General features: G+C 62.3%; 55 protein-coding genes. 19 read left to right on the top strand and 36 right to left on the bottom strand.

What is annotated here, in order from left to right:
- Window positions 1-176: 176 nt before the first annotated feature.
- The 9 genes from JHD73_RS05560 to JHD73_RS05600 form a co-directional block, all read right to left on the bottom strand.
- Window positions 177-2939: a type VI secretion system Vgr family protein gene (locus JHD73_RS05560; protein WP_199028621.1), complete on the bottom strand. Its 2763-nt coding sequence runs from the start codon at window positions 2937-2939 to the stop codon at window positions 177-179.
- Between the two features lie 11 nt (window positions 2940-2950).
- Window positions 2951-5662, bottom strand: a complete 2712-nt coding sequence (tssH, locus tag JHD73_RS05565; protein WP_199028623.1) for a type VI secretion system ATPase TssH — start codon at window positions 5660-5662, stop codon at window positions 2951-2953.
- A gap of 44 nt (window positions 5663-5706) precedes the next feature.
- A complete protein-coding gene (gene tssG, locus JHD73_RS05570) occupies window positions 5707-6798 on the bottom strand; it encodes a type VI secretion system baseplate subunit TssG (RefSeq protein WP_199028625.1) in 1092 nt (363 codons plus the stop codon).
- The gene (tssF, locus tag JHD73_RS05575) at window positions 6762-8612 is read right to left on the bottom strand and encodes a type VI secretion system baseplate subunit TssF (protein WP_199028627.1); all 1851 of its coding nucleotides are present in this window, start codon (window positions 8610-8612) and stop codon (window positions 6762-6764) included. The genes tssG and tssF overlap by 37 nt, the downstream gene beginning before the upstream one ends.
- Before the next feature lie 64 nt (window positions 8613-8676).
- Window positions 8677-9150 (bottom strand): type VI secretion system baseplate subunit TssE, encoded by a 474-nt coding sequence (tssE, locus tag JHD73_RS05580; RefSeq protein ID WP_021193543.1) that lies wholly within the window; start codon window positions 9148-9150, stop codon window positions 8677-8679.
- Window positions 9151-9222: 72 nt separating this feature from the next.
- Complete coding sequence (locus JHD73_RS05585) at window positions 9223-9726, bottom strand: Hcp family type VI secretion system effector (RefSeq protein ID WP_021193542.1); 504 nt, start codon at window positions 9724-9726, stop codon at window positions 9223-9225.
- 213 nt (window positions 9727-9939) lie between these two features.
- Entirely contained in the window at window positions 9940-11430 is a 1491-nt protein-coding gene (gene tssC, locus JHD73_RS05590; protein ID WP_199028629.1) for a type VI secretion system contractile sheath large subunit, read from the bottom strand.
- Entirely contained in the window at window positions 11423-11935 is a 513-nt protein-coding gene (gene tssB, locus JHD73_RS05595; protein ID WP_199028631.1) for a type VI secretion system contractile sheath small subunit, read from the bottom strand. The genes tssC and tssB overlap by 8 nt, the downstream gene beginning before the upstream one ends.
- Before the next feature lie 35 nt (window positions 11936-11970).
- A complete protein-coding gene (locus tag JHD73_RS05600) occupies window positions 11971-12600 on the bottom strand; it encodes a hypothetical protein (RefSeq protein WP_199028633.1) in 630 nt (209 codons plus the stop codon).
- 341 nt (window positions 12601-12941) lie between these two features.
- Between JHD73_RS05600 and tssJ the strand changes: the two genes are divergently transcribed.
- The 7 genes from tssJ (at window position 12942) to JHD73_RS05635 (ending at window position 21187) form a co-directional block, all read left to right on the top strand.
- Window positions 12942-13622 carry a type VI secretion system lipoprotein TssJ gene (gene tssJ / locus JHD73_RS05605; protein WP_199028635.1) on the top strand — a complete coding sequence of 227 codons (681 nt, stop codon included), beginning with the start codon at window positions 12942-12944 and terminating at the stop codon, window positions 13620-13622.
- Window positions 13623-13672: 50 nt separating this feature from the next.
- Window positions 13673-15019 carry a type VI secretion system baseplate subunit TssK gene (gene tssK, locus JHD73_RS05610; RefSeq protein ID WP_199028637.1) on the top strand — a complete coding sequence of 449 codons (1347 nt, stop codon included), beginning with the start codon at window positions 13673-13675 and terminating at the stop codon, window positions 15017-15019.
- On the top strand, window positions 15016-15807 hold the full coding sequence (gene icmH / locus JHD73_RS05615) for a type IVB secretion system protein IcmH/DotU (RefSeq protein ID WP_199028639.1): 792 nt from the start codon (window positions 15016-15018) through the stop codon (window positions 15805-15807). Before tssK ends, icmH begins: the two co-directional genes overlap by 4 nt.
- An 86-nt stretch (window positions 15808-15893) precedes the next feature.
- A complete protein-coding gene (locus JHD73_RS05620) occupies window positions 15894-18611 on the top strand; it encodes a type VI secretion system Vgr family protein (RefSeq protein WP_199028641.1) in 2718 nt (905 codons plus the stop codon).
- 30 nt (window positions 18612-18641) lie between these two features.
- The gene (locus JHD73_RS05625; RefSeq protein WP_199028643.1) at window positions 18642-19028 is read left to right on the top strand and encodes a hypothetical protein; all 387 of its coding nucleotides are present in this window, start codon (window positions 18642-18644) and stop codon (window positions 19026-19028) included.
- Between the two features lie 11 nt (window positions 19029-19039).
- Window positions 19040-20413, top strand: coding sequence for a hypothetical protein (locus JHD73_RS05630; protein WP_199028644.1), 1374 nt, complete (start codon window positions 19040-19042; stop codon window positions 20411-20413).
- Between the two features lie 3 nt (window positions 20414-20416).
- On the top strand, window positions 20417-21187 hold the full coding sequence (locus JHD73_RS05635) for a hypothetical protein (protein ID WP_199028646.1): 771 nt from the start codon (window positions 20417-20419) through the stop codon (window positions 21185-21187).
- 155 nt (window positions 21188-21342) lie between these two features.
- Here the strand turns inward: JHD73_RS05635 and JHD73_RS05640 are convergent, their stop codons facing one another.
- Window positions 21343-21741: a hypothetical protein gene (locus JHD73_RS05640; RefSeq protein ID WP_199028648.1), complete on the bottom strand. Its 399-nt coding sequence runs from the start codon at window positions 21739-21741 to the stop codon at window positions 21343-21345.
- 165 nt (window positions 21742-21906) lie between these two features.
- On the opposite strand from JHD73_RS05640, the gene JHD73_RS05645 reads away from it, so the two are divergent.
- The 5 genes from JHD73_RS05645 (at window position 21907) to JHD73_RS05665 (ending at window position 24526) form a co-directional block, all read left to right on the top strand.
- Complete coding sequence (locus tag JHD73_RS05645; protein WP_199028650.1) at window positions 21907-22632, top strand: hypothetical protein; 726 nt, start codon at window positions 21907-21909, stop codon at window positions 22630-22632.
- 380 nt (window positions 22633-23012) lie between these two features.
- Complete coding sequence (locus JHD73_RS05650; protein ID WP_199028652.1) at window positions 23013-23252, top strand: hypothetical protein; 240 nt, start codon at window positions 23013-23015, stop codon at window positions 23250-23252.
- A gap of 15 nt (window positions 23253-23267) precedes the next feature.
- On the top strand, window positions 23268-23609 hold the full coding sequence (locus JHD73_RS05655) for a hypothetical protein (RefSeq protein ID WP_199028654.1): 342 nt from the start codon (window positions 23268-23270) through the stop codon (window positions 23607-23609).
- Window positions 23606-24106, top strand: coding sequence for a hypothetical protein (locus tag JHD73_RS05660; RefSeq protein ID WP_199028721.1), 501 nt, complete (start codon window positions 23606-23608; stop codon window positions 24104-24106). Before JHD73_RS05655 ends, JHD73_RS05660 begins: the two co-directional genes overlap by 4 nt.
- Before the next feature lie 147 nt (window positions 24107-24253).
- Window positions 24254-24526, top strand: coding sequence for a hypothetical protein (locus JHD73_RS05665; RefSeq protein WP_199028656.1), 273 nt, complete (start codon window positions 24254-24256; stop codon window positions 24524-24526).
- 16 nt (window positions 24527-24542) lie between these two features.
- On the opposite strand, the gene JHD73_RS05670 is transcribed toward JHD73_RS05665, so the two are convergent.
- On the bottom strand, window positions 24543-25409 hold the full coding sequence (locus JHD73_RS05670; protein ID WP_199028658.1) for a LysR family transcriptional regulator: 867 nt from the start codon (window positions 25407-25409) through the stop codon (window positions 24543-24545).
- A gap of 102 nt (window positions 25410-25511) precedes the next feature.
- On the opposite strand from JHD73_RS05670, the gene JHD73_RS05675 reads away from it, so the two are divergent.
- The 5 genes from JHD73_RS05675 to JHD73_RS29050 all read left to right on the top strand — a co-directional run bounded on the left by JHD73_RS05675 (window position 25512) and on the right by JHD73_RS29050 (window position 29783).
- On the top strand, window positions 25512-26138 hold the full coding sequence (locus tag JHD73_RS05675; protein WP_199028660.1) for a LysE family transporter: 627 nt from the start codon (window positions 25512-25514) through the stop codon (window positions 26136-26138).
- Between the two features lie 61 nt (window positions 26139-26199).
- Window positions 26200-26616, top strand: a complete 417-nt coding sequence (locus JHD73_RS05680) for a DUF2946 family protein (protein WP_199028662.1) — start codon at window positions 26200-26202, stop codon at window positions 26614-26616.
- 72 nt (window positions 26617-26688) lie between these two features.
- Window positions 26689-28755, top strand: a complete 2067-nt coding sequence (locus tag JHD73_RS05685) for a TonB-dependent copper receptor (protein WP_233176799.1) — start codon at window positions 26689-26691, stop codon at window positions 28753-28755.
- A gap of 182 nt (window positions 28756-28937) precedes the next feature.
- A complete protein-coding gene (locus JHD73_RS05690; RefSeq protein ID WP_199028664.1) occupies window positions 28938-29498 on the top strand; it encodes an HdeD family acid-resistance protein in 561 nt (186 codons plus the stop codon).
- A gap of 12 nt (window positions 29499-29510) precedes the next feature.
- Window positions 29511-29783 (top strand): hypothetical protein, encoded by a 273-nt coding sequence (locus JHD73_RS29050; RefSeq protein WP_233176800.1) that lies wholly within the window; start codon window positions 29511-29513, stop codon window positions 29781-29783.
- 362 nt (window positions 29784-30145) lie between these two features.
- Here JHD73_RS29050 and JHD73_RS05700 read toward each other — a convergent pair whose 3' ends face one another.
- From JHD73_RS05700 to JHD73_RS05720, 5 genes are all read right to left on the bottom strand, one after another.
- Entirely contained in the window at window positions 30146-31402 is a 1257-nt protein-coding gene (locus tag JHD73_RS05700; protein ID WP_199028666.1) for an MFS transporter, read from the bottom strand.
- A 761-nt stretch (window positions 31403-32163) separates the two neighbouring features.
- Window positions 32164-33189, bottom strand: coding sequence for an AI-2E family transporter (locus JHD73_RS05705; protein ID WP_199028668.1), 1026 nt, complete (start codon window positions 33187-33189; stop codon window positions 32164-32166).
- Window positions 33186-33851: a DUF1345 domain-containing protein gene (locus JHD73_RS05710; RefSeq protein WP_199028719.1), complete on the bottom strand. Its 666-nt coding sequence runs from the start codon at window positions 33849-33851 to the stop codon at window positions 33186-33188. Before JHD73_RS05710 ends, JHD73_RS05705 begins: the two co-directional genes overlap by 4 nt.
- An 80-nt stretch (window positions 33852-33931) precedes the next feature.
- Window positions 33932-34249: a hypothetical protein gene (locus tag JHD73_RS05715; RefSeq protein WP_199028670.1), complete on the bottom strand. Its 318-nt coding sequence runs from the start codon at window positions 34247-34249 to the stop codon at window positions 33932-33934.
- 129 nt (window positions 34250-34378) lie between these two features.
- Window positions 34379-34843: a hypothetical protein gene (locus tag JHD73_RS05720; protein ID WP_199028672.1), complete on the bottom strand. Its 465-nt coding sequence runs from the start codon at window positions 34841-34843 to the stop codon at window positions 34379-34381.
- 424 nt (window positions 34844-35267) lie between these two features.
- On the opposite strand from JHD73_RS05720, the gene JHD73_RS05725 reads away from it, so the two are divergent.
- Window positions 35268-35435, top strand: coding sequence for a DUF6726 family protein (locus JHD73_RS05725; RefSeq protein WP_199028674.1), 168 nt, complete (start codon window positions 35268-35270; stop codon window positions 35433-35435).
- Between the two features lie 12 nt (window positions 35436-35447).
- On the opposite strand, the gene JHD73_RS05730 is transcribed toward JHD73_RS05725, so the two are convergent.
- From JHD73_RS05730 to JHD73_RS05825, 20 genes are all read right to left on the bottom strand, one after another.
- On the bottom strand, window positions 35448-35963 hold the full coding sequence (locus JHD73_RS05730; RefSeq protein WP_199028676.1) for a hypothetical protein: 516 nt from the start codon (window positions 35961-35963) through the stop codon (window positions 35448-35450).
- On the bottom strand, window positions 35960-36535 hold the full coding sequence (locus JHD73_RS05735) for a glycoside hydrolase family 19 protein (protein ID WP_199028678.1): 576 nt from the start codon (window positions 36533-36535) through the stop codon (window positions 35960-35962). The genes JHD73_RS05730 and JHD73_RS05735 overlap by 4 nt, the downstream gene beginning before the upstream one ends.
- Entirely contained in the window at window positions 36528-36938 is a 411-nt protein-coding gene (locus JHD73_RS05740) for a hypothetical protein (protein ID WP_199028680.1), read from the bottom strand. The genes JHD73_RS05735 and JHD73_RS05740 overlap by 8 nt, the downstream gene beginning before the upstream one ends.
- A 64-nt stretch (window positions 36939-37002) precedes the next feature.
- On the bottom strand, window positions 37003-37563 hold the full coding sequence (locus tag JHD73_RS05745; RefSeq protein ID WP_199028682.1) for a hypothetical protein: 561 nt from the start codon (window positions 37561-37563) through the stop codon (window positions 37003-37005).
- A 91-nt stretch (window positions 37564-37654) separates the two neighbouring features.
- Window positions 37655-39322: a hypothetical protein gene (locus JHD73_RS05750; RefSeq protein ID WP_199028683.1), complete on the bottom strand. Its 1668-nt coding sequence runs from the start codon at window positions 39320-39322 to the stop codon at window positions 37655-37657.
- 68 nt (window positions 39323-39390) lie between these two features.
- Window positions 39391-40059, bottom strand: a complete 669-nt coding sequence (locus tag JHD73_RS05755) for a hypothetical protein (RefSeq protein WP_199028685.1) — start codon at window positions 40057-40059, stop codon at window positions 39391-39393.
- Window positions 40059-41189: a baseplate J/gp47 family protein gene (locus JHD73_RS05760; protein ID WP_199028687.1), complete on the bottom strand. Its 1131-nt coding sequence runs from the start codon at window positions 41187-41189 to the stop codon at window positions 40059-40061. The genes JHD73_RS05755 and JHD73_RS05760 overlap by 1 nt, the downstream gene beginning before the upstream one ends.
- 1 nt (window position 41190) lies before the next feature.
- Window positions 41191-41571 (bottom strand): phage tail protein, encoded by a 381-nt coding sequence (locus JHD73_RS05765; protein ID WP_199028689.1) that lies wholly within the window; start codon window positions 41569-41571, stop codon window positions 41191-41193.
- Window positions 41568-42236 (bottom strand): phage baseplate assembly protein V, encoded by a 669-nt coding sequence (locus tag JHD73_RS05770; protein ID WP_199028691.1) that lies wholly within the window; start codon window positions 42234-42236, stop codon window positions 41568-41570. The genes JHD73_RS05765 and JHD73_RS05770 overlap by 4 nt, the downstream gene beginning before the upstream one ends.
- The gene (locus tag JHD73_RS05775; protein WP_199028693.1) at window positions 42233-43324 is read right to left on the bottom strand and encodes a phage late control D family protein; all 1092 of its coding nucleotides are present in this window, start codon (window positions 43322-43324) and stop codon (window positions 42233-42235) included. Before JHD73_RS05775 ends, JHD73_RS05770 begins: the two co-directional genes overlap by 4 nt.
- A gap of 55 nt (window positions 43325-43379) precedes the next feature.
- Complete coding sequence (locus tag JHD73_RS05780) at window positions 43380-44345, bottom strand: hypothetical protein (RefSeq protein WP_199028695.1); 966 nt, start codon at window positions 44343-44345, stop codon at window positions 43380-43382.
- A 6-nt stretch (window positions 44346-44351) separates the two neighbouring features.
- Window positions 44352-46220: a phage tail tape measure protein gene (locus JHD73_RS29490; protein ID WP_199028697.1), complete on the bottom strand. Its 1869-nt coding sequence runs from the start codon at window positions 46218-46220 to the stop codon at window positions 44352-44354.
- A gap of 101 nt (window positions 46221-46321) precedes the next feature.
- Window positions 46322-46717: a hypothetical protein gene (locus JHD73_RS05790; protein WP_199028699.1), complete on the bottom strand. Its 396-nt coding sequence runs from the start codon at window positions 46715-46717 to the stop codon at window positions 46322-46324.
- On the bottom strand, window positions 46714-46857 hold the full coding sequence (locus tag JHD73_RS05795; RefSeq protein ID WP_199028701.1) for a hypothetical protein: 144 nt from the start codon (window positions 46855-46857) through the stop codon (window positions 46714-46716). The genes JHD73_RS05790 and JHD73_RS05795 overlap by 4 nt, the downstream gene beginning before the upstream one ends.
- A 23-nt stretch (window positions 46858-46880) precedes the next feature.
- On the bottom strand, window positions 46881-47240 hold the full coding sequence (locus JHD73_RS05800) for a hypothetical protein (protein ID WP_199028703.1): 360 nt from the start codon (window positions 47238-47240) through the stop codon (window positions 46881-46883).
- Window positions 47240-47671: a hypothetical protein gene (locus JHD73_RS05805; protein WP_199028705.1), complete on the bottom strand. Its 432-nt coding sequence runs from the start codon at window positions 47669-47671 to the stop codon at window positions 47240-47242. The genes JHD73_RS05800 and JHD73_RS05805 overlap by 1 nt, the downstream gene beginning before the upstream one ends.
- A gap of 66 nt (window positions 47672-47737) precedes the next feature.
- Window positions 47738-49270 (bottom strand): phage tail protein, encoded by a 1533-nt coding sequence (locus JHD73_RS05810; protein ID WP_199028707.1) that lies wholly within the window; start codon window positions 49268-49270, stop codon window positions 47738-47740.
- A 123-nt stretch (window positions 49271-49393) separates the two neighbouring features.
- Window positions 49394-50230, bottom strand: a complete 837-nt coding sequence (locus JHD73_RS05815) for a hypothetical protein (RefSeq protein WP_199028709.1) — start codon at window positions 50228-50230, stop codon at window positions 49394-49396.
- A 341-nt stretch (window positions 50231-50571) separates the two neighbouring features.
- The gene (locus JHD73_RS05820; RefSeq protein ID WP_199028711.1) at window positions 50572-50997 is read right to left on the bottom strand and encodes a hypothetical protein; all 426 of its coding nucleotides are present in this window, start codon (window positions 50995-50997) and stop codon (window positions 50572-50574) included.
- Window positions 50998-51135: 138 nt separating this feature from the next.
- Complete coding sequence (locus JHD73_RS05825; RefSeq protein WP_199028713.1) at window positions 51136-51423, bottom strand: hypothetical protein; 288 nt, start codon at window positions 51421-51423, stop codon at window positions 51136-51138.
- A 202-nt stretch (window positions 51424-51625) separates the two neighbouring features.
- Here JHD73_RS05825 and JHD73_RS05830 point away from each other — a divergent pair.
- A partial coding sequence (locus tag JHD73_RS05830; protein ID WP_199028715.1) for a helix-turn-helix transcriptional regulator occupies window positions 51626-52348 on the top strand: 723 nt, incomplete at its 3' end.

A 52348-nucleotide genomic window follows, 5' to 3' on the forward strand; every position in this document is an offset into this window, starting at 1 on the left:
CGCGGACATTGTCACTCTGCGAGTAGCCTTCCCACAGTGCATCGTCCTCCGATATCGGTCGCGGCACTGTGTCGATCAGCAGCATGCAATCCGCTTGCGGCCGTGCGTTCACCTCCGAATGCAAGGCATGGCTGATCTCAGCGGCCTGCGTTTGTAGCGGATCAGTCATGACGTCTTCAACCCAGCGGCACCAGCGCGCCCTGCTCGCGCGCAGCACCTTCAACAGCAGGAGTACATCCCTTCAGGTTGCCCTGAGTCAGGTTGTTGTTTGCCCCCACCCCACCCGGCCCCACAAACTGATGCCCCGCCCCCTTGAACGTCACCATCCCAGGCGCATGCAGCTCAATCGTGCCGTTCGTCACCTTGATCTGCGCACCTGCGGCATTGACGAGCACGTACTGCTTGGCCTCCGCCGTCACGCTGGCCTGCGTGGACGCCACGGTCACGGCCTTCTCCGCCACCAGATGGCTCTCACCCTTGAGGCTGCTCAACCCGACCTTGCCGCTGGCAGCATGCATGGCGATACCAGGAGTTGCATCCCCCGCCTGCCCGAGCGACTTGCCATGTGCATAGAGGCTCAGCCCTTCGGCCACGGCCACGGACAGGTTGCCCCCCACCGCCAGGTTCGCATCCTGCTTGGCGGCGAGCGTGACCTGCGTGCCGGCAACGATCACAGCGTCGACGGGCGTGGTGGTGACGATGCCCTTGGGCGCGGAGATCTGCAGATGCGGCTCGCTGTAGGCAACGGCCTGGGCACCTTCTCCGGCGCTCTCTGTGTGACGAAGGACTTCTGTGGTGTGACGCAACTGCTTGAGCGCGGGCAGCTCCCTAGCGGCCGGCTCATCTGCCAGGCCAGCCTTCTGCTTCTGCGCGGCTTCAGCCAGGGATTCGGCCAGATCGCTAGTCGCTTCAATCTGGCTGGCAGCGGCTTCGCTGTCTTGCAGTGCTGCGCTTGTGCCCGCACTGTGCGCGGTGAGCAGAAGACCGGCCCCAGCGCGCACGCTGCCGCTGTCGTCGGTGGCGAGTGCGGCGCCGTGGCCAAGATCTGCCTGGCGGGCGCTGTCGATCTGCTCTTTATGGTGGCCAAGCACGAGGCCGGTAGCGGCCTGCGTGGTGCTGAGCTGCGTGCGGCCCTGGCCTGCCGTGTCATCAAAAACGAGCTGGTTGTAGCCGGATGAGCCCGTTTGGCTACCCGCCAGTGCCTGCGTCTTGATGCCGGAGAGCACAGCGTTGTGGGCGTAAGCACCCTGGCTCTTGCTGTCGCCGGCAAACCAGGCGGGCGCGTTGCCGGTGGCGCCGGCTGCGCCGGCTTGGTTCTGGTTGTATTGCGCGTCGGTCTGGCCGGTGCCGTTGTAAGCGGCACCCACCACCACGGGCCGGTCGATGTCGCCCTGCAGGAACTCCACCAGCACTTCCTGGCCGACACGAGGCAGCGCCACGCCGCCCCAGTTGGGGCCCGCTACCGGCGCGGCCACGCGCACCCAGGCGCCCAGGCCCGCGTTGGCGCGCGCGTTGTCATCACCCGCCGGGTGTGACTGGCGGCTGGCCGAACGCGCACCGCGCTGCCAGTGGAATTGCACCTTGATGCGGTGATCGCGGTCCGTATGCACCGGGCCATCGGCGCCGATCACGAGTGCGGTCTGGCTGCCGTTGACGGTCGGGCGCGGGTGCAGTGCGCGGCCTTGTTCGTCGCTCTGCTGGGGGCGCACGGGCACGTTGTCGCGCACCACGGTGAAATGGTTGCGGTAGAACGTGGCGTCATCGCCAGCACCCTTGTTGCTGCCCGCACCCAGCATGTCGCCATCCTTCAACGCGCCCAGCGTTTCGGTCAGCACCTGCCCGAAGCGGTCGTTGAAGTTGTTGCGTGCCTTGTGTGTCACGGCCAGCACGGCAAAGCGCTGGTCACCTTCATCGTGATCAAAGTGGTCGGTCAGCTTGAAGCGTGTGCCGGTCGCCAGCGCACGCACGCTGCCTTCGCCATCGAACTGCTTGTCGCGCAGTTCCAGCGCTTCCATCATCAGCCGTGCGACACGCTGTGCCTGGTTGTTGTCTTCAAACCAGTATTGGCCGGGGTAGTCGGTATCTTGCAGCGTCAGTTGCGGGCCATCGCTGCCCTGCTGCTGGCCCCCGAGCTGCGCCGTGCGCTTGGCATTGGCGCGGTAGTCCCAGCTTGCGATCGACACCGCGTTGGTCTGCCAGCGGCGCGTGCCTTGCCAGCGGTCGATCACGTCTTCGGTGGCAGTGGTGTCCGCACGGCCAAAGCGGATGCTGGCTTGCGCATTGTCGGTGAACACGTCATTGGCATCGGCGATGACCATACGATGCACACCCAGCGCATCGCCATCCTTGGCCTCGTGTTCAAAGAAGTAGGACAGCCCCTCTTCGGCCAACAGGCGCGTGACGAAATCGAAGTCGCTCTCTTCGTATTGCGTGATGACGCTGCGGCGCGTGTAGACCGCGCTGTCGCGCAACGCCCAGCGCCATGTGGGCACCAGCCGCCCTTGCCCTTGGTAGTCGCCAAAAATGCTGTCGATCACCTCGATGATCGACATGTCCTGGAACAGGAAGCTGTCGCGGCGGTAGCGCAGGAAGGCCAGCCACGGCTCGATCACCAGCCGGTAGCGCACCAGGCCACCATTGGCACCAAGCTGCTCGAAGCGCGTGACGTGGCCGTGGAATGGGCGCAGCGTGCTGCGGCTTTGCTGCGTCAGCAGGTCGAGCCGCACGGGCTGGCCGAGCAGCTTGGTGGAATCGATGTCGGCGTTGTCGGACAGCGCCGTCAGTTCCAGCCGGAAGCCGCCAGCATCCATATGTTCGGCGGCGTCCAGCTGTTCGGGCAACAGCACGTTCGGCCCCAGCGGCGTTTCCAGCCGCAGCAGGCGGTTGGCCTGGGTGAAGGCCGCGCGCAACAGGTTTGCCAGCTCGGTCGGAGAGACCATGGTGTGCTCGCTTATTGAATGCGGTACTTGAACTCGCCGCTCTTACCGACGCCCACCTTGATCTTCTCGACGCCGCCGCCTTCGGCCATGCGCGTGAGCACCGATTCGGCAATCTCTGGCAGCAGCGTGCCGTTGAGGATGTGGTCGACCGCGCGGGCGCCAGCATCCACCTCGGTGCAGCGCGCGAGCACCGATTCCACCAGCGCGTTGTCCCACTGGAAGGTGGCCTTGTGGTTGATGGCCACACGGTCGCGAATGCGGCCCAGCTTGAGCGTGATGATCTCGGCCAGTACGTCGTCGGAAATCGGGTAATACGGCACCACCTTCATGCGTCCGAGGAATGCCGGCTTGAACGCCTTGTAGAGCGTCGGGCGCAGTTGTTCGGCCAGGACATCGGCGTCAGGCAGTTCTTCTGCTGCCTTGTTCAGGCAGGCCTGCATGATGTTCGATGACCCGACGTTGGACGTCAGGATGATGATGGTGTTGCGGAAATCGATGGGGCGGCCTTCGGCATCGTCCATCTCGCCCTTGTCGAACACCTGGAAGAACATCTCCAGCACGTCAGGATGGGCCTTCTCAACCTCGTCCAGCAGCACCACGCTGTACGGGTTACGGCGCACGGCTTCAGTCAGTACACCGCCTTCGCCATAGCCGACGTAGCCCGGCGGCGAGCCCTTGAGGCCCGACACGCTGTGTGCCTCCTGGTACTCGCTCATGTTGATGGTGATGAGCTTGCGCTCGCCGCCGTAGAGGATGTCGGCCAGCGCCAGAGCGGTCTCCGTCTTGCCCACGCCTGACGGGCCAGCGAAGAGGAACACGCCGCGCGGCTTGTTGGGGTCTTCCAGGTTGGCGGTGGCGGTGCGCACGCGCTGGGCAACAGCGTCCAGCGCATGGTTCTGGCCGATTACGCGGGCAGCCAGCAGCGGTTTGAGGTTCAGCACCGTGCGCAGCTCGTCCTTGACCATGCGGCCGAGCGGAATGCCCGTCCAGGCGGAGACGATTTCCGACACCACGTGGCCATCCACCTGCAGCGGCACCATCGGGGTTTCACCCTGCAGCGTGCGCAGTTCGGCCAGCAGCTTGGCCAGTTCGTCCGGCTCATCGGCTGTGCGGGCGCGCTTGGGCATCGACACGACATTGCTGTTGGCGGCCACGGGCAGCGCGTCTTCTTCTCCGGCTTGTGTGGTGCCGCTTTCGCGGGCTTCGCGCAGGGCCAGGATGCGGGCGACGAGTTCACGTTCCTTGGCGAGGCGTTCGGTGTTCTGGGCGACGCGCTGCTCCAATTCGACGCGCTGCGCGTTCAGGGCCTCCAGGCGTGCATCGTGTTCCGCACCGACGCTCTGCTCGCGCTCCAACGCGTTGATCTCGCCTTGCAGGCGCTCAAGCGTCTTCTGGTCGTCTTCAATGGCGCCGGGCGTGGCACTCTGGCCCAGCGCCACCTTGGCGCAGGCGGTATCCAGCACGCTGACGGCCTTGTCCGGCAGTTGGCGCCCGCTGATGTAGCGATGCGACAACCGGACCGCCTCGGTAATCGCCTCGTCCAGCACGCGCACACCAAAGTGACGCTCCATCAGCGGAGCCATGCCGCGCAACATGGAGGCAGCCAGCGGCTCGCTCGGTTCTTCCACCTTGACGACCTGGAAGCGGCGGGCCAGCGCGGCATCCTTTTCGAAGTACTTCTTGTATTCGCTCCATGTGGTGGCGGCGATGGTGCGCAGCTCACCGCGCGCCAGGGCCGGTTTGAGCAGGTTGGCGGCATCGTTCTGGCCGGCTTGGCCACCTGCACCAATGATGGTGTGCGCCTCGTCGATGAACAGGATGATCGGCTTCGGGCTTTTCTTCACCTCGTCGATCACGTTCTTCAGGCGGTTCTCGAACTCGCCCTTCACGCTGGCGCCCGCTTGCAGCAAACCCATGTCGAGCGTGCGCAGTGTCACGCCTTGCAGCGGCGGCGGCACGTCATTGGCAGCCACGCGCAGGGCCAAACCCTCCACCACGGCGGTCTTGCCCACGCCTGCCTCGCCGGTCAGGATCGGGTTGTTCTGGCGACGGCGCATCAGGATGTCGATCACCTGGCGGATCTCGGCGTCACGACCGATCACCGGGTCGATGCGGCCCTCTCGCGCGGATTGCGTCAGGTCCACGGTGAACTGATCGAGTGCCGGCGTCGACGACAGCGCTGCGGCGGGCTTGCTTCCATCTTCGGCCTGGGCGGTTGCGTCGTCGGCGATATCGACGGCTTGTTCCTGCTCGTCCGAACCGGCAGTCATGCGCTCAAAGTCATGCTTGAGGCGATCGACCTCGAATTTGGCAAACAAGCGCGAGCCACGCTCAGCCAGGGCTGACAGGCTCGGCTCCGTCAGCAGGGCCAGCAGCAGGTGGCCTGAGCGGATGCGGGTGATTTGGGAATCCAGCGAGGCGATCAGCCAACCGTGCTCGAACAGCTTAGGCAGGTACGGCGAGAACGCCGGCGTGCGCGTGTTGCCTTTCTGGAAGCGGCCAATCTCTGCCTCCAGATCACGCTGCAGCGCTGCCAGATCAATGCCGCTGGCACGTGCGGCAACCGCGAAATCGCTGCGGCGGTTTTCCAGCAATGCCAGGAACAGGTGTTCAAGATCGACCTCGTAGTTGCCTTGCGCCATGCACAGCGAGGCGGCGCGCTCGGCAGCCTGCCGGCTGGTCGCGTTCAGCTTGGCGATCAGGGTCTTGAGTGGGATGGCCATGGCGGCAGGGCTCCGAAGGGTCGAAAAGGTGTCGGTTGTTGGATTCAGTGCAGCGGCGCGAGTGTGTAGCGGGCATCGCTGCGGTCTTGCTGCGCGGGGCGCGAGCACAGGAAGGTGTCCCACCCAATCCTGCCGCTGTCTTGCGCACCGAGCGTGCAGCCAGTCACGTCCTGCTGGCGCAGGATCAGCTTGATTTCGAATTCGAGCGTGGTGCCGCACAGGATGGTCAGCATCTTGCGCAGCGCCAGAGCGCCCGGCGCGCCGGGCAGGAAGTTACGGTACTGCGCGCGCTTGAGCGGGCCGACCCACAGGCGCACCCGCAGGTCGCGCTGCCAGACGCGTGCACCGGCCAGCGCCGTCGCGCCAAGCACGTTGCTTGTGCTGCCCAGGCGCGTGTACTGCGATGCAGGCACGTGATACCAGCCGCCTACAAACTGCTCCACACGCACGGGCGCCTGGAAGTAGTCCGCCAGCACGCGCTGCAAATACGCGGCAGACACAGGCCGGTGACGCATCGCCGTGGCATAGCCAGCCAGCGCTTCGTCGTGGATCGCGCCGGGCGTGCCGCTCAGATCACTGCGCAGCGTCTTGTCAGCCGCGCCCGCCAATGACAACAGCAGCGGCAGGTAGTGCTTGCTGTTGTCGACTTCGTACTGGAACGGCAGTCGGTACTTCTTCCACGCCAGGTAGAACAGCGCCGTTGCCCGGTTCGAGAAGATGTCGAAGAACGCGCGGGCTGCACGGTCACGCCAGACCGATTCGCGCTCGGCAACGATCTCGGTATAGCGCAGCGGCAAGGCACCCTGCCCGCCCAGCATGCCAAAGAAGGAGGGCGTGATGGCCAGGTTGTCGAGCGCGCCCGCTTCCAGCGCAGCGATGAACGCCTCGTCGGTTTCCAGCATGGCCGGGGTGAGGCGCTCCACCTCGATGCCGGCAAGCTCGCTGGGTGGAAACGACAGCGACAGCGTGTTGCGAAAACTCACCCGCGTGGCAAGCGCCTGCTCCGGCGCCTGACTGCCGCGGCGTGCGAAGAGCTGCTCCAGCAGCCGCACGGCCTGGAAAAACTGGTACCGGTGCGGCTGCTTGAGCAGCCGGCGGATCACACCAGGATCGATTCGCCGCTGCGGGGTGCGCATTTGACCAGTTCCTTGCCGCTGCGGCGCGATACCGCAATCAGCTGTACAAAGCTGTTCATGTGGACGTACAGGCCAAAGAAGTGGTCCAGCACGCGAATGAAGCGGTGCAGGCCCGTGCCGACAAAGGCGTCTTCATCCAGCGTGAGACGGATTTCCAGGCCACGTACAAAGGTGGCGAAGGGCTTGCCGGCGAGCCACTGCGTCGCCGGTTGATAGTCCAGCCCGACAATGCCTTCGATCTGACGAGCGGAAATCGCGCTGCGCGGCAGGTCATGCAGACGCAGCATCTCCTTCAATGTCGGCAGCCCGTTCTGCACGAGCGAAAGGTGGTTCAGCGCCAGCAGCGAGATCAACCGCCACTGCGCCGCACGCCCACCGCCAAACCGCATGGAAGGCGTCGGCTTGCGCAGGAAGGTGATGTTGCGGGCAATCGAGCTGCCCTCCATCGACAGGTCACCATCGGGCTGACCGAATGCCAGCGTGGCCGGCAGATCGCGATTGGTACAGGTGACCGACAGGCTCAGCGTATCGGTCTGCGGACTGGCCGGGTCGAACTGCGTATCGACGATCGAGATCTCGGTCTCAAAGCCGGGGCTGCGCTGCGCCACCATCTCGTTGCGACGGGCGAGCCAGTAGTGGCCTGCGCGGCCAGGCTCTTCGCCGTGGTGCAGCGAGTAGAAGGGGCGGAACTCCGTCACCTGCTCGTGCGCGGTCGTCTCGCGCACGAGTTGCACCTTGTCGATCGAGTAGATGTCGAAGCCGTGCGCGCGGCGGCTGTCGGCTACCACCGGATACGCACTGGCCGTATGCTCGATGCGGATCGGGTCCGCCTTCTGCTGGAACAGGTTGACCACTGGCGTGCAGTGCAGACGCAAATGTTCCGCTTGCAGATTCTCGAGCAGGCGTGCGGCGTGGGAATCGCTGCGTACATCTTTCAGCACGAGATGCAACACCAGCTTGCGCACTGGCACACCCGGTGTCAGTCCACGCCGCAGTGCTGCCAGATCAATGTCGAAGAAGTTGAACTTCTCCGAGAAGCTGAAGTGCTCAGTCAGCAGCCGATAGGCCGGGTGCGAGCGGGCCGGGCAATCGATCAGGGATTCATCTTCGGTAAAGCCAACTTCCAGCAGCGGCACGCCCATCAGACGCTTCCACACACCGGGGCGATCGCCTTCTACGTAGGCAGCAGCGGTATGCAGGAACAACGCATCGCCCAGAGCCGCCACGAACGACGGTTCCCCATCCATGTAGACGCGCAGCTTGTCCAGCGCCAGCGACTCGAAGCCGCCGCGCTCGCCAACGTGCTCCAGCGTGATGGCAATGGAACCGGTCGCGCCCTTGGGCAATTGCACGGCAGCCGGTGCGGACACCGCACGCTCGAAGGTGGCCGCGGCCACGCGCACCGGCGCGAAGGTGACGTCATACGCCGTGCGAAAGCGGCATTCCACCTTGCGTACGATGCGCGTGGTCAGAAAGGTGCCGCGCGGGATGGTGACGGGTGCGCTCAACTGCGCGGCCACGCCACGCACATCAAAATGCGCCACCGAACACGAGGGAAACGGGCGCAGGTAGTGGGGGTACAAGACCTCCAGCAGCGCTTCGGTAAATTCAGGGTAATCGTCGTCGAGTTTCTTGCTGACACGCGCGGTCAGGAAGGCGAACGATTCGATCATCCGCTCGACGTGCGGATCGTCGCAGCCGTCGCCGGACATGGCGAGCCGGCCAGCGACCTTCGGATACCGCTCGGCGAAGTCGCGCGAGTACCGGCGCAGGAAGGCCAGTTCTCGTTCATAGTAGGGCAGCAGCTCTTCCATCTTCCTTGCGGTCCGGTACAGGTCCCGAGGCTGTCAATCGGTGCGCTCAGGCCCGAAGGCAATCTCAGCCGCGTCCGCGCGAAACGGAATACCGCAGCGTGGACGGTTGCAGCGTGGCGTCAAAACTCACCGGCTCGCGTGCAGGCCCCACCAGCAGCACCGCACTGATGCCGAAGCACAGCGCATTGGTCGCCCGCTCGTTGATCTCCAGCGACACATTCACATGCTGCAGGCGCGGCTCGTGGCGCTCGATCGCCTTGGTGAGCGACTGGCAGATGTAGTTGCGGTCGTAGAAGCTGGCGAGGCTCAGGCCGGCAAAATCGTTGAGCCCATAGGTGAGCAGCGACCGCTTGCACTCAGGCAAGCCATGCAGGTCATCCTCCTCAAACACAATGCGTGTATTGAGCAGGGATTCGATGTCGCGCGCGACCGTGCTCTTGAGTTCTTCAAGTGAGAGCTGGCGCAATGCCGTGGGCATGGGCGCGTGGGGCTCGTCGTCGAAGAGCTTGTCGAGCAGGCTGGGTTCGAAGCCTTTCATACAGCCGTTAAAAGTGCCAATGCAAGACGCCGCAGCGTACGGCTGCGGCGCTTGCAGTCAGAACGCCAAACGTTAAACCGAGTACGTCTTGTCGTTCTTCGTGAGGCTCCAGGCGCCTTGCGAATTGCCGCCTTGGCCGCCAGCGCCCTTCTGCTGCGTGTACTTCCACTGCACAGCGGCGTAACGCAGGCTGAACGTGTCGCTCGGGATGCCCTGGGCCACCACTTGCGAATCGACTTCGCTCAGGATGGCGTTCTTCAGCTTCACTTCGAGGTACTTCACGCGATTGCCTTCGCCATCTGCGCGGAAGAATTCGATCGTGACTTCACCGAAGGTCGTGCCGCCCGACGCGTGCTGGTACAGCAGCGGGCTGACCACGTCCAGATCCTTCGAGAACACCATGTCGCGGTGCTCGCAACGCTCGGCGGTGTGGCCGCCGGCGGTCGAAGCCGTGGCCGAACGCGGCTGCACGACTGCTTGCGACCAGCTGTTGATCTCGATCCAATCCTTGTGATCCTTGTCTTGCGACTCCCCTTTGATCGCCGGGCTGTCGAACTTGACGTAGATATCCTTCATACAGAGACCCTCTTCAATAGATAGGTTGTTGGTACTGCAAACCGAGCAGTTAAGAGCCGCTAACAAAAACTTCCTGGCTAAGCACGCCGATGCGAACAGTACTCAAGTACCGATTGGGCAACTTCGGGCGGCGCAACAACGCCAGGAGGGTTTTGTTAGCGGCTCTAAGCCCGAACATTCCCCCCCGGGGACAGTCCGGTCAGGAATTGCGGGTTATGCGTTGGTGGGCTTGGGCAAATCAGCCACCAATCGCAGCGAGATCGAGAGTTCGTCCAGCTGGAAGTGGGGGCGCAGGAACGCCACCGAGCGGTACGTACCAGGCTTGCCTGGCACCTCCGACACCTGGATCGACGCCTCGCGCAGCGGGAATTGCGCCTTCTGCTCTTGCGTGGCGTTGTCATCCAGCAGCACGTACTGCGAGATCCAGCGGTTCAGGAACGTCTCAACGTTCTTGGCCGAGGCGAAGCTGCCGATCTTGTCGCGCATCATCGCCTTCAGGTAGTGCGCCACGCGCGACACCGAGAAGATGTACTGAAGCTGTGCCGACAGCACCGCATTGGCGTTGGCGCTATCGGTGTCGTACTTCTTAGGGCGCTGCACCGATTGCGCAGCGAAGAACGCGGCGTAGTCGGAGTTCTTGCAGTGGACCAGCGGGATAAAACCGAGGTCGCTCAGTTCCTTCTCGCGGCGGTCGGTAATGGCGATTTCGGTCGGGCACTTGAGCGCGACTTCGCCGTCGTCGGTCTTGAAGGTGTGCGTCGGCAGGTCTTCGACCAGACCACCACCTTCCACACCGCGAATGGCCGCGCACCAGCCAAAGTCTTCAAACGCAGCCGTCAGGCGTGCGCCGAAGGCCCAGGCGGCGTTACACCACAGGTACTTGCTGTGGTCGGTGCCGTCCACGTCTTCGACAAAGTTGAAGCCTTCAACCGTGGTGCCGTCCTTCGGGTTGTAAGGCAGACGACCGAGGAAGCGGGGCATCGTCAGACCCACGTAACGCGAATCTTCCGACTCACGGAACGACTTCCACTTGGCGTACTCCACCGTGTCGAACACCTTGGCCAGGTCACGCGGCTTGCCCAGATCAGCAAACGATTCCAGACCCAGCAGCTCCGGCGACGACGATGCAATGAACGGTGCATGCGCGGCAGCGGCCACGTGCGCCATCTGCTCGATGAAGTACACGTCTTCCGGTTGGCGCGTGATTTCGTAATCACCGATCAGCGCGCCGAACGGTGCACCGCCGAACGTGCCGAATTCTTCTTCGTACACCTTCTTGAACAGCGCGCTCTGGTCGAATTCGATAGCGGTCTTGAAGTCGCGCACGAGATCGCGCTTGGTCGCGTTCAGCGCCTTGATCTTGATCGTCGTACCGGTCTGCGTTTCCTTGACCAGGTAGTTCAAGCCGCGCCAGGTGGATTCCAGCTTCTGGAATTCCGGCGCATGCATGACCGCGCTCAGCTGCGACGAGATCAGGCGGTCCAGTTCAGCGACACGCGCATCGATCGTGGCCGACAGGTTGTCGGACACCACGACGGTGCCGTCCAGAACCTGGTTGACCAGCTCGCCAATGATGTCTTTGGCGCGTGCGTGTTCAGAATCAGACTTGGCAACGCGGCTCTGCTCGACGATCGAGTCGAGCAGGTTGACCGCCTCGGCCGTCGAGGCGCCTTGCGCGAGCGCAGCGGATTGGTTCTCAAGCATCCCCGCCTCCGTTCTTCTTGGCGCTGAGCTTCTCGAGTGCCTCGGTGTTCTTCAGCACGTCGGACAGCAGGTCTTCCAGCTTGTCGTTACCGGCCATCTTGTTACGCAGGTCGGCCAGTTTGGAACGCGCCTCCAGCAGCTGGCGCAGCGGCTCAACCTGCTGCACCACAGCCTCGGGGCTGAAGTCCTCAATCGAGCGGAACGTCAGATCGACGCCAAAGCGGCCGCCCTCTTCCGTCAACGTGTTGGGCACCTGAAAAGCCGCACGCGGCGCGACGCCCGACATCACATCGTCAAAGTTGTCGCGATCAATGTTGACGAACTTACGGTCGCGCAGCTTGGGCTGCGGCACTTCCGACTGGCCCGACAGGTCAGCCACCACGCCCACGACGAACGGCAGTTCTTTCTGCTCGATCGCGTCGCCAATCTCGACGTCATACGTCAGTTGCACGCGCGGCGGGCGCACCTTCTGCAGACGCTTCTGCACACTTTCTTTCTTGGCCATCACGTTCCTCCACAGATGCTGGACTGGCGCATCGCTTAGCGCAGCGCGCCAAACGGATCAGCGCTACCGCTGGCGCCACCCGTGGCGGCAGGTGCGGCTGCGCCACCATGGTTGGCGGCCTCGGTTGCAGCCGGAGCGGCACGCTTCACGACCGGGCGGCGCTTCACGACCGGCTTAGTAGCTTGTTGCTCGCCCGGGAAGAGGACCTGCTCGCCCAGCGTGTCGCGCAGCATCTTGGCCAACACCTGTGCGTCGGTCTTGACGTCGCCTGCCAGCGCGCTATCGGCACGCAGCTCTTGCAGCGAGCGGCGCGCCACGCGCAGGCCACTCACAGCCAGAATGCTCTTGGCCTGGCGATCGCTACCGTCACGCTGCAGCGCTTCCTCTGCGGCCAGGATGGCTTGCGGATACTTTTCTGCGCCGAACTGGATCTGTGCGATGCGTACCCAAGGCTCGTCGCGGGTCGGGTTGACCTTGGCGATCTGCTGATAAAGGTCGATGGCCTTGTCCTGCTGGCCACCCTTCGCGGCAGATTCTGCCTCCGACATGCTCTGCTTGAATGCCTCGTCCGTTTGCGGGCCAGGGTTGCTTGTGGCGCAGCCGGTGATCAGGGCAGCGGCACCAGCCAGCACGATAAGGGAACGGAGAACGCGGGAAATAGACATGGATTTGGCCACGGCGAGACTCTTCAAAAGTTCAAAGCGGTGTGTCGATATCCAATCATAATCGCCGAAATTGGCGAGTTAAATATTGGTCTCGACTGGCGCGAAATAGTACACTCCGCTCGTTGAAGTTGACAACCAAAAATGGATCATTAAGAAATCGAAACATTTCCTTTGAATTCAAGGCTTTGCAGCACCTCCAAACGACAAATCACGATTATTAAGAAACCGAAACATTTCGCCGTTTTCAATTATTAAGAAACCGAAATATTTTAAGATTTCTTTTATTCGAACGGGTGCGAAGCCAGTCAAATCAATAGAATTAAACGGTACAAAAATCAGGCATGAAGACAATGAAATTCGATGCAGCAAGGAGGCTGCCGGGCTGCGGCAGCACCCCCAAACGCCGCGTCGCGACGGTGCTCAAACTGATACTGGCTGGGGCAAGCGTGGCGGCCCTGGCGGCCTGCTCCACCGGTGCCAGCGTGCTGGCCGGTGCCGCCAATGGCGCACTGGAAGCCATGGGCCTGAAGTCGTCGAACCTGCCGGACGCCCAAAAGCCGCCGCGCGAAGTGCCGCTCAAGCTCACCGCCGGCAACAACCTGAATGCCGCCAACGACAAACGCCCTGTCGCCTTGGTCGTGCGCCTGTATTCGCTCAAAGACCCGACCAGCTTCCTGCAGGCACCGTATGACACCTTCATCGATCCGGCACGCGAGAAACAAACCCTTGGCGCCGATCTCGTGCAGGTTCGTGAAATGACGCTGATCCCAGGCCAGCGCTACGACTTCACGGAAAAGGTCTCGCGCGAGGCGACGACATTGGGGGTTGTGGCTTTGTTCCGCAGCCCTGCGGCCCAGCGCTGGAAGTTCGCCTTCAACACCGAGAAGAATGAGAAGAACGGCATCGTGATCGGCCTGCACGCCTGCGCCATGACCTTGACTGCCGGCACGCCGACCACACCGGCCGGCAGCACACCGCAATCCGACCTGAACCTGCTTTCGCCTGCGATCTGCGGCAGTTGAGCTCCGGGGTTGAACCGACAAGCCAATGCACAAGCACTAGAAGGGCCAACGTGAGCTATTCCGCAAAGATTCTCTGGGGCGAAGGACTGTTCCTGCGCCCGCAGCATTTCCAGCGCCAGGACGCGTACCACGAGTCGCGCCTGCATGCGATGGCGCAGGTGATCCAGCCCTACAGTTGGGGCGTGCGCCATGCGCGCTTTGATACCGATGCACTCGCCAGCGGCGTGCTGCGTGTGACGGAGCTTTCGCTGTTCTTTCCGGATGGCGAGCTTTACTTCGCGCCCCAGGCCGACGCTCTGCCGCCGCCGCTGGTGCTTGATGCCGTTCCGGCCGGCGTGTCGGAACTGACGTTCCATATCGCGCTGTACCCGCTGCAGGAAAACGGCGGCAACTATCGCGAGCCGGTCGAGGGTGCATCCGGCTCGCGCTTTGTGGGCGAGGAAGAAGAGACAGCCGACCTCTATACCGAGGCCGAGCCCGCCGCCATCACCTTCCTGAAGAAGTCGGTCAAGCTGGTGGCGGAAACCGAGCCGCGCGACCAGTTCATCTCGTTGCCCGTGGTGCGCGTGCGTCGCACCGGCACCGGCGGGTTCGAACTGGATGAGAGCTTCGTGGCGCCGAGCCTGTCGATCAACGCATCGGCGGTGCTGTATCAGCGACTGCGCCGGCTGCTTGACGCGCTGCAGGCCAAGGTCAATGCGCTATACGGCTTCCACCGCGAGCCGACCAAGAACATCATCGAATTCCGCTCGGGCGACATCGCTTCGTTCTGGCTGCTGCACACGGCCAACGCGGCTTTTGCGGCGCTCTCGCACCTGTATCACCACCCGGATCTGCACCCGGAGCGGCTGTTCCAGGAGATGCTGCGCCTGGCCGGTGCGCTGATGACGTTCACCAAGAGCTACACGCTGACCGACCTTCCCGCCTACGACCATGACCAACCCGGTCCCGTGTTCGCCAAGCTGGACACGATCGTGCGCGAGCTGCTCGATACGGTCATCTCCACGCGCTACTTTGCAATTGCGCTGGAAGAGACGCGCCCGTCGTTCCACCTTGGCCGCATCGACTCCGGCAAGATCGACGACAAGACCAGCTTCTATCTGTCGGTATCGGCCGATATGCCGGTGGCAGAACTGGTCGAGGCCATTCCTGCCCGCTTCAAGCTGGGCGCGCCTGACGATGTGGAAAAGCTCGTGCTCTCGTCCATGCCCGGCGTGCCGATCACTTACACCCCGCAGGTGCCGCCGGCCATTCCGGTGCGCCCGGGCGCGTGCTACTTCGCTATCGAAGCGCGCGGCATGCTGTACGACCGCATGCTCCAGGCCCAGACCATCACCATCTACGCCCCGGCCGGCATCCGGGAACTCAAACTTGAACTGATTGCGGTGACTTCATGAGCGCTACCACCACCCCTTCGCTGTTTGGCGGTTCGGCACCCGCGCCCGGTAATGCGGGGGCCGATGCCCGTGAGTCCAACTCGCACGCGCGCACGCTGCTGGACTTGCTCTATGACGGCTTCTTCATGCTGTTCCAGTTGCGCAATGGCCAGCAGCCCGCCAGCGCGGAAGATTTTCTCGCTCGCGTGCGCGCCTTCCTGGATGAATTCGACCGCGGTGCCAAGCGGCTGAACGTGTCGGCGGAAGATGTGTTCGACGCCAAGTACGCCTTCTGCGCCGCCGTGGACGAGACCATCCTGTCGTCCAACTTCTCGATCCGCACGGCATGGGAGCGCCGCCCACTGCAGCTCGTGCTGTTCGGTGAACAACTGGCCGGTGAGACCTTCTTCGTCAAGCTCGAAGAGCTGCGCGCCCACGGTGCACCACGCCTGCAGGCGCTCGAAGTGTTCCATATGTGTCTGCTGCTGGGCTTTCGCGGCAAGTACATCCTTGAAGGGCCGGAAAAGCTCGCTTACTTGACCGCACGTCTGGGCGATGAAATCTCCGCCATCAAGGGCAAGCGCGCGGCCTTTGCTCCGCACTGGCCCCTGCCGGACAAGGTGGCGCACACGCTCAAACGCGAGACGCCGCTGTGGATCTTCGGCGCCGTGTTCGCGCTGATCGGGCTGCTGGCATTTCTCGGGCTGTCGCACACGCTGCGTACCAAGACCAACGAAACGCTGGAGGGCTATTCGCAGGTCATCAAGCTCGGGCCGCGTTTCTCGCATCTGACGATTTCGTTGCCCTGAGCGCTGCCTTGATTGCCGCCCTGGCGCGGCCGACACCCGCGCCAGCCCGCTGACCCCGTATCCTCATCCATCGCGACGCTGCTCCGATGAAGCCTTTGTCCACTCTGCCGGCCGCTGTGCCACAAGCTGTCCTGGGCGCACTGCTCGGGCAGCAAACCCGCCAGATCACCATCGAGACGGCGCTCGCTTCCGACAACCTCGTCGTGGAGCGCTTTACCGCGACCGAGGCGGTTTCGGCCTCGTTCGTGCTGCAGGTCGATTGCCTGAGCCCGTCTGCCCATCTGGATACGGTCAAGCTGGCCTCGCAAGAAGCCACGCTGCGCCTGATGCAGGCTGACGGCCGCTGGCGCGCATGGCACGGCTACGTAGCGGACTGTGCATCGCTGGGCGGTGACGGGGGGCTGGCGCGCTATCGATTGCGCATCGTGCCGTGGCTCGATCGCCTACGCACCCGTAGCGATTGCTTCGTCTACCAGAACAAGACGGCGCTTGAGATCATCGAAGAGGTCTTTGCCGAGTACCCGGTTGCGCACTACAAGATTGCCGCGAGCCAGCCGTGCGCCAAGCGCTCGATCTGCTGCCAGTATCGCGAAACCGACTACGCCTTCGTGATGCGCCTGCTGGCGGAAGAGGGTCTCTCGTTCCGCATCGAGCATCAACAGAGCGACGACAAGCAGCAGGACAATGCGCAGTCGCGGCATACCGTTGTAATTTTCGACAACGACGCTGAGCGGCCCGCCTGTGCGCAATCCGACATCCGCTTCCACCGCGTGGACGCCACAGAAAGCGAAGACGCCATCGAACGTTTCTCGCAAACATATAGTGTCGGCACCAATGCCGTAACGTTGGCATCGTGGGACTACAAAGCACTGGCCGCCACCTCCGGCCAAGCCACGGCCAACGACACCGGCGGTGAACTGCCCACGCTGGAGAGCTTTGAAGCCTCCGGCCCGTATCAATTTACCGACGCGCAAGGTGCCGGCCTTGCGGCCAAGCTGCGTATGCAAGCCCACGAAGGCGCTTTCCTGCGTTACCAAGGCCAGGGCAGCGTACGCCAGTTGGGTGCCGGCCAACGCTTCAAGCTCACGCAGCACTTCGACAGCAAGCACAGCGAGTTCGTCACGTTGCAGGTCGAACATGAGGCTGCCAACAACCTCGGCACCGACATCGCGCGCCTGCTGGGTACCACAGCCATTGAATCCGGCAGCTACCGCAATCGTTTCGTCGCCGTGCCGGCTGAGGCGCCCATCGTGCCCGCGTATCGCCGTCGCCCGACCGCCCCGGAAGGCCAGGCTGCAGTGGTCATCGCCGATGATGGCGCCCCGCTCACCACGGACCGCGACCACCGCGTACGCGTGCGCTTCCCATGGCTGCGCGCGCCGGAAGTCAACGCCTTCTCCGACCCCGGCAGCAGCGACCGCACGCAAGTCACCGCCTGGGTGCGCGTGGCTACCTCCAGTGCTGGCCCCAACTGGGGCGGCAACCACCTGCCGCGCGCGGGCACACAAGTGCTGCTCACCTTCATTGACGGCGACATCGACCGGCCGATGGTCGCCATGCAGTTGCACAACACGCAGGACGCCCTGCCCTGGCCGGCCGCCGATGCGCCGCTTGGGCAAGCCTTGTCCGGCTGGCACTCCCAGGGGCTGGGCGGTGATGGCTACAACCAGTGGGTGGTCGACGATCATCCGGGCCAACTGCGCACGCGCCTGGCCAGCTCGACCGCCAACAGCCAGCTCAATCTCGGCTACGTGACCTCGCATGGCGCCACCGGCAGCGACCGTGGCAGTTGGCGCGGCACAGGTGCGGAAATGCGCACCGATGCGTGGGCTGTGGTGCGTGCGGGCGCGGGCCTGCTGCTCTCGACCACCGCGCGGGCGCAAGCCGGCGGCACGCTGCTCGATGCGCATGAGGCGCGCGGGCAGCTCACCGCCGCGCAAAAGACCGCGCAGCGTCTGTCCGATGCGGCATCCAGCCAGCACGCCTTGCCGCTGGCAGCCAATGAGGCGTTTGAGCCGATCGACAAGGCGCTCGATCCGTCGCAGGACGGGCATTACGCCAGCAACGTCAACGGGCAGGATTCGCAGCAGCCGGTCGACAAGTTCGGGCAGCCGCTGCTGGTGGCGGAGTCGCCTTCGAGCATTGCGCTTGCCTCACAGGCCACCACTACGGTTTATGCGGGTCGCCACCTGCACGGCACCGCGCAGGCGGATTGGCACCTGGCTGTCGGCAACGTCGTGGCGGCCGCTGCCGCCAAGGGCGTGAGCCTGTTTGCGCAGCGCAACGGCATTCGCGCGATTGCTGAAGGTGGGCCGGTGTCGATCCAGGCGCATACCGATGCGTTGACCGTGCTGGCGGACAAGGCTGTCACCGTGACTTCCTCTGCGGATTCCGTTGAGATCCTCGCGCAGCAGAACATCGTGCTGCATGGCGGGGATTCGATGATCCGGCTCGAGGGGAATGCGGTTACGTTTGAGACGTCGGGCTTGTTGTCGGTGAAGGGGGCGGGGCATCCGCTGGTTGGGCCGGGAGGACAACCGGCGCAAATGGTGGCATTGCCCGCTTTGCAACTGGGACCATACAAAGGCCAACTGCAACTGGTCGATCACGGCGAAAAGGTCATACCCGACGTTCCGTACAAAATCGTTGGTGCAGACGGCGCGGTACTTGCCGAAGGCATTACGGACCAATCAGGCAAGAGCCCCGTCGTTACAAGCGACAAGGCAAATGCCACGGTCTACATTGGCCGTGGCGGCTGGACAATCAGCGAAGAGACCATCGAAGAAAGCGGCTGTGGCTGCTGATGACCCGACAGATATGCACGTGCACCAGCAATGACAAGCGACGAACCTAGCCACGATCATGACCACGCCGGCGGTAGCGCCGAGCTCTACTTCGAACACGGATTCGGCCAAGCAATCTCCGGCTTGACTGTGCGTGTGACCGCCGGCAGCAAATCCTTCTCCGGCGCTACGGATGCACAAGGTTTTCTGCCGACGCTCCACTTGCACTCGCCCGACACACCAGCAGCGCACGATCACGGTAACTGGGTGGTTTCCGCAAAGGCACCGGTACGCGTCTCCATTGAAGTAAAAAAAGGAGACGGTTCCTGGAAGAACATCGGTGCCTTCAATCTCGAGGACGGCCAGCGCAAGCGCGTTACCGTCTCTGCAAACAGCACTGCCAGCCCCATGCCTCTGGCGTTGCACGGCGCAGCTTAAGGATTCACTACATGGCTACGGAGCAACAGCAAGTCCCCGCTGAGCAAGCACAGAGTGAGGCGAATGGGAACAATACGGAGCAGCAACAAGCCCCTGCTCAGCAGGTACAGAGTGAGACATCTGGGAACAATACGGAGCAACAGCAAATCCCAGCTCAGCAGGTACAGAGTGAGACGAATGGGAACAATATTCTGCAGACAACGGTGCAGTTGGTGCAGCGGTATTGGGTGCGGGTGACTGTCACGATGAATGAGGAGAATGGGCAGCCGCGCGTAGCAAGCAAGCTGCCCTACATTTTGGTGGCACAGGATGGGAACCTCTGGACCGTTCTTAGCACTGGCGTCATCGCATCAACCGGAAGAGCCAGTTTCGGCATACCTGGCGCTGGCCGCTATCGGGCATATGTAAAAGAACCTACACGTACCTTCCAGGCTGGGGCAGCGTTCGAGATTCCCTATCATCAATTGCCTACCGGGCAAGACAGCACAAGAGAGGTTCAACCCTGGTTTGACATGGAGGTTACCGCTACCGGAAATCCGCAAGTCTTCCAGGTACGGCAAGCGTTACCCAACACACTTGGTCGCGCCGCAAATCTCTACCCCGCAGCCAGCACTACGCCACATACGCTAACCCAGGCACATACCTCAGCAGCAACACCGCTTGACTTAGGCAACTACCGCATCACCAATCAGCTGTGGAGCGATGTCAGCCGGTGCTATGGAATATCGCATGCGGCCGTCACATCGAGCACAAGCCGAGCCGCACTGGAGTTGATCTATGGCGAGCAACTCACGGTTTTCGAACAACATGGTCGGCGACTGGAGTTGGATGGAAGAACGATCGAGTTTGAAGTCGGTGCAACCGCTGGAGGCCGTCAGACACTCGGCTTTGCAGACAATACGCACATGACCGCGAGTGAGTGCCTTCGCAAGGCATATCCGAACGTGTTCGACTGGTGGTGGCAATCCATGGCTACGCTGCGCTTATCCAACGCAATAGTTTCCAGCACATGGCGCCCTCATCAAGGCTCGACCCTCCATCGTTACTCTCTCGCACTGGATCTGAAATACTTGACGGGCCTAGTCGACATATCACCGACAGAAACCGCGTCCGCAACTATCCATCTTCACGTGAATCAAGGCAACAACAACCCCGCGAACCCTCAGCCCCCAATCAATGCTTCTGCTCAACACGCACGCATGCTCTCAAAGGCCTTCCATAGATACCTAGCCGAGGAGCGTGCGAGTGGGCGTCTTGGGTGGCTCGGCGGTCCATGGCCCCTCACTCGCGCGCAGGTTGGACTTAGCGGAAACACCACCTTCATCGTCACAGATGCCGGACACATACATCATGTCCACGTCACCGTTGGAATAGATCAGCCATAAATCATGAATTCCCAGCAAAAACTGACCCTCCTTACGGCGATCGTTTTTCTCACCCTGAGCATCAAAGCTACGGCAACACCAAACAAGTACCGCGATGAGGAAATGGGAATTTGGTACACCGTGCCACCAAAACCTTCTAAGCTTATAAAAAGTCAGAATCTCAATAAATTCCTTATAGAAAAAAGGAGCCTTCCTGCTTTTGGGAAGAAACCAGAAAACTGGCCTGTTCGAGCCCTATATACCGGTCCCAGCGGAGAACTCCTAGAATTTGATCACAACGGGAAAATTGTATATGACAGTGAAAATCCTGACGGCCGCTATGACTCCGATGTTTATGTGATGCGGCAAATATTTGCGCGAGGCAAGCCCGTATGGGAGAACGCAGAGATTTTTCACCGAATAAGAGAGCTTGACGAAAGTAACGCAGGGTATACCGCAGCTCTTATACCGCACGGCATGGTGCGCAGCTGGAATGGGAACGTCTGTCCGTTAAGAGACGTGGACCCCGTCGCGCATCAAAAGCCAGCACCACTCGGAATTCACACGTACATTCTCGATGGAACTTGTGACAAAGCCATAAAGATAAAAATCAACGGTCAAGATTTCATCACATATCCGGGATTCAAAAAAATAAGTACCCCATATCTTTATTGGTCCATTCAGTATTTCAGCGATCCAGTCAGCCCCATTAATAAAGAGTCCGGTGAATGCCTACGCTATTGCGACGAAGAGAGCCAGAAGAAGGAAGCAGCGCTCAGAAGTGCTGGCAACTAGCGCTCAGCCAACAGCGACCACACGCAAGCACTGCCTACCTTCGTGAGCGGCAAGCACGATAGCCAATCGTGCGCCGATGACGAGTCGAGTACCGAGATCTGAGTCTTAGTGCACGCAAATGCAGATCTGCCCCGCTCGCATAATCTATTGACCGCTCAAACCTGAAGCGCGATGGATGCGCTGAAGGCACCTCCAAACATGGCGATGAAGGGCGGACCGCAATTCTGAAAGGAAGCCGAATAGTGATCAACGCGATTCGCCAGTTCCTTACCGCGTACGCCGCAGTAAAGACTGAAAGGATCCGTCGTGAGAATGCGATCGACTACGTCATCTCCCATCCGATGCAATTTGTCGGCCAACCCATTCACCAGATCATCAGTCGATGTGGCCAACCTGATCGATTCTTCAGTTTCGACTTTGGAAAGGGGGAAGCCGAGTGGGATGGCCGTCACCCAACCCGTCTGCGTGTCTTCTTGCGTGACGGAGCCTACGTCGAAGAAATCGAATGAGGATGGCAGCCCCCTGCGGGCGATGCTTACCCGCACGGTGACCACTGACTCACGCCTGTAGCAGCCAATTCACGGCAGTGTTTCCAGCTAAGTGAGACGACGCCAATGTTCACCACCGACGACGGCAGCACCATCTGACAGTGGGATAGCGATCAGTGCGAGCCGAGACTCTAGCCCTGCCCAGCCCTCCAACCTCAGAAACAAGACACCATGGGTTTTCTAGAAAAACTGTTTGGGCGAAGCGCCAAAGACAGGACCACTAAAACGGCTGCCGACGCTCCCCAACCGGCGAAAGACGAAGGCAACACCTCCGGCGACATCGCCCCGGAACTCGCCTCCGCTCTACAGTCCTACCAACAGGGACGGCACGAAGCGGCGATCGCTGCCGCTGCCCCTCACGTGGATCGCCATGCCGACGCCAACCGGCTATGCGCGCTCGCCTATTCAGACATGCGCCGCTACCCCGAGGCCTTCCCTTACTGGCTGGCGCTGTTCAACCAGGAGCCTAGTGCGCACAACGCGCTGCAACTGGCAACCACCTCGGTGATGTGCGACGAACTTGATCGCGGCGAAGCCTGGTTGATGAAGTTTGACGAGATCAACGAGCAAACGCACGAACTCTCCAGCGTGACCGCTCGCACCCAGTTTGTCTCCGCACTCAAGCAAAGCGGGCATATGGCGGAGGCGCTGCCCTATCTGGCTTGGCTACGCGATGTCTATGCGCATGTCCGGATTACCGACACGCACTTCCTCTACATGCGCGGTATTCCCTTTTTCTCCAGCTTCTTGGAAATCAGCCTGCCCATCCTCAGGGCAAATCTGCCAGACGAAGCGATCGTCGAATGGTTTGGCGTGCTTTCCGGGCAATTGGATGAAGAAGGCGAAGCCCAGCTTGAGCAGTGGTTGCAGTCCCTGACGGTCAAGGCCGATCGTTGAGCGGTGTCCGCTCCGCTCGCGTGGCGACGAGCGTGCGCGCCTTTTGCCGCCTCTGCAAACCCTCGTGGCTGCGGGCAGTTCAGCCGAGGAATGGCCCAGAAGAAAGGAGCAACGGAAGAATGAAATTGACACGCTGCACGACCACACTGTTTACGCTACTTGGCCTGTGTCTGACGCAAGTCGCACAGGCGCGACCCTTCCCCTCCCACACCATCCACGGCAGCGAATACGCGTCAGTCTGCAGCCCCACACCTTGGAAGCATCTTCGGTATTCGCTCCATCAAGCTGCGCACGGCAGAAATCCACAAGCTTTGGTGGATCTCGCCCGAACCTACCTCTGTGGAAACAACCGTGCGGCGGCCGGCAAGCTATACCGCAACATGCCTGAGAGGATTGTCATCACCACAGAATCGAGTGGCTTCGACGATCGTACAAGTCATGAGGCCCCTCGCACGAGCCTTAAGCCCGTTGCCGGCGCCGCGTGGGATGCCGAGGTGGAACCCGACGGCGAGCACATCAAGATCACATACTTGGCCAGTGTCTCTGCTGCAACCTCCGTCACGTTCGCCGCCAGCGGCAGCGCCTGGCAACTGACTGCGATGTACACGATTACGGACTGAGCCGGCGCAGTATCCATGAAAGCGTTAACTGCCATCGCTTACACCCTGCTCGGCGCATTGATCGGCTGCTTGAGCTTGTATGCATATCAGAAGACGCAACGCCCGCTCGTCCACAAACTCCAGTTCCCTCTGGTACTCAGTGGCGGTTCCGCAAACGCACCACCGTCCACCTTGCCGGCAGGCACCGCTCTCTATTACGACCAAGCCTTTCCGGAAGGCTTCGTGCGCTACAAGGTCTACGTGAATGTGGAAGGGGTCAAACTGGAGTCGCAACGGACAACCGATCCGTTCCCGATCGATCCGCTGACAGCCTTTCCCGTTGGCGCAGACGCTCGACACAGATTGGATACGCCGTGATTGCCATCACAGTTCGATACATCGCCCTGCGATGGCTGGCCATGCTGTGCATCGCTGCTGCGATCGTCGGGTGCAGTCGGGATGACTCGCGCGTAAGTACGGACACCGCGTCTCTCGCGCAATACATCCGACTGGGTATGCCACCCAAAGCCACTCGCTTTGAACTTGCCACGCTTCCGGAGGGCAATGCCGATGGCCGTAGCCCGCCAGGTCCAACCGACTACGTGGTACTGATTGCCGCCGTCACGCTGTCGCCCTCCGATAGCAAGCGCATCATTGACCAGCCGCGTTATACAGAGCGTCAACCGATTCCGGATGCCTTCATCCGCGCATGGCTCTCGGATTCCGAAAGCGTTGCACTAAGCAACGTCTTCTCTCAGACGGGCGGCCTTGCCTATGACGTTTCCCGTCTGGCGACTCGACCAACCAAGCGCGCCGTTGCCATCCCGATGGACACTGGGCACTGGGTTCTGTATCTCGAGTACGTCGCTTCCTAAGTCGGACCATGATTTGCGCCGGCACCTGCCGGCTCCGCAGCAAACCCAAGGCCCCTCAAACAAATTCAGCCATTTCCCAACACCGTCCTTGAATTCCACAAATAACTGTATATATTTACAGTACCTGTACATTCATACAGTTACGCCATGGACGACCTGATCCGCATCGAGAACGAGTACGACCGCCAAACCGTAGCGTGGCTGCGTAACCGCCTGGGCGATCAAGCCCTGTGCGAAGTCGTCATGCGCATGGAAGGGAACGGTCGCCCGTATGTGTCAGAGGTGTGTCGCACGCTGGGTGTGGCGCGTCCGCCATATCAGCGCACCTCGCGCGCACGGCCACTCAATCGTGCCGTGGGTGAGGCGTATCTCGCTACTATCCGCGGCATCCTGGGGGCTGGCCGGCACGCGGCGGCGTAAGGCTGCAAACGCCGCGTCAGTCCGCCAAAGACGCGGCGGTCTCTTCGCGCAGCCAGGCTAGCCACGCGCCGGCCGGGCTGTCGGGTGCAATCGGCACGCTCGACAGCAGGCAGTACGCAGATCCATCCCGCTGGAAGCCGTCCGGCGCCATCAACCGCCCATCTTTCAGATCATCACCAGCCATCAGCTTTGACGCGATGGCTGTGCCCTGCCCGGCCAATGCGGCCTGCAAGCTCAGATAGAAATGTTCGTAGCGCGCCTCGGGCAACCGCCCGCGCGGGCGCGGCATGCCGCTGACGCGCCACCATGTCTGCCAGGCGTCGAGGCGCGTGGCCGTGTGCAGCAGACGACGGCGTGCGACGGCATCGGCATGCGGCGCCTGCACGGGGCCAATCCATTCTTCGCAGATGGACTCGGCATGCACATGTGCTGGCCATGCAAAGTCATTGCGGCGCAGGGCGACATCCACACCGGTGCGCGCGAAGTCGATCGGCCCACCTGCCGCAAACAGATGGATCTGGATGGAAGGATGCCGCGCCTGAAAGCGTGACAGGCGCGGGATCAACCACCGCATTGCCAACGTCGGCTCGCACGAAACCACCAGTGCGGAAGACGTTGCGCGGCGTGCAATCCGGTCAATGCTTTCTGTGAGGATGGAGAACGCATCGGCAGCCGCCAAGCGCAGTTGCTCTCCCGCCGGCGTCAGGAAGACGGCCCGGTTGCGCCGCTCGAACAGGTCAACCCTCAACGATTCCTCCAACTGCCGAATTTGCCGACTGACAGCGCCATGTGTCACGTGCAGCTCCTGCGCGGCGCGCACAAAGCTGCCGTGTCGCGCTGCAGCCTCGAACACACGCAAGGTATTCAGTGGGGGAAGTGCCATCTGTCAGTTTTTCTCACTGAAAAACCGCATCATAAATCGATTTTCAGCGATGCCCCGCTCGCCCAGAATCGGCGCATCCCCACTTTCCTTCGAGTGCCTGACATGGCCGAACTCTTTGCCGTTGCCGTCATCACGATATTGGCCGTCATCAGCCCAGGGGCGGATTTCGCCATGGTCACGCGCAACAGCCTGCTCTATGGCCGGCGTGCTGGTGTGCTCTGCGCACTGGGTATTGCAATGGGCGTGCAGGTGCACGTGTTCTACACGATGTTCGGCGTGGGCCTGCTGATTGCGCATGCGCCGGCGCTCTTGCACGGCATCAAGCTAGTCGGCGCGGCCTATCTGGTGTGGATCGGCTGGAAGACGTTGTCGGCCAAACCGATGCCCGTGGGCAAGACAGCGGATGACGGCTCGGGCAGCCACACGCTGTCGGCGGGCGCGGCGCTGCGCATGGGGTTTCTCACGAACGCACTCAACCCAAAGACGACACTGTTCGTCGTCAGTACGTACACGCAGGTTGTTCACCCGGGTACACCGCTGGCAGCACAGTTCGGCTATGGCCTATTCATGTCGGTCGCGCACGCGGCGTGGTTTGCGCTGGTGGCAATGGTGTTTGCGTCGGGCGCGTTGCGGCGTTCGCTGCTGGCACGGCAGCAGATGGTCGATCGCGTGATCGGCGTGATCCTGATCGGGCTGGGCCTGGCACTGGGGTTCGCTCGGCTGGCGTAGCGCCTGCGGCACGGCGTCGCAGCAAAGTTAGCGATTGCTGAGCCGGCAGTATCCTCGGGCGATGTCCGCTCGCCACCTCGCCTGGAAACCTGCGTCCCGCCTGCATCTTGCCGGTGGGCGCGCGGTTGCGTGGGTACTGCTGTGGGCTTACCTGCTGGCAACCGCATGGATGCCGTTGGCGCATGCCGCACGCGCGCATGCCGAGCAGTTGCCCGTGGTGCTGTGCTCCGCGCACGGCACGGGCGTGATGGTCATTCCGCTGTCCGATCCGGGTGAGCGCAAGCGTGTCGAGCAATCCATGTCTGCGCCGGCGTGCTGTGGCGCGTGTGTCGTCATGGCTGATATCGCGCCCACGCTCGATATCGATGCACCCAACGCGCCGGCCTTGCTGGGCAGCATCAGCGCACCGGACATCCTCACCCCTCGCGTTGCCACACCTGCGCCGCAATGGCGCGCCCGCGGCCCACCGCTGGGTTGATCCGCTCCATCCCAAGACACCTTCGCCCGCGCCGTGAATGCGGCGGCGGGCTTCACCCTTTTCGTCTTCTTCATGATGCTGGATCACCCACATTCCGGCCGGCACGCCATTGCCCTGGCGGTTGCCGTGCTGTCGTCCATGTCCGCCGCCCGCGCGGCGGAGCCCACCCCACCTGCGTTCGACCTAGCGACCACGATGGTGATTGCACCGGCGCCGTCGTCACCGCTCACCATCGTCACCGATCCGAAATCCCCACGTCAGCCATTGCCCGCCAGCGATGGCGCGGACTACCTCAAGACCATCCCCGGCTTCACGTCCATCCGCAGCGGCGGCACCAATGGCGATCCGGTACTGCGCGGCATGTTCGGCTCGCGGCTGAACATTCTGACTAACGGTACATCGATGCTGGGCGCGTGCCCCAACCGCATGGACGCGCCCACGTCGTACATCTCGCCCGAGAGCTACGACAAGCTGACGGTCATCAAAGGACCGGAATCGGTGATCTACGGACCCGTCGGCTCGGCGGGCACGGTGCTGTTCGAGCGCAACACCAAACGCTTTACCGAGCCCGGCACGCGCTTTGACGGCAGCGTGGTCGGAGGCTCATTCGGCCGTAATGACCAGAACGCCGATTTCACCGCCGGCACGCCCGACGCCTACGCGCGCATCACCGCCAACCACGCACACCAGCAGGACTACAAAGACGGCAACGGCAACACCATTCCCTCGCAATGGGACAAGTGGAACGTCGACGCCGCGCTCGGCCTCACGCCCGATGACCACACGCGCCTGGAGCTGACGGCTGGCACCGGCGACGGCTATGCACGCTATGCGGGGCGCGGTATGGACGGGGCGCATTTCCGTCGCGAAAGCGTGGGCCTGCGCTTTGACAAATCGCACATCGGTGAAATCCTGCAGCGCATCGAGGCGCAGGTCTACTACAACGATGCCGACCATGTGATGGACAACTTCACGCTGCGCAAACCCGACCCGATGAGCAGCATGCCGATGGGGATGGCTGCCGACGTGGGCCGACGCACGGTCGGTGGGCGCGTGGCGGCCACACTGCGTTGGGCTGATGCGCTGCAGCTCGTCACCGGCCTGGACATGCAGACGAGCCGTCTGCGCTCACGCAGCGGCACCGACATGATCTCGTACAGCACGCAGCCATGGACGCCTGCAGCCAGCTTCTTCAACACGGGGGGCTTTGGCGAACTCACCTGGTTTGCAACCGAGCGCCAACGCGTGATTGCCGGCGCGCGTATCGACCAGGCCAGCGCCCGCGACGACCGTGCATCGATCAGCAGCATGATGGGCAGCCGCCCCAATCCCACCGCGGGCCAAGATCGCTCGCGCACGTTGCCCAGCGGCTTCGTGCGCTACGAGCACGACGTGTCCGGCATGCCCGCCACGCTGTATGCGGGCGTTGGTCATGCAGAGCGCTTTCCGGATTACTGGGAACTGATTTCGCCGAGCATGGGGCCGACAGGCTCCGTCAACGCGTTCTCCGCCATCCGGCCAGAGAAGACCACGCAACTCGACGTGGGCGCGCAGTACAAGAGCGCACGCTTTGATGCGTGGGTGTCGGCGTATGCGGGTGTGGTCAACGACTTCATTCTCTTCAACTACCGCCCCGGCATGATGGGGCCGATGTCACAAGCCACCAACGTAGATGCTCGCATTGCTGGCGGCGAGATCGGCGGAACATGGCGCGTGAGCAATGCATGGCGCGTTGACGGTGCACTCGCGTACGCGTGGGGACGCAACAGCAGCACCGGCCAGCCGCTGCCGCAGATGCCGCCGCTGGACCTGCGCCTGGGCGTGGAGTACGAGCGCGGGCCGTGGTCAGCTGGCGGACTGTGGCGCGTGGCGGCGGCACAGCACCGTTACGCGTTGAACCAGGGCAACGTGGTCGGTCAAGACTTCGGGCCGAGTGCAGGCTTTGGTGTGCTGTCGCTGCATGCGGGCTATGCCATCAGCAAGACCGTGCGCGTGGCGGTGGGCGTCGACAACGTGCTGAACAAGGCTTACACCGAGCACCTGAACCTGGCAGGCGATGCGGGTTTCGGCTTTCCGGCACGCACGCCTATCCCCGAACCGGGGCGCACCGCGTGGGCGCGCGTGAGCATCAAGATGTAGCGCGGTATTGCGCCGCATGCACATTGCGCGAGGAAATTCTCCAAATGTGACCCTGCAGGCGCACAAAATCACCGTGCCTGCATTGAGGCTCGTAGCGCCCTGCACTACCTTGGAACCATCAGCGATCGCACGCCGCGCCCGGCGCGCGGTCGCTTTTCGTTTTCGACCAAGGAGTGTTGTTCATGCTGCATGCGCTTTCCAAGTTGTGGTGGGTGCTCGCGCTGCGCGGGCTGTGTGCGTTGGCCATCGGTGTTGGCGCATTCATGGTGCCGGCGGCAACGCTGGCTGCGCTGGTTCTGGTGTTTGGTATCTATGCGCTGGTGGAGGGCTGCCTGCTGCTGGCAACGTCCTTTGGCGGCCAACATCGCAGCCACGATCGCTGGCCCACTTTGCTGCAGGGGTTGCTGGGTGTGGCGGTAGGTGTACTGACGCTGTTCAATCCGGCCGTCACTGCGCTGGGGCTGCTGCTGTACATCGCCGCGTGGTTGCTCGCGCAGGGCGTGCTGCAGATCGTGGTGGCCGTGCGCCTGCGTGAAGAACTGCACGGCGAATGGTGGTTGATCCTTGGTGGCATCGCCAGCGTGCTGTTGGCCGGCTTCCTGCTGTGGCGGCCCGAGGCGGGTGTGTTGGCCGTACTGTGGTGGATTGGCGCGTGGGCCATCGTGTGGGGCATCGCGCTGATCCTTGCAGCGCTGCGTGTGCGCAAGTGGGGCCGCAGCGGCTCGGCTCGGGCATTCGCTTAGCGCCGTGTCGTCATGGGCGCGCCTTTTTGTGATCGATTCCGTGATCGCACAGATGCCGACCGGCAACTCGCCGCTGCGATCACAGCGCTCAACCTGCCCGCGCCGCGCATCGTGCTGGCACTGCCGCGCGGCGGTGTGCCGGTCGGCTATGCGGTTGCGCGAGCGTTGAGTACAACACTCGGCGCGCTGGCCAATTGCGGAGCGGGTCTAACGCCGCATATCGAATGGAACACTGAACTGCTCAATGCCATCGGCCCTTCGCAAGCGCGTATCTGGACAACGTGACGGCACAAGCGCTGGCAGAACTGGAGCGCCGCCGCGCACGCTACGGCGTCGTACCGTTGCCGCTGGCAGATGCAACCGTCATCGTCACAGACGATGGCATCGCAACCGGGGCGACGATGCGCGCAGCCCTGGCTGCGGTACGCCGTGCCAAACCCGGGTGCCTGGTGCTGGCGGTTCCCTCCGCGCCAGAGACCACGTGGCACACGCTGCGCGCTGAAGTGGATGAAGGCCTGTGCCTCATCGCGCCTCCCGACTTCAGCTTCCAGGCCGTCGGGCAGTACTACGGCAATTTCGATCAGACCGAAGACAGTGAAGTGATTGCGCTGCTGGCAGACGCCGCGCAACGCAATCCTCGTGAGCCCTCAAGCTGTCTGCAGACGCTGCTTGCGCTCGATGTCCGGCAGGAACACGGTCAGCAGGCCGATGAGCGGCAGGAACGAGCAGAGGTGGTAGACATGAAAGATATCCGTCGCATCTGCCAGCTTGCCAAGCACGGCGGCACCGATCCCGCCCAGCCCGAACGCAAACCCGAAGAACATGCCCGACACCATCCCCACCTTGCCGGGAATCAACTCCTGTGCATACACGAGGATGGCCGAGAACGCTGACGCCAGCACCAACCCGATGATGACCGTCAACACCGCAGTCCAGAACAGGTTGGCGTACGGCAGCAGCAGCGTGAACGGCGCCACCCCCAGGATCGACACCCAGATCACGACCTTGCGGCCCACGCGGTCACCGATCGGCCCGCCCACAATCGTGCCCACCGCCACCGAGAACAGGAAGAGGAACAGGAACAGTTGCGAGGTCTGCGCCGACAGCTGGAACTTGGTGATCAGGTAGAACGTGTAGTAGCTGTTCAAGCTTGCCAGGTAGAAATACTTGGAGAACAGCAGCACGACCAGCAGCGTCATCGCAAACGCCACCTGACGGCCCGACAGCTTGACCGCCGCATGCGCGCGGCCGCCTGCCTTGCGGCCGTGGCCAGCAGCACGTTCACGCTTGTACCAGCCACCCACGTGGTAGAGCACGAAGATGGCAATGAGCGCCGCAATCGAGAACCACGCCAGACTGTGCTGGCCGTACGGCATGATGATGAGCGCCGCCAGCAGCGGACCCATTGCGCTACCCGCGTTGCCGCCCACCTGGAACAGCGATTGCGCCAGACCGTGCCTGCCGCCCGAAGCCATGCGCGCCACACGCGACGATTCCGGATGGAAGATCGACGAGCCCGTCCCCACCAGCGCGGCCGCCAGCAGCAGCGTGCCAAAGTTGGGGGCCACTGACATCAGCAGCAGCCCCACCAGCGTAAAGCCCATTCCAACCGACAACGAATACGGCTTGGGATGTTTGTCGGTGTACAGCCCGACCATCGGCTGCAGCAGCGACGCCGTGATCTGATACACGAGCGTGATCAGCCCAATCTGCGAGAAATCGAGATGGAAGTTGCCCTTGAGCAGCGGATAGATCGCCAGGATCAACGACTGCATCATGTCGTTGAGGAAGTGCGCGAAGCTGATGGCGCCGATCACGCCAAAGCCGGTCTTGTCGGCCTGCGCGGCTGTGGTGGCCGCGGGGTTGGCCAAATCAGCGGCCGTGCCGTTTGCGATGTTTTGCATGGTGGTTTTGCGGAGATAGAAGTTCAAGCGAGGAGCGCTCAATCATGCGCTCAAACAGTGCAGGCTTGTTGCCGCAAATTCGACAATGATTAGCGCGAATCAGACAAATTATTGTCGGGGCAAAAGCGTCACCACACGCCACGCCGCTTCACCAAAATCCCCACTCGGTTTTCCGCAAACCCGCACCGCGCTTGCCTCGGCAGACAGCTAACCTGTTAGCCATTTTCGTGCACGAGGCTCGTCCGTTCGTAGCATGGCTCGCTAGGAGGCGCTTTCTATACTCGCCAGCATGGACTGCGGTACGACGCAAGCAGCGCAAACGGCGCCAGTACCGACAGCCAGACGGACCCGGCGCATGCTCAGCTCAGCACATCAGCAAGAGCACGCGCACGATCTGCGCACCGAACCGGTGACTGGCGCCCCAGGACTTGGCCGCCGCACACCGGCCAGCCATGGAAGGGGGAGCCATGAAAATCCTGATAACGGGAACGCACTGTCGCGCGATGGGAGACCTTTTTTACCAGGTCTTGCTCGACGACCGCGTCATCTGCTGCTTCGTGACCTCCGAAGCCGTAGACGTGACCGGCAACGCCACGCATCTGTCGCCCGCCATCCGTTCCCCGTGTACCGACCCTCGGCTCGCTGACGTCTCTCGGTCAGCGAGTTATTGCGCGCCCCTCGTCCCGTAGGGCGCGCTCTTTTCTGCCGATGCCGTCAGCGCGGGGGCGCTGGCGGTGCCACCCTCACAAGCCAGACAGGCGCTATCCGATCAATCCGGCGTCTGTCAGCTCACGCTTCATATAGGCGTACAGCACCGGGGCGGCAATCACGCCGCCCACCCCGAACAGCGCCTCCATCACGATCAGCGCGAGGATCAGCTCCCAGGCGCGCGCATCGATGCGGCTGCCGATGATGCGCGCGTTCACGAAGTACTCCAGCTTGTGCACCACCACCAGGAAGACCAGCGACGCCACCGCTAGCTCCAGCGACGCCGTCACGCTCATCAGCACGATGGCCGTGTTGGAGATCAGGTTGCCTGCCACCGGAATCAGCCCAGCCACGAAGGTCAACAGGATCAGCGACTTGGAATACGGCACGTGCTGCCCGAATAGCGGCAACGCCCCCAACAGGTAGATGGCCGCCAGCGCCGTGTTGAGCGCGGAGATCTTCACCTGCGCAAACACCACGGCCTCGAATGCGCCCGTGAGCCGCCCCAATCGGTTCAGCAACGCCGCAGCCAGCGGCTTGTGACGTGCCGGATCCGGCGTATCCGACCACGCCACCATCGCCCCCAGGATCAGCCCGACCAGCATCAGCGCGCTGGCACGCAACCCGTCGATACCAATGGTCGACACCTGGTGCCCATGCTCCTTGAGCATCTGCACGAGCTGCAAACGCAACTCGGACACGGACTGCGGCACATAGTCGACCACCGCCGCGGGCAGCGATTCACGCAGGTTGTCGAGCACGTCGGCAATGCGCGTCAGCATGCCTTCAAGCCCGTGGCCGTGCTCGACCAGGCGGCCGATTCCGATGCCAAGCCCGGCAAGAATCAGTGCCGCAATCAGGAACACGCCGATCACCGCGATCGCCTTGGCGCTCTTGGTGAGCGTGCGCCGCTCGCGCAGACGTGCCTCCAGCTTGCGCGCGAGCGCGTAGACAAGAAAGCCGGCAATGGCGGCCGGCAGCAAATGCAGCCACAACACGGCCGCGATCATGGCGGCTACCAGCACATAGCTGACGGTATCAATGGTGCGGGAATGCATGGGCGGAGGAAGCATCGTCATGAGAACAGGCCTGCAGCGATGTTGATGGAGAGCGCGAGGATGCTCGTATTGAAGAAGAACGACAGCAGCGACTGCCCGAGCACCGCCCGCCGCATGGCGCGCGAGCGGATGGCAACATCGGCCGTCTGGCTGGCGACCGCGATCGTAAAGGAGAAGTAGAGAAAATCCCAGTAATCGGGCTCGATCTCCCGGTCGGGAAACACCAGCGTCGGCTCGTTCGGCACGCGATAGTACAGATGCGCGTAGTGCACGGTAAACATCATCGGCACCATCAGCCAGGCACCCAGCACCGTCACGCCGGTCAACGCGTAGTGCCAGGCCTGCGCATGCCCCGCCGATTTGGCCGTGACCAGCTCGAAGGCAATCGCCACCATGCTCGCCACGACGCCCAGGCAAACAACGGCCAGCACCGCCGAGGCACGTTCATCCTCACGGCGCGCCACCGCGCGGATGCGGCGCGGGTCGGCCTTGAGCATCATCACCGAGACCAGCACCAGATACGTCCACACGGCAACGTCCCAGCCAAGCAGCGCGCGTGTGAGCCAGCCATGCGCGGTCGGTATCAGCACAGCAACAACGGTGCCCAGCGCGAATGCGCCGAGCAGGCGCGGCCGCGAAGAGGCGAATCGGGAGATCGGGAAGGACTCGTCCTGCGGGTTCACATGGGCCTCTTGCGTGCGTTCTGGCAAGGCGACATGGTAGCTGCTCAGGCTTGAACGCCCAACGCCGTTTCAGGGCCGCTTCAGGACGACATGAGCATCGACGCGAATGAACGCTTGCACTTCTGTTTCACACGCTCGTGCGTCTTCAGATGCTCGGCAGTGATGATGGCCGCCGGATAGACGCGGCACATGCCGACCATGGCGATGTCGAGCGAGTCCGATGAGCCGGCCTGGAACTCGAATTGCTCAAGCACGGTGTCATCTGTATCGCGCACGGTGATCTGGAACGGACCGGGGGTGACGAAGGTGGTGCAACCGGCCAGCATCGCGGCCGCCGCAGCCAGAGCGATGCACAGCGTAGAACGGGTTTTGCCAACAAGGCGGCGGGCAGGGGTCATCGGGGGCTCCAGGCGTAAATGCCAATCAGACGCGACGACACTATATCGGTTCACAAAAACAAAAACGCCCGCAAACGCGGGCGTTCTTACACATCACGTGCGCTGGGCGTCTTCGCCCCGGCAGCGCATTCAGACGTTGGCGCCGTCGGTGTACGTGTTGAACTTGTCGCCAACCTTGGCACCTTCCGTGTAGGTGTCGAACTTACCAGCACGTGCCAGTGCACCTTCGGTGTACGGGTCAAACTTGCTGCCCGCCTTGGCACCTTCCGTGTAGGTGTCGAACTTGCCAGCACGGGCCAGTGCGCCTTCGGTGTACGGATCGAACTTGCTGCCGGCCTTGGCGCCTTCCGTGTAGGTGTCGAACTTGCCGGCACGGGCCAGCGCGCCTTGGCTGTACACATCAAACTTGTCGCCCACCTTTGCACCTTCGGTGTACGGGTCGAACTTGCTGCCTGCCTTGGCGCCTTGCGTGTAGACGTCAAAACGTTGGCCGGCTGCGGCGCCTTGGGTGTACACGTCGAACTTCGTAGCGGCCAGGGCGGGCACGGTGGCCAGGGCGATCAGGGCAGCGATCAGGGTGCGTTGGGCTTTCATGATGTCTTCTCCAGATGGGCGCAGCGCGTCAGGCAGGTATCCGGTACTTCTCTTGGACTGTTTCGCTGCGGCGCCGCATTCGATGGACTCATCGTAGGCGAGCCTGTTCAGACAATAAATGTCGCGACAAACAATTTATTGTTGCTATATTAGAAATTACGGGAAAACCCGCATCACCGCTGGTTTTGTGGCTTACAGAAAGGATTAGCGGGTTTGTTTGCGCAAACTGGAGATGTGACTTTTTTGAAAAAAGTCAGCTTTGTACGCCCGCCGAACGGTTGGGATGGCTTCACTTTCTTGCGGCGCACCAACGGCATATGCGCCGCACAGATTGTCATTTCCCGATACAAACACGCACAGGTTTGTAGGCGGGCCTGTGTCACACTGCGCGACATCGCTTCTGCCCCTTCCTGCCCCACACACGATGAAACGCCTTCTGCTAGCCATCGCCCTAATTGGCACCGCACTCCTCTCCGGCTGTGGTGTGGTGGCGGCACCTTGCCGGGTCGCATCGGCGGGGCTGAAGATGGTGCCGCTGGTGGGGCACGTGGCGGCGGCCCCCACCGATGCCTGCGCCGACATCATCGACTGACCACCCCGCGCATCACTCCTGCGCTTTCGCAATACCCGCCTGCCGCACCACCCAATCCTGCAGGTCCTTCAGTTGCTGGGCGTTGGCGTGGAAAGCTTCGGCTTCGCGCTCGTGCTGGGCTTCAACGTCAGAGAGGACAACGCCACTGGGGGCCTCATCAAGGAGGCCGGCGGTGGTGGGAAGCTCGGCACGGTTGGCGGAGTTCCACATGCCGACAAAGCGGCCAGGGATACGGCAAGCAGCATCGTCGCGCACAACGACTTCATGGGGTACCTCGCGATCGCGATAGAGGATGCGGTCTCGAAAGACCGTCTGGATTTGGGTCTGCGCCCGCGTGGCCTGGTCGGCAACCTGGGCGGTGACTTCAGCCTGGCGGGTCTCGGTCTTGGCCGCGGCAACCTGATGCTTGAGGGCGTCCGTACGCTCCTCGCGCATGCGATGCAGATCACCCATGCCGTAGCCAAGACCAAACGTCAGGGCCAGCGCCAGGATGGCACCGCCCCACAAGCGGGGATCGAGCAGGCTCATGGCGTGACGACTCCCGCATGGGTTGCAAGAACAGCGCGGGCGCGCGACCACAATGCGCGTCGGTCATCGATGCCGTTGGTGCCGCCGTTGATGCGGCGGGTCAGCTCCACAAAGGCGGCTTCGGTGTCCTGATCCGCAAAGCGATTGAGCCCACCACGCAACCAGAACCACGCTGCCGATGCAGTTGCGTGCGCGGGCTGTTCGAGCAATTCGGGCTGCGCTTCCAGGTCCAGCCCCAACACAATGCCGCACGCACGATAGTTGGCGCGGCCGGTGATCTGGATCAGGCCACGGCCCAGAAAGCGCTTGCCGTCGCCCGGTTGCGTGTTGCCCAGGTCTGCACGGCCCTCGTAGCCGCGCTGTGCGGGCGTCGGCCCCCACAGTTCACGCAAGAATCGCAGCTGCCCTGACTCGTGCCCGACCTGCGCCAGAAACGCGGCAATACGCACAGGCGTGTTGATCTGCCGGAACAACAGCACATCGGCAAGGATGGGCGCGAACACATCGGCGCGTGAGCCTGCGTTCGGCATGATGGTCCGTAGTTGTGCAGCCGTCAGAAGAGGTTCAGCCATGGTGTGCCTTGTTCAGTGTCTCGCGCACGTCGTCGACGACCTCAGCAAGGTCATCGTCGCGTCGCTTGTTGATGAAATTGAAGAGCCAGCGCACGAGCGCCCAGCCCGGCAGTCCGCAGGCGAAGTAAATGCCGCCGAGCGCCAAGGCGCCGTTGACCGTGCCGATCCAATGCGCCATGCCGAAGTACTGGATGACGGCAGCGCCGCCGCTCAGGCTGGCGATGACGGTGGAGATGAGCGCAACGGCCCACTCGCCCCGCGCGCGCGGCAACGTCATCACCATCACGACGATGGTGGCGAGCGCGCTGGCGCAACCCGCCACGGCCGCAGGCCCACCGATGGCTTTGAAGGCAGCCGCGCCCGCGGCCCCCGCCGCGGCACTGCTACTGATAGGTTCAGACATCGGTTCCCCCCGGAAATAAAAAAAGCCCGCGCAATGGCGGGCTGTATTGCTGAGATGGCGGTGGTTACCAGTCGATGGCTTGCACCTCTTCAACGCTGGTTGCGGCATTGATCTTGGCGATCAGGCCGGCGTACTTCTGTTGGGCGGCGACGCGGTAGGCGAGCCAGTCGGCGTTGACTTGCTGGACCTGGGCTGCGGTGTGTGGGGCGAATGACCAGGCGTCGTTGCTGGCGCACCAGATGGGGGTGGTCCAGGTTGACGATGCGATGGCTGCTGCACTGACTGCGTTCTGCAGGTTGCGTTGATCGGTGTCTTCCGATGGATAGCTATGCGCCCCTCCAAGCGCGGACGAATCAAAACCTGCGCTCAATGCCGCCGCACATAGAGCATCAACCTTGGCCTTCTGCGCTGCCTGAATCTCACTCAAGGTCATAAGCGAAACAGGATCAACGGCAATCGGCTTGCCGTCGGCATCTGACGTAATGGCTTTCCCCGTTGCCTGCGCGGCCATCAGCTGCGCATGTGTCATCGACCAATTGGATTCCTCCATGGAATCGAGGGGAATGTTTTTGCCATGAATAGCGGAATCGTAGAAACCGCCAGTGGATTTTGCGTAGAACAGCATGAAATCTCCTTCGTATGCAATTGCCTAGCCTTCGCACCGATTGGCAATAGAATCGCCATATCGTTGCGAAGCGCGATGTTTAGCGCGGCTTTCAGTACCCCAGCGCCATCCACCAGGTACCAGTCGGCGAACCATTTGTGCCACGCAGAAGAAGTGTGGTTTTTCCACTGAGCGTAGCGGCAACATATCCCTCGGCCGCACCGCCGGGATTGTGTCCGGAGGTACCGAGGACAAGCAACGAGGCGTTCGGGAATGCAATAGGCAGCGTAACGGAAGTGTCCGCGCCGCTGCTTGTCGAGACGACGCCCCACTGCAAGATCAAACCACTGGGCAGCTTCTGATAGCCGGCAGACTGCAGCAATGCGCCAAACTGCGCAGACGATGGAAGCGCCGCCGTTCCACTTTCGGCATACCACCCCCCAGTCGCATTCGAGACAAGTACTACGGTGTCTCCCAACCCCATCGTGAAACTGTTCACACCGGTTCCCGAAAGGGCCCCGAGAAAAAGGGTGTCAGACGAACTGCCGCGCTGAACAAGATTGCCACCAGAGTTCGAAACCATGAAAAAGCGCGTGCCCATGGGTACCGAATTTGCGGGAGGCAGCGTAATCGTGAAGCCGCCGGGATTCCCGATGTACGCGTAGTTAACCAAGTCTGATGCAGCCAACGTTGTATTGGCCGATATGCCTTTAAATCCAGCAAAAGATGACCCTGCTCCGCGCACAAACGCCGTCGTTGCCAGCTTCGTACTGCTATCAAACTGCGGCGGTGTCACCCCCGTGGTCAACGTCTGTCCGGCGCTCACCCAACCATTCACACCGTTCGACACGAACTGCACGGCTTCGCCGGGATTGAGCACTAGGCTGTTGGCACCACTGCCCTGCCCAAAGGCAAGCGTGTCAGTGCCATTGCGCGTGACCGTGGTCGAGCCGCTGGCCTGTATGTAGGTCACACATATGCTCGTGCCATTTGGGCAAGTAGCCGCCGGCGGCAACGTGATGGTCTGGCCAGTAGAGGTTACGTTCACCAGTGCGCCCAATGCAGCAGAGGTTAGCGTGGTCGAGACAGCGGCGCTTTGGATGCTCGAATAGCGCTCCCCAATCGCCGCCAGGAAACCACCCGTCGGTGCCGTCGGCACATTCGGATAAGGAACAATGCCGGCGTTCGTAACGGTATTTTGCCCGTTGGCGACCGTGACAACCGCCAGTCCGACATACCCCGCGGTCACCGCTGGTGTGACTTGCGCATTGGTAGGCGCCGCCGTACCCGGCACAAGCTGCAGCGAGACCTGCCCCGCACGCGTAGTCGGCTGCGCAGCACCACTGCCCCCCGGCCCATTAAACGCCTGCGACGGATTCGCACTGTTGTAGTACGGCAGCACGACGTTGCTGATGTCGTTATCCAGATACGCCGCCTGGATCAGGTAGTTCTGACTGTAGCCAGTGGTAGATGGCGCAGTCAGCGCAAAGGACTGCGCGTCCAACAAGATGCCTTGCTTCAGCAGACTGTGCGCGGTGTCCGCCGGCAGCGCACTGTATGGCGTGCCGTCAATGTTGGCGAGCTGATAGATCTGCCCCGGCGTGATGTTCACACTCATCGAGGCAGGCGAGGTAGGCACGCAGTTCAGGCCCGAGACCACGGTGGACGTGCCGAACAGATCGGCGCACAGCTTTGCCAGCGCGATCATGGTCTGCCGATTCGTGTTCAGCAGGTCTGTGGTTTGCGGCACTTGGCCGCTATAGACAATCTGACGATCCAAGACTGTTCTCCAAAAGAAAAAGCCCGGCGTGCTGCCGGGCTGTCGGTGGGAAAGAAAGGCGTGTGCGCCTAGGAGCTGATGCGTGTCCAGACGATGGAAGCCGCCGGCCGCACGGATTCGATGGCGGCGTAGATGTCGGCATCGGACACGGTGTTGCTGCTCATCGACAGGTCGGCGTACTCGCCTTGCGACGGCACGCTGTAGCCGGTTGGAGACTTGTCATAACCGGCCACATTGGGGATGCCGCTGCCGAGCGGTCGATACGCCAGCACGAACGCCTGGTAGGTCAACGACACCTGGCCGTACGCGCCCGCCCTGTCATAGCCGCAGTTAGGCGCGTCGTAGGCACCGCAATCCGCAGGGCGGTTCGGCTCGATGATCGTCGGCGGACGGCCGGTCAAGTCCGTCAGCACCCGCACGATGGCATTGCGCGTACCACGCTCGCGGAACAGGTTGGCGACGATGTTGGCGCGGAACGACGCATCAGACTGCCCGCTCTTGCGCTGTACCGACAACCCGAAAAAGTCCGCCGCGATCATGTCCAGCCAACCATCCGACGCCGTCAAAATGCGCGTCTGCTGTTTGGCATAGGCATACAGGCCGTAGACGTAAGCGCCGCTGTACGCAAGGCCTTGCAGCAGGGCGTTGATGACAGGCGATTGCGCAGTGTCACCAAACCAGCGCGGCAGATAGCCACGCAGGCGCGTGAAGATGTCTTGTTGGTCACCTGTTGCCATTACGACACCGTGATGGAGTTGAGGGTGGTCTTGATGACCTGCAGGCTGCTGGCCGGCAGATCCGACGTACCGCCGTTGAGCAGCGTGCCTGTGACGTTGATGACTGCAGGCGAAGCGTCATACGCCACCTGCACCAAGCGGGAATACGTGAGCGTGGTCCCCAACGGCAGCGTGTTGATGTAGTTCAGCAAGGCTGTCTGCACCTGGGCCGTGATGGTCTGGTGCGTGTAGCCCGGCACGGTCGCAATCGTCATGGCCACCGTGGCGTTGGTCACCACGGGCCCGTACACGTAGAACGTGCTGGTCAGCGGCCGTACGGCATCCACTGCATTGCTCACGCTCGACAACAGCGTTGACGGGGGCGAGCCCGTGCCGTCATCCACGATCACGATGAACGTGCCGTTCTGCTGCAGCCCAGCATACGTCTGGTTCTCCAGAATCGCGTACGTCAGCCCTTGCTTGACGCTGGCGATGGCCGCGCCAATAGCGGTCTTGGTCGCCTTCGACAAGCTGGCCACGTACGCGATGAAGCGCGTGCGCAGCGCAGTGTCCGACTCCGCATCGGCACCGTTGACGAACGCAGCCGCGTTGATAACCGTATCGACCCCGGAGATAGCCCCCACGATGGTAGAGACCGCGCCCGCGACTGCATTGCCGGCCAATCCGGCCACCAGGGCCTGTACCGGCACCGTCACGCCGGCCGCGCCTGCGGCAATCACGTAGCCGCCAAGGGTGGCGCTGTAGGCAGGGTTGGTCGTGTCGACGATCACGTTGAACTGCTGCGTGCGGTCGCTGGTTTGCACGACGGCGGTGAGCGGCACCAGCACCTGCTGCGTGACCGTGAAGCGCGAGAACGTCACGCTGCCCGTCGCTGGCACTGCGGCTAAGCGTGTCAAACCAAAATCGGCCATCCACGAATCGAGATCGGCACCACTCGATGTCGACGCCCGTGTAATCGCCATGACCTGCAGGATCAACCCCTGCAGCCACACCGTGACGGCCGCGTTGGCTTCAACAATGGCACGCAGCACCGATCCGACTGTCAGGTCGACCAGCACTTTGGCATAGCCCTGGATGGCCGCCACCTGGTTGCGCACGAGCGTCACCCAGTCTTGCGTCTGAATGGACATTTCACTTGCTCACATTGAATTGAAGGGACACCGGCTCGCGTGTGACCGAACTGGTGTACAGAATGCGCACGCTGACGCCGCCGGTAATGGCGTTCACATCCACCTGTGGCTCGGGCGACTGCGCAACACCAGACTCCAGCACCAACTGCGTGCGGATCAGGCCGCGCAGCGCCGGGATGTCGAGCGTCTCGCCAATCTTCTGCGGCAGGCCCGCGCCGTAATCGGTGTGGAAGATGTAGTCGCCGGGGTTGGTCACCAGACGCCGCACGATGCGCTGCTGCGTGCGCAGATCCGCGCTGGCTAGGCCGAGATCGCCGGTGGGCGAGACGCCGATGTCGTCTCCCACCCAATGGTTCACGTCGTTCAAGAGTTGCTGTGTCATGCCACGCTCCCCGTGTTGCTGGAACCGGACTGCACGCCGGAGTGGCGGTGCGTGTCGTCGATGCGGTGGCCATTGGCCGACACCTGCCCGCTGAACTGCGTGTTGCCACTGATGCTCATTGAGTTGCCGGAGCCGTTGTTGCCCGACACCGCCATCCCCGCCTGGCCGGTGATGGTCTGTGTCACCAGTAGCGTGCCGTCAATCTGTACCGGGCCGCTGTGGTTCCACTGCGGCGCCTGGCTGGTGAGCGTGCCCGCGCTGATAAGCGTGACCGTGCCGTCGTTGTGGAACTGCAGCTTGGAGCCCGATGCGTGTGAGAGAAAAAATTCACCGGATTGCGCCCCGGTTGGCCGCGCCTGGTCGCTGAAGAGGCGCGCGCAGATGTAGCCGTTCTCGATGTCGCCGCCCAGAAACTGCACCTCCACCTGATCGCCCGGGCTGACCGGCGCGTCGATGCCCCAGCCATTGCCGACCCAGGCAGAGGCAACAGGCATCCAGCCGGTCAGCGAGCGCGCTGGGTCGGTGGGATCTTCAGGTTGGAGACGCACGCGCGCCGAGGCCGTGCCCGCGTCGTAGCTGGTGACGATGCCGATGCGGTTCTCCGCGCGGTTCGACTGCGCCATCATTGCGGCGAGCACCATCTGATTGCGTAGCTGTTGAATCATTGGCTCGTGTCCTTGTTGATGTTCTTGGCCGAGACCTCCATCACGTAGCCTTCGCCCAGGCTCATGCTTCGGGTGATGCTGTCGATCAGGTAGTCCTGGTCGAAGTTCGTGCCGGTGCCGGTCAGGCGGATGATGTCGGTGGGCGTGAGGAGGTCGTCAGCGGGCAGACGCGCACGCAGCTTCATCTCGTGCTGAGCGACCTCGTCGTGCTTTCGCTTGGCCAGGCGCTGCACGCCGGCCTGGTCCAGACCATCGCGTTGGACGGTGTGCGTCGGCTTTTTCCCTTTGCCACCGTCCGGTGCGTTGCTGTAGCGGGCCACGAACGGCTTGCTTTGTTTGGAGTGCCAGGATTTCGCTTCAACCGTCACGCCCTTGGCCACGGTCAGGTCGCGAGACAGTTGCAGGCTAGACACATTCGCGGTTGGGTTGCGGTATGCGTCTTCCGTCCAACGCAACTCGTAGGGCTCTGGAGGCGGCGGCGGGCGCGGGCCGAAGTACAGCGTTTTGCCCTTTACGTAGCAGACGAACTCCTCTTCGCGCGCCAACGCGGCAAGCAAATCCCACTCGGTGCGTTGCGCCGTCAGGCTGACGTTGTCGTGCGCGTACTGTTTGCCGATATTGCGAGTGGTCTCCGGGCCGAGGGCTTGCAAGCCGTGTGCCGTCGCCAGCGTTGCGGCAACCTTCGATGCCGTCATGTTCTGAAACTGCAACGTGACCTGCTCGTCGATGAACAAGGCGGTCAGATCCCGGCCGCTCAGCGTGAGCTGGGCTGCCACCGGATCGAACTCGACGCTGTCCACGCGGCCGTAGATCTGACTTGCCAGGTCACTCTCGTCGTACTTCTGCGGGTCCGACGGGAAGCCGGCAAAGATCTCCACCACCAGGTCCAACTGGCTGGAGAACCAGTTCGCATCGCGGTCCTGCGGCAAAGCGCTGGCCGCCAGCGTGATCTGGAATGTGTCTGCCTGTTCGTACGAGTTGCTCTGGATCGACCAGCTCACGCAGGCGGATGCAATCTCATTGCCCACCTTCACGATGGTGCGGGGCCGCCGCACCACGGGTATCACGGGTAGCGTGTTCAGGCTCATATGAAAAAAGCCCCGCAATGCGGGGCTGTCCAGTTGGTGAAAGCGGTGTGGGGAACTATGGGTTCGGCAAGCCGCCGGCGTTGTCTTTGTTGGGTGGAACGATCAACGTCTTGATGCCTTGTATCAAGGGGTCCCACGCGAGATCCGGATTGGCCTTGACCAGCGCCGTCCAGGCCATCGCATCGTTGTACTCCTTGGCCGCCATCTTCATCAGATCACCACCAACCACCACCGCATGCTTGGCACTCTTATAGACCGACGCGATGTTCGTCTGCATGCGGCCGGCAAGCCGATCCAGCTGCACCAGCACGGGCAGGCTCAACGCCGAGTTGATCTGGCCGGTCAACTTTGTCACCTGCTGCGAGAGCGCGTTGTTCGGCAAGATGCCGCCCAGCGTTGCCGCCTGCGTCAGCGCGTTGTTGGCGGAGACCACCAGCTTCTGCACATGATCGCGAAACGCCGTGATCTTCTGCACGACGTTGCTGAGCGTCGACTGCGCGGCATTGGCGAAGCTCGCCACGTTGTCGATCGCCGAGTTGACGGAAGTGATCAGGTCAGACAACGTGCCGTCGCCAATGGTGTTGACCATGTCGGTGGCGGTGGCGGCGTCGGCCTTGATCTGGCCATCAATGCTCGGCTTTTCATCCTGCATCGTGTACTTGGACATATCACTCGACACTTCGCACGAGATCTTGTACGGGATCTTGTAGGCACGCTGGAAATCCGCGCGAAACTCGCGAATCACCACGATGTAGCAGATCTCGGACCACTGCAGTACGAACTCCCTGCCACTCACGCGCATGTCATCCAGCTCGCGGGCGCGAGCGAGTGCTTCTGTGCCAAGCAGCCAGCCAGACCACTCGACAGGAGCACAAAACGCCCCCATCGAGTCAATCACGCGCGTGCCGCCCACCAGGTCATGCAGGGCCAGCTTTTGCGTGCCACCAAACGAGATGGTTTCGGGAATTTCCAGGCCCTTGAATTGGAAATTCTGTCCGAGTTTGAGAGTGAAGTCAGACATGGTTGATCACAGTCCAGATGGCATGAGATTCATGCCGGCGTTGAAATTGCCGGATCCAGTTTGCGGGCGCGCCAAGTGGCCCTCGATCTGCTTCCAGACCACTTGACCAACGGACCGACCGTCCATCGTCACATCGCCCTTGAGGTAAATGAGCTTCGGCTCCGGCACCTTCACCACACTGCTGGCGGATTCATTCGTTTGCTTAACTGGCGAACCAGTGGGACTCCCTTTGGCTCCCTTGACCGCTTGATAAATCTCCCAGCCTGTCAGAGCAACGCCCGCTGCAATGCCAATCGGCCCCAGCAGCCCCAACGCACCTCGTGCACCCACTCGCCCAAGGATGCCGAGCGCCCCTCTGGCGAGCGGCGACCTTACGATGGCCCCCACAGCGCCCAGCGCCCCTCGCGCCAACCCACCTCCCACGCGAAGCGCAGACGCACCCACGCGACCAGCGACACCGAGCCCCGCGCCGGCTACCCGCCCAACAAGTTTGCCTCCGCGCGCCGCAACCAAGCCAGCAGCGTTCAATACCTTTTGCAGCACGCCTTTGCCGACACCGCCGCCACCCTTGCCACCACCACCGCCGGGCAAAGGCAACGAAAGCGTCGAAATTGCCTTGTACAGAAAGGTGAGCCCTGTGGCCAGGGCCAGGGCTGCCTTCGTTGCGCCCGGAAATTCTTGGGCAAGTTTTGTGGCGCCATCAATCAAGCCGTTGAGCTTCTCCAACCCCGCAATCGCCAACGGCAGGATATGTTCCCCAAGTGCGATATTGAGGTTCGTCTTCTTGGCTTCGTAGTCCTTCAACTTGCCTTCCAGCCCTTCGTTCTCCTTCTCGTAGAGCTTGGCGGTGCCGGATCCATTTCTGGCGTTCTGCAGGTACTGCCCAGCTCGTTCCTTCTCATGCTCGAGCTGCTGAAGGATGTTCTTCTCACCCCTCATACCGAGCAGGCTGCCCAGCTTGGCGTTGAGGCTGTCTCCGCTATAACCACTCTTCTTCAGCGCCGGCACGATCTCGTCCAACAGGTACTGAAGCGGATTTTTGGTGAAGTTCGGCGCGTCCGTCATACCCGTCGCGTCCACGCTGGTGATGTACCCAGCCTTGTTGCGATGCACGGCCTTTGGGTCCAGCAGCTTGACGCGCTCCAGTTCGTGCGCAACCGTGGCGGACATGTTTCCTGCCGCCCAGCCCTGGAGCGCCGACATGGCATCAACGCCGGCCTTCGAGCCACCATTGGCTTGCATGAACTGCTTCAGCCCGAACGCCGCCGTTTCGGACTTGGTCAGTGCGCCAGACAGCTTGCCGCCCTGCATGGCCTCCAGGTAGTCCTTGGGCAGCACCCCGCCGCCACTGGCCGACGCCGTATTGACCAGCATGTCAAAGGTCTCCTCCACCTTCTTCATGTCGATCTTGCCGTCTTTGCCGATCACGCCGTCGCGCATCTGCGCGACCTTGAGCGTGCTCAGCGCCATGTCGTCGAGTTGCGCGCCGTCCTTGATGCCGGTTGCCCCGCCAAAGGCCGTTCTCGCCTGGGCCAGCAATTTCGTGACGTCCTGCGCCTGGGTCGAACTCTGCAGAATGGTCTGTGCGCCGCCAAACAGCTGCCCGACATCCGTGAGCGACATGCCTTTGATGTCCAGGCCTTTGAGGAACTTTTCGTTCGCCGCGGCAGCGCCAGGGGCAACGCGGTTGATTCGCTCAAGCACAGCGTGGTACTTCGATGCAGCGTCCACCCGCTTATCCCACATGTGGGCTGTTTCGTTGCCAGCCTTGAGCAAGTTGCTGCCGAACTCCGTCAGCTTCTTGACCTTCTCCAGCCGGGTCTCCAGCTTCTCCGCACCCTTGTTGACGGATTCGAACTGCGCGGCGATTGCCATCAACCCACGCGACACGTTATCCACCAACGCAATCTGTATCCCGATCTTGTAAGCATCGAGGCTCATAGGAAATCCTTATTCGTCTGTTGAGGCCACCGATCTCACGTGCGGGCGTCTGCGATGGGGCGGCCCATAAGCGCCGCCGTCACCGCATCACCCACGCTCTTTTGCACATCGTCGGCGTGTTCGAGTGCCACCGCACCCAAGAAAGGATGCGGTGGCACCTGCGCACTGCCAAGCTCCTGGACAATCGCCTGATCTGAGTTGGAGCCGATGCTCGCCTCCAACGCCTTGACCTCGTGGCCGATCGAGTCACGCAATGCGGCCACACGTGCGGCACTTGTGATGCCCGCGGCCGCTGCGCTTTCCACCGCCTTGGCGCGGGCCGCCTGCTCCATCGCCGCAGCGGCGGCTTCCAGCCCCTGCGACAGCGCAACAGGCACCCGCGCCTCCAGCTCCACCAAGCGACGCGCCATCTCTGCAAGCGAAAGGTTCATTCACGCTCCTTGAAAGACATCGTCTTCAGATCAAACTCAGCGCCATGAAATTCGCTGCATTTGATGGCCATCGCCTGGCGCATGGTGTCGTCCAGAGAAAACGCCACGTCGAACGGCACGCCGTTATGCACGAGCCACATCGCCTCGTGAAACGGGCCGTTCGTCAGGAGTTTTTTAGCTCGGCCTCCGGCTCAGCGGTCTGGATAAAGCTGGCAGCCACGCCGCATTGCGCGGCCTCGTTGCCCTCCTCGCCCAGGCGCTGATACAGGGCACGCAGTTGGCCTTCCGTGGCAGGCGTGAGCACCGGATCGCCATCGATGGCCGAGACGAACTTGAGGTGTGCGACTTCCGCCAGGTACAGCATGTTGAGTTCGCTGCTGCCCGCCGCCTTGGCAAAGTCCAGGTTGCTCAGCGGACTAGGCTTGCGCAGCGTGATCTTGCGGCCAAGCGCATCATCCACAACCACCTCTTTCGCGGCGGCCTTGATGATCTGTTCGGATGGGGTGATGGTCACATGCGTCATCAGGACACCTTGATGCGGCGCGAAGCCACGAAGTTGACGGATTGCTTGATGGTGGCGTCGCCCGCGCGGTTGCCGGCGTCGGCCAGCGTCATGAGCACGCCGTCGTAGCGGAACTGCGAGACCGAGCCGTTGGCTTCCTGAATGGTTTCGTAGATCTGCGCGGGAGCTTCGTTCACACCGGCGTAGTAGCCGGCTTCGAGCTGGGCGAAGTAGTTGTCAAGCGTGGCGTCCTGACGCTCCACGTCAAAGGAGCCCGACCAGCCATCAAAGAAGCGCACGTGGTCCGTGATACCGTCCAAGCGCTTGACGCGCACGTCGGTCACATCCTGCTTGCTCTTGAACGTCGTGATCTTGTTCGGTTGCAGCGTGCCGTTTGCGGTCTGGATGACCAGCGTGTAGTCACGACCGACGGAGTAGCCTTGAATCGGCATAGTGTTGTTCTCCAAAAAGAAAAGGCCCCGCGCGTTGCGGAGCCGAAGGGTGGTTTGCGTACTGCGTTACTGGTTGTTGATCGAAGTGCGGATCACGGTGGCCTGCGAGCCTTCCACGTTCACCAGGAACTTCTCGATGACCGACAGGTAGACGACCTTCACGTCGGCCTGCATGTAGCCGAGCGCAACGCGGTTCATCGGGTTGTTGTTGGCATCGATCTGCACCGAGAACGCCGGGCCGCCGTTGACCGCGCCGATCATGCCCTGCTGCTCCATCGAGCTCAGGAAGTTCGACAGCGTGGCCGCCGCCTGCGCGCGCACCGTGGCCGACTGCAGTTGGCCAACGTACTTGCCCATGCCCGCATTGATGGTGCTGGCGATGTAGTTGGTCATGCGCGTGTAGTTGTCGCCCTGCGTGAGCGCGTTCGAGCTGGTGTTGTGACCCGCGCGGCAGCCGAAGTACGCGCCGCCCGGCACCGGGTTGGTCACCACATCAATGCCGGCCTGGATCAGCGCCTGCAGTTCGGCAGAGCTGTAGCTCTGGTTGGCGAACGTCTTCTGCGTGCCGACAACACCGTAGATCGGCTTGTTCAGGCTGCTGTTCTGCGGCGACAGGTTGGCCAGCAGACCCGCCACAAAACCTTGCGGTGAGACCAGGCGCGTCACACCGTTCACGGTATCGAGCCAGTACACCCAGTCGCCAAACAGCAGCTTGAAGGCGTACGAATCGATGCCCGCAGTGCTCTTGGCGGTGACGGCGTTGGCAATGGTGTCGCCGCTCGGGCCCACGCCAATCATGTAGATGCCTTCCGACAGACCAAACGCAACCTGCGTCGGCCAGGTGGTGGCATCGGCGCAGTCGGCCAGCATGGCGATCGACACGCCCTGGTTGCGCAGTGCGTACATGCCCTTGCGCGGCACAGTGTCCTGGCCCAGCAGCACGGCGCCGTTGATGGTGGCCGCGCCGTCAGTGCCGCCGGTCAGGGTGAGCGTGGCTGCAGTCGGAGCCGTCGTGCCGGCACCCGCGCTGGCGGTGATGATCTGCGACGCGCCGCGCATCACGCTCACGCCGTTGTTGATGGCGTTGGCGATCGCCACCCACAGCGCATTGCCGGTCTGCCCCGCGCCGATGTTGTCGAACACTTCCGGTGCCAGCGCGGGCGCGGCCACGGTCACCTTCCACGTGTTGGCCGCCGAGCCTGCCGACAACGCTACCGTGATGGTGTTGCCAAGCGAGCCCGTGTATTTGGCGGTGAACGTGATGCCGTTGGTCTGCGCAATCACAGTCGCCGCGGTGTCGGTGCCATCGGTCACACGCACGCAGCGGAAGTTGTTGGCGCCTTGCTGGACAGCCACGGCCACAGCAGTGCCCATGTCATAAGTGCGATTCTGGATCGCGCCGAATGCCTGGGCGTACATGGCCATATTGCCGATGAGGGTCGGCGAGTTGACCGGGCCCCACGTGGCAGTACCAACCACGCCGAGCACGTTGGTCGGCACACCATTGAGCAGGGTGACCTGCGGCGGAACAATCTGGACGTACAGGTCCGGAACGATGAGAGCAGTGGTATTGATGCTGCCCTGCTGGACGATCGGCATGCTTGCCTCCAAGGAAAACAAAAATGGCCGCTCAAAGGCGGCCGCACATAAAAAAACCGCCCAGAGGGCGGCACGGGTTGGTGAACTGCTACTGCAAATACGCTGGGCCGTTCAGCCCATCACTTACTCCACCACAGTGCGGACGGGAAACTGCGCTCCCATCGACGCGCCGGCTGTCACGTTCTCCACACCAGTCGCAATCTGATAAGCCGTTTCGGTCACGATGGTCGAGTACTCAACGGCATAACGCAGATCGCGCCGGTAGATCAGGTTGGTTGCATCGTCATGCTGCAGCCCGCGCTTGTAGCGCAGCGCGGCACCCTGGTCCGGCAACGTCAGGCGTACGAGCCCCGAAAGCACCGCGTCGACCTTGCCCGCGATGAGGTCGCGCGGCGCAGCACCATTCGCCCACGTCGACATGAGGAACGTACGCTCCTGCCGACGCGTCTCGCGCTGCACGGTGCCGATACCGCCCACACGCGGCGAGATAGTCGTCGCCCCCGGAATGGTGATCGACGGGCCCGTTGCGCTGGCCGGTTGGTCCACCGCCACCAGCGCCGCAAGCGCCGTTGCGATGCTCGCGGGCGTATCGCTGGCTTGCACCGCATACACATACGCGCGTCCATCGATCAGCAACACCACGTTCTGCGGCGTGCTGACCGTGCCGTTCACCATGACGGTCTGCCCGGCCAGGCTGAGTGCGAGCGTGTTGGCCGGCGGCACAGACACTGTCCAATCGGAGAACGCCGTGCTCTTGTGCCGTTGGTGACTCGTGGTCGGAAAGATCGACACATGCGCCTTGTTGGCCTGCAGGTCGGTCTTCAACTGCGTCATGTTGGGCCAGCCGCTGTACACCAGTACGGGGTTGCCCGTGATCGACGGTTGGCTGGAGCCGTTCGGATAGACCACACCCGTGACAAGCGTGACGAGTGCGTTGGAAACATCGGAGAGATCTGCCATAAGACGAGCGCCTTCATCGATGCGCAAAGCAAAGCGCGATCGATCGAATGATTTGCATCAGGGAGTGAGTCGCCTCAATCGGATCGTCACCGTGCAGTGACATCGAGGCAGGTGTTGCGTGTGTAGAAACGAAACGCAGAAACAAAACGCAGAAACGAAAAAGCCCGCTGAATGGCGGGCTGTCTTCTTCACTGCATCTTCGCTTCGTTTGGGTAAGTCAATGCACCCCAGTGGGGTGCATGTCTCGGTCTGAACCGGTTACGCCGCGAGGGCAATCGAACATCTGGGATACAGAATACGAAGGGGATATAAACCGTGCAAGGGGTCCTGCGAAAAAAATTTCAGGCGAACATCGGCGCCGCTGCAGCAGCACGCACGGCCTTCACCATCTGCACGCGCGCAACCTCTGAATCGATCACGTGCGACATGATCGACTGCGCTTTCGCAAGACGCACCTTCCAGTGCTTGAGCGTGTGCGGCGAAGCGCCGTACTTGCGCACGAGGATGCGGCACACCATCTCCGCCGGCATGCGGTGCACGTAGTGATACTGCAGCAGGCGTTTGGCAACCGGATCCGCAATCTTCTGCCAGGCACGCTCCACCAGCCAGCCGTCATTCACGTCGATGCTGATAATGGCTTGGGGTGCGCCGCTGTCCGCATCTCGCATGGCCACGGCAAGACGCGCCCACGATGCGCAGTACTGCGGTTGCCTGCTCGGATCACGTACCACACGGCCCCAGTTCTCCAGGCGGTCTTCAATTCCCATATCCTTGTTCCTCGTTTGTTCAGTGTTTGTTGATTGCCGCTGCATCGGCGGCGCCCATCGCTGCTGTCGATATCGCCGGACGTTGTGCGCCTTGGCCGTCGCTCTTTGCAACGGCCGACGCAAAGACGTGCCCCGCGCCTACTGGAACAGGCGCACCTGTGCAGGTGACACGCGCACGGACTGCACCCAGCGGCCCGTGGCATTGCATTTGCGTTCTCCAGCAAGCTCCAGCCGCTTGGCGGCGATCAGCTCGCTGCGGCGCGCAGAGACGCTGGACTTCTCAATGCGCAGCGCCTGCGCAATTTCAGCAATCGTGGCGGTGCCAACGCGGGCCACGTAGTCGGCAATGCGATCGCACTGCAGCTTGGCCGTCGACGTGGTGCGGGCACGTCGAAAGGCATCCATCGAAGTTTCGGCAACGGTCATGGGAAGAGCCTCCTGTCAGCGCACATTGGCGCGCGGATTGAACGAGATTCGGATCGGCCCGGGTGCGGGCATTGGCGGCCCGGTAACGCAGTGGGTGAGGGGCGGGAAACAGGCCGATGGGTTGTAATTTAGATTATTCTAAACTACGATGTCAAGACACTTCTAACCCATAGCTTAGAAATTTCTTGCTCTAATGCGCCCCATGGACATCTACGACAACCGCCGCCAGTGGCTTGCCCACTGGATCCAAACCCTCGTCAACGGCGATCGCGCCGAGTTCGAGCGCCAGTACGGGTACTCCCGCTCGCAGGTGGCGCAGTTCCTGTCCCGCACCTACCAGGACGGCCGCAGCATTGGTGATATCGCAGCGCGCCGGCTGGAGAAGAAGTTGGGGTTTCCGGACCGCACGATGGACGCGCCGTTCTCCGAGACGGCCGCGCACGCCGTGGGCGGGGTAGATGATGGCGCCCCCGTATCGGCACAGAGCAAGGGCTTTCCTGCCCGGCCCATCACCACGTACGACAGCCTGGATGAGTTACCGACCGAATCGACCATCCTGATCACACATGTGGATGTGACGCTGTCCGCCGGCAATGGCCGCGAGACCTGGCACATTGAAGAGAAGGAGCCGCTACCCTTCCAGGCCGACTACATTCGCCGGCTGGACGCGAGCCCCAAGAACCTGGTTGCCGTCAAGGTGCGAGGCGACAGCATGGAGCCGCGCCTGTTCGACGACGACACCGTTGTGGTCGACAAGGCCGACCGGCGCATTCCCACGGGAGGGGGCGTGTTTGCCCTGGTCTACTGCGGAGAGATGCTCGTCAAGCGCCTGTTCCGCCTGCCCGACGGGTCGATCCGCGTGGTGAGCGACAACAAGGAGAAGCACGACCCGTTCATGGTGATCCCCGAGCAGCTCGAGCACATC

This window comes from Ralstonia sp. ASV6 (assembly GCF_016429285.1).
GTDB lineage: Bacteria > Pseudomonadota > Gammaproteobacteria > Burkholderiales > Burkholderiaceae > Ralstonia > Ralstonia flaminis.

Coding starts and splice junctions, on each gene's coding strand:
- JHD73_RS05560 (WP_199028621.1), bottom strand. CDS start 2,939: ATGGTCTCTCCGACCGAGCTGGCAAACCTGTTGCGCGCGGCCTTCACC.
- JHD73_RS05795 (WP_199028701.1), bottom strand. CDS start 46,857: ATGTGGCTCGTGCATAACGGCGTGCCGTTCGACGTGGCGTTTTCTCTG.
- JHD73_RS05600 (WP_199028633.1), bottom strand. CDS start 12,600: ATGTCTATTTCCCGCGTTCTCCGTTCCCTTATCGTGCTGGCTGGTGCC.
- tssJ (WP_199028635.1), top strand. CDS start 12,942: ATGAAGACAATGAAATTCGATGCAGCAAGGAGGCTGCCGGGCTGCGGC.
- JHD73_RS05645 (WP_199028650.1), top strand. CDS start 21,907: ATGGGTTTTCTAGAAAAACTGTTTGGGCGAAGCGCCAAAGACAGGACC.
- JHD73_RS05705 (WP_199028668.1), bottom strand. CDS start 33,189: ATGACGATGCTTCCTCCGCCCATGCATTCCCGCACCATTGATACCGTC.
- JHD73_RS05655 (WP_199028654.1), top strand. CDS start 23,268: ATGAAAGCGTTAACTGCCATCGCTTACACCCTGCTCGGCGCATTGATC.
- tssC (WP_199028629.1), bottom strand. CDS start 11,430: ATGCTTGAGAACCAATCCGCTGCGCTCGCGCAAGGCGCCTCGACGGCC.
- JHD73_RS05790 (WP_199028699.1), bottom strand. CDS start 46,717: ATGAACCTTTCGCTTGCAGAGATGGCGCGTCGCTTGGTGGAGCTGGAG.
- JHD73_RS05720 (WP_199028672.1), bottom strand. CDS start 34,843: ATGAAAGCCCAACGCACCCTGATCGCTGCCCTGATCGCCCTGGCCACC.
- tssH (WP_199028623.1), bottom strand. CDS start 5,662: ATGGCCATCCCACTCAAGACCCTGATCGCCAAGCTGAACGCGACCAGC.
- JHD73_RS05810 (WP_199028707.1), bottom strand. CDS start 49,270: ATGCCGATCGTCCAGCAGGGCAGCATCAATACCACTGCTCTCATCGTT.
- JHD73_RS05670 (WP_199028658.1), bottom strand. CDS start 25,409: ATGGCACTTCCCCCACTGAATACCTTGCGTGTGTTCGAGGCTGCAGCG.
- JHD73_RS05690 (WP_199028664.1), top strand. CDS start 28,938: ATGCTGCATGCGCTTTCCAAGTTGTGGTGGGTGCTCGCGCTGCGCGGG.
- tssE (WP_021193543.1), bottom strand. CDS start 9,150: ATGAAAGGCTTCGAACCCAGCCTGCTCGACAAGCTCTTCGACGACGAG.
- JHD73_RS29490 (WP_199028697.1), bottom strand. CDS start 46,220: ATGGCAATCGCCGCGCAGTTCGAATCCGTCAACAAGGGTGCGGAGAAG.
- tssB (WP_199028631.1), bottom strand. CDS start 11,935: ATGGCCAAGAAAGAAAGTGTGCAGAAGCGTCTGCAGAAGGTGCGCCCG.
- JHD73_RS29050 (WP_233176800.1), top strand. CDS start 29,511: ATGGGCGCGCCTTTTTGTGATCGATTCCGTGATCGCACAGATGCCGAC.
- JHD73_RS05820 (WP_199028711.1), bottom strand. CDS start 50,997: ATGGGAATTGAAGACCGCCTGGAGAACTGGGGCCGTGTGGTACGTGAT.
- tssF (WP_199028627.1), bottom strand. CDS start 8,612: ATGGAAGAGCTGCTGCCCTACTATGAACGAGAACTGGCCTTCCTGCGC.
- JHD73_RS05630 (WP_199028644.1), top strand. CDS start 19,040: ATGGCTACGGAGCAACAGCAAGTCCCCGCTGAGCAAGCACAGAGTGAG.
- JHD73_RS05755 (WP_199028685.1), bottom strand. CDS start 40,059: ATGGCAACAGGTGACCAACAAGACATCTTCACGCGCCTGCGTGGCTAT.
- JHD73_RS05760 (WP_199028687.1), bottom strand. CDS start 41,189: ATGTCCATTCAGACGCAAGACTGGGTGACGCTCGTGCGCAACCAGGTG.
- JHD73_RS05685 (WP_233176799.1), top strand. CDS start 26,689: ATGATGCTGGATCACCCACATTCCGGCCGGCACGCCATTGCCCTGGCG.
- JHD73_RS05725 (WP_199028674.1), top strand. CDS start 35,268: ATGAAACGCCTTCTGCTAGCCATCGCCCTAATTGGCACCGCACTCCTC.
- JHD73_RS05775 (WP_199028693.1), bottom strand. CDS start 43,324: ATGAGCCTGAACACGCTACCCGTGATACCCGTGGTGCGGCGGCCCCGC.
- JHD73_RS05770 (WP_199028691.1), bottom strand. CDS start 42,236: ATGATTCAACAGCTACGCAATCAGATGGTGCTCGCCGCAATGATGGCG.
- JHD73_RS05715 (WP_199028670.1), bottom strand. CDS start 34,249: ATGACCCCTGCCCGCCGCCTTGTTGGCAAAACCCGTTCTACGCTGTGC.
- JHD73_RS05620 (WP_199028641.1), top strand. CDS start 15,894: ATGAAGCCTTTGTCCACTCTGCCGGCCGCTGTGCCACAAGCTGTCCTG.
- JHD73_RS05780 (WP_199028695.1), bottom strand. CDS start 44,345: ATGTCTGACTTCACTCTCAAACTCGGACAGAATTTCCAATTCAAGGGC.
- JHD73_RS05815 (WP_199028709.1), bottom strand. CDS start 50,230: ATGGCAGATCTCTCCGATGTTTCCAACGCACTCGTCACGCTTGTCACG.
- JHD73_RS05650 (WP_199028652.1), top strand. CDS start 23,013: ATGCCTGAGAGGATTGTCATCACCACAGAATCGAGTGGCTTCGACGAT.
- JHD73_RS05805 (WP_199028705.1), bottom strand. CDS start 47,671: ATGCCGATTCAAGGCTACTCCGTCGGTCGTGACTACACGCTGGTCATC.
- JHD73_RS05700 (WP_199028666.1), bottom strand. CDS start 31,402: ATGCAAAACATCGCAAACGGCACGGCCGCTGATTTGGCCAACCCCGCG.
- JHD73_RS05675 (WP_199028660.1), top strand. CDS start 25,512: ATGGCCGAACTCTTTGCCGTTGCCGTCATCACGATATTGGCCGTCATC.
- JHD73_RS05625 (WP_199028643.1), top strand. CDS start 18,642: ATGACAAGCGACGAACCTAGCCACGATCATGACCACGCCGGCGGTAGC.
- JHD73_RS05680 (WP_199028662.1), top strand. CDS start 26,200: ATGTCCGCTCGCCACCTCGCCTGGAAACCTGCGTCCCGCCTGCATCTT.
- JHD73_RS05825 (WP_199028713.1), bottom strand. CDS start 51,423: ATGACCGTTGCCGAAACTTCGATGGATGCCTTTCGACGTGCCCGCACC.
- JHD73_RS05665 (WP_199028656.1), top strand. CDS start 24,254: ATGGACGACCTGATCCGCATCGAGAACGAGTACGACCGCCAAACCGTA.
- JHD73_RS05740 (WP_199028680.1), bottom strand. CDS start 36,938: ATGTCTGAACCTATCAGTAGCAGTGCCGCGGCGGGGGCCGCGGGCGCG.
- JHD73_RS05765 (WP_199028689.1), bottom strand. CDS start 41,571: ATGACACAGCAACTCTTGAACGACGTGAACCATTGGGTGGGAGACGAC.
- JHD73_RS05635 (WP_199028646.1), top strand. CDS start 20,417: ATGAATTCCCAGCAAAAACTGACCCTCCTTACGGCGATCGTTTTTCTC.
- JHD73_RS05745 (WP_199028682.1), bottom strand. CDS start 37,563: ATGCTGTTCTACGCAAAATCCACTGGCGGTTTCTACGATTCCGCTATT.
- JHD73_RS05585 (WP_021193542.1), bottom strand. CDS start 9,726: ATGAAGGATATCTACGTCAAGTTCGACAGCCCGGCGATCAAAGGGGAG.
- tssG (WP_199028625.1), bottom strand. CDS start 6,798: ATGCGCACCCCGCAGCGGCGAATCGATCCTGGTGTGATCCGCCGGCTG.
- JHD73_RS05730 (WP_199028676.1), bottom strand. CDS start 35,963: ATGAGCCTGCTCGATCCCCGCTTGTGGGGCGGTGCCATCCTGGCGCTG.
- JHD73_RS05735 (WP_199028678.1), bottom strand. CDS start 36,535: ATGGCTGAACCTCTTCTGACGGCTGCACAACTACGGACCATCATGCCG.
- JHD73_RS05800 (WP_199028703.1), bottom strand. CDS start 47,240: ATGACGCATGTGACCATCACCCCATCCGAACAGATCATCAAGGCCGCC.
- icmH (WP_199028639.1), top strand. CDS start 15,016: ATGAGCGCTACCACCACCCCTTCGCTGTTTGGCGGTTCGGCACCCGCG.